Raw genomic sequence first — 54123 nt, 5'->3', positions numbered from 1 at the left:
CCAACCCAAAGTCAACCGCTTTCACCAGAACTCAAGGACGAAGCAACCTGCCGCTAGCAGCGTCGCCGCCCTCGTTGTGGCGCCATATAGACCCCACCAATCAAAACTGTCAACGCAGTTTTTCAAAAAATCAGGATTTTTCTTTCCACAGACAATATGGTCCTTTTTAACCGGATTTCAACCGCCGGGAATCGTCGATTCGAACGAATGCGACAGTTTGATGACGGTCGCCCCTTCGCTGCCTGCCCTTCCGAGGCCACTCTATGAAGCACATGCCCTATATTATCGCCGTTGACGGCGGCGGCACCGGTTGCCGCGCCCTGCTTGCCGATGGTGCCGGCACTATCATCGGCAGGGGCTTGAGCGGCCCGGCCAATATCGGCGCGGACAGGGCGACGGCGCTGGAGAATATCGCGCAGGCCGCGACAAGGGCGGCGGGCGAGGCCGGGCTGGATGTCTCACAACTGCGCCGAAGCCGGGCCGTGCTGGGCCTCGCAGGCGCGAACTCGCTTGCCGACAGGGACAGCCTGCATCACCACCTCCCCTTCGGCCCCACCGAGATCGTCTCGGATGCCGTCACGGCGCTACAGGGCGCGCTCGGCAACGAAAACGGCGCAATCGTCATTCTCGGCACCGGTTCGGTCTTCGTTCGAAGGGAGCACGAGGCGTTCGAGATCGTCGGCGGACGCGGCTTCATGTTGAGCGATCATGCCGGTGGGGCCCGGCTTGGACGTGAAGTGCTGGAGGAAACGCTGCTGGCGCTCGACGGCATGGCTGGACATACGAAACTTGTCGAAGCTGTCATGGCAGGTTTTGGCGGAGACACGCGCCGGATCGTTGCCTTCTCGCGCACGGCCACGGCGGCGGATTATGCCGCCTTTGCACCGCTCGTCTTCGATCATGCGCAAAAGGGCGATGCACTCGGCATCGCCGTCCTGCAACGCGCCTGCGCTCATGTCGCCCGCGGCCTCGACCGTCTCGGCGTGGAAAAGCTCGGCCGGTTCAGCCTTGCGGGCGGGCTTGCCGCATCCTATGCTGCACTTCCTTTCCTGCCGCACCAGGCGCTTTACAGACCGGCGCTCGGCGACGCCCTGACCGGCGCGCTTTCGCTGGCGCTCGCCGCGAACGGCCCGGATGAATCGCGAACGGCAAAAAGACTTGTCGCAACGCGCTTTACCTCCTAATTTCATCGATACGGGCACGTTTACCAAGCGGATATGTGCTGAAAACCGAACGGCGCCGGCTGATCCCGGCGGCGGGAGTTGAGTGTTCTCTACATGCATTTCCGGACGGAGGATCGCTTTCGTTCCATGAGGAAATGCCCACAGGGGTGGCATGCTGACCAAAAAGGGCAAATACGGCCTGAAAGCCATGGTGCATCTGGCGGGCATAGCCGATGGACAGTTGGTTTCGGCCAGCGAGATTGCCGAAAAACACCATATACCGCGCAAGTTCCTCGACAATATCTTCACCGAGCTTCGCAATGCGGGCTTCGTGTTGAGCCGCAAGGGCAAGGGCGGCGGCTTCTGTCTTGCGCGCCCCGCCAATGAAATCGCCATCGGCAATATCATCCGCGCGCTCGACGGGGCGCTCGCCCCCATCGCCTGCGCCAGCAAGACGGATTACCGCCCCTGCGACGATTGCGATGAAGACGAATGCGAAGTGCGCCATGTGATGCTGGATGTCCGCGAGGCCATAGCGAGTGTGCTCGATCATCGCACATTGGCCGACCGCAAGGCGCTGGAGATCGTCTCGCTATCGGATTAGGTCCGTTGGGAGAAAGCGGGAGCCGATTTTCAGGCCGCCGCCGCAGACCAGTCCGGGAACGGATCGTCCAGCCCCGCCCATCGTTCCGGAGTGAAGCTTTCCTCATCGACCAGACAGCGGTCCAGTTCCATGACGAGCGCTTCCTCGCGCATCGGATCGACGCCGATGAACACGATTTCCTGACGCCGGTCGCCCCATATTTCATGGAAGAAAGGCTGCATGGCGCGCTGCCATTCTGGTTCTGCGGGCCAGTATTGCTTCGGCACAGCCGACCACCAGCGTCCCCTTTTGCCGGTGCGCACCAGCGCGCCCGCCTGGCTGAGTTCACCGACGAAATCCGGCCGCGTCGCCAGCCAGAAGAACCCCTTCGCCCGCACCACGCCAGGCCAGCTTTTGTCGACGAAGGCCTGGAACCGCGCCGGATCGAAAGGCCGCCGCGCGCGATAGACGAAGGAGCGCACGCCATATTCTTCGGTTTCCGGCACATGCCCCCGAAAGCCGTACAATTCCTTGTACCAGAGCGGGTGCTCATGCGCCCGGTTGAAGTCGAACAGTTTCGTGTCGAGGATCGCATTGAGCGGCACCTGACCGAAATCGGCCTCCTCGATGCGCGCATCGGGATTGAGCGAGCGGATGACCTTATGGGCAAGATCGCGCTCTTCGGCGGAGGCGACGGAAACCTTGTTCAGGACCACGACATCGGCGAACTCGATCTGTTCGACGAGCAGGTCGACCAACGTGCGCTCATCGTCCTCGCCAAGCGACTCGCCGCGATCACGCAGGAAGTCGCTCGAGGCGTAGTCCTTCAGCAGATTGGCCGCATCGACCACCGTCACCATCGTATCGAGCCGCGCGACATCCGACAGGCTGTCGCCCCTTTCGTCGCGAAACTCGAAAGTGGCGGCGACGGGCAGCGGCTCGGCAATCCCGGTCGATTCGATCAGGAGGTGATCGAACCGGCCCTGCGCCGCCAGTTGCCTGACTTCCTTCAGAAGATCGTCGCGCAGCGTGCAGCAGATGCAGCCATTGGTCATTTCGACGAGCTGCTCTTCCGTACGGGAAAGATTGGCTCCGCCCTCGCGGACCAGCGCCGCATCTATATTCACCTCGCTCATATCGTTGACGATCACCGCCACGCGGCGGTTCTCGCGATTGTTGAGCACGTGATTGAGAAGCGTCGTCTTTCCAGCTCCAAGGAAACCGGAAAGGACGGTAACGGGAAGCCTCTTTTTCATGACACCGTTCCTGTATGCCGCCGGATTGAGCCTGCCGTCACCGGCGCGAGCAGCGCCGGAACCAAACCGGCCCGCAGCATTTTCGCAAATTTCTTCATGTCGATTTCCAAATGTTATAACGTTACAGTATCAGGCAAAAAAGGAGCTTTCGATAGGCCGGGGCGGGCGCAGCCTGCCGGATGCCTGACACCAGTGTGGTGGATTTGAAGTTCCTATCATTTGTCTGGCATCTACGTTCAGGAACTCCAAATCCGTAAACCACACTCGATTCAACATCTTGCTAGTGTGGCATTCCGCTGGCGAGCATCCTTGCGCCGTTTCGGGCAGGCATATCCGGCGGGACCCGGGAAAGCCATTCCCTCGCGCGGGCCGCCCGGCGGTCCGCCATATAGGCGGACCGCAGCACCGGCTCCGCCGGTACTCGCGGAGACAAGACGCGCCGCTGCCTATTTCGACAGACAGGATTTCAGCGAATCCGCCAGATTGCGGATGAGCTGCGGATAGAGGTCCGGGCCGTCCTTCAGTTCCGAGCCGAGCGGATCGAGAACGCCGGTTCTGGCATCGGTGCCGTCAATGACCGTCCTGACCAGCTTCGGCTCGAACTGCGGTTCGGAAAACACGCAGGCCGCGCCCAGCGACTTGATCTTGTCGTGGATTTCCTGAATGCGCGCCGCGCCGGGCGCCTTGTCCGGGCTGACCGTGATCGATCCCGCAGCCTTCACGCCGAAGCGGTTCTCGAAATATTGATAGGCATCATGGAAGACGATGAACGGCCTGTCCTTGACGGGGTCCAGTTCGGCCGCGACATCCTTGCTCAGCGCGTCGAGCTTTTCGGCATAAGCGCTGGCGTTCTTTTCATATTGAGCGGCATGTTCGGGATCGCTTTCGGCAAGCGTGCGGGCGATGTCCGCAGCCAGAACCTTGCCGTTATCCGGGTCGAGCCAGAAATGCAGGTCATATTCGCCGTGGTCGTCCTCGTGGCCCTCATGCGCATCATGACCGGCATGACCCGATTGACCCGATTGACCCTTGTCATGATCATGTCCGTGGGCAGCTTCGGTGTCGTGATCGTGCCCCTCGCCTTCATGGTCATGGTCATGTGCTTCGAACGGACCGCCCTCGCGGAACTTGAGCCGGGTCAGGCCATCGGCTTCGCCGAGCGCCACGAGTTTCGCACCCTCGCCAAGCGTATCGAAGGGCTTGTCGAGGAAGGTTTCCATCGACGGTCCGGCCCAGAAGATCACTTTGGCATGTTCGATCGCTTCGGCGTCGGAGGGTTTCAGGCTATAGACATGCTCCGATCCCGCGCCCTGAACGATCAGCTTCGGCTCGCCCACGCCCTGCATCACGGCGGAAACGATCGAATGAAGCGGCTTGATGGACACGACGACGCCATCGCGTTCGGCAGCAAAAGACGTACCGCAAGCACCGGCCAGACCGGCCAGAAATGCGGAGGAGAGCAGCAGGGAGCGGAGATGTTTCATGGTCTCTCTCTTGTAGGATGGGGAACAGGCACCATTTAGAAGCGATATGTTATTTTATTACGCCAGTTGCGTTATGCTATAACGTCTGCCATAAGGTGAGGCAACCCCCTTTCGGAGAAATTCTCCCGGACAGCCGGACGACCTGCCCGGACAAGCCGGGAAGGCTCCGCATCGGCAGATCCAGTGAGAAACCAGCACAGGCAGCGAAAGCCCGGACATGGCTGAAACGACATATGTGGCTCCCAGGCCCCCCCTTCCCGCCAGGGCGGCGCGGGAGACATTGATCGAACTGAAGGGCGCCGGCGTTTATCGCGACGGGCGCTGGCTGGTGCGCAATGTCGATCTGGGCATCCAGCGCGGCGAGATCGTCACCCTCATCGGCCCGAACGGCGCGGGCAAGAGCACGGCCGCCAAGATGGCGCTGCGCATCCTGAAGCCGGATGAAGGCGGCGTGAGCCATGCGCCGGGGCTTCGCATCGGCTATGTGCCGCAGAAGATCAACATAGACCGCACCCTGCCGCTTTCCGTCGAGCGACTGCTGACGCTGACCGGCCCGCTTTCCCGGGGGGAAATCGAAGCCGCGCTCGAAGCGGTGGGGATTCCCCATCTGGCGAAAGCCGAGACCGCCCATCTTTCCGGCGGCGAGTTCCAGCGCGCGCTGATGGCGCGCGCCCTTGCCCGCAGGCCCGACATCATGGTTCTGGACGAGCCGGTGCAGGGCGTCGATTTTTCCGGCGAAGCCGCCCTTTACGAACTGATCGCCAAACTGCGCGACGATACGGGCTGCGGCGTGCTCCTGATCTCGCACGACCTGCATCTCGTCATGGCGGCGACAGACCGGGTGATCTGCCTGAACGGCCATGTCTGTTGCAGCGGCACCCCGCGCGATGTGACGGCAAGCCCGGAATATGCGCGCCTGTTCGGCAGCCGCGCCGTCGGCCCGCTTGCCGTTTACGAGCATCACCACGACCATACCCATCTGCCCGACGGGCGCGTGCTTCACGCCGACGGTTCGGTGACCGACCACTGCCATGCAGAGGACGGCCATCACCACGACCATGATCATGATCATGGGCATGAACACCATGACCACGAAGGGAGCGCACGCAGTGCTTGACGATTTCTTCACCCGCGCCATCCTCGCCGGTGTCGGGCTGGCGCTCACCACCGGGCCGCTCGGCTGCTTCATCGTGTGGCGGCGCATGGCTTATTTCGGCGATACGATGGCCCATTCCGCGCTTCTGGGCGTGGCGCTGGCGCTTGTCTTCGACATCAATCTGATGGTCGGCGTTTTTGCCGTCGCGGTGGCGATCTCCGCCATCCTCCTGCTCCTGCAACGCCGCCATACCCTGTCGGCGGATTCGCTCCTCGGCATATTGTCCCATGCCACCCTGTCTCTCGGCCTCGTCATCGTCGCCTTCATGACATGGGTGCGAGTGGACCTCCTGTCCTTCCTGTTCGGCGACATTCTCGCCGTTTCGCGCATGGACATCGCCTTCATCTATGGCGGTGGCGCGTTCGTGCTGGCGGTGCTGGCATGGCTGTGGCGTCCCTTCCTCGCGGCGACCGTCAGCGAGGATATTGCGCGCGCCGAAGGCATGAACCCGGCGCTTTCACGCATCGTCTTCATGCTGCTTCTGGCCATCGTCATCGCCATTGCGATGAAGATCGTCGGCATATTGCTGATCACGTCGCTGCTCATCATTCCGGCGGCGACGGCCCGCCGCCTCGCCGCCACGCCCGAACAGATGGCGGTTTTCGCCTCGCTGATCGGCGCGGCCGGCGTGATCGGCGGGCTTTACGGTTCCATTCATTTCGATACGCCGTCCGGCCCGTCCATCGTGGTCGCTGCACTTGCCATTTTCATTTTCAGCCTCTTGCCCCTAAATAAGAGGGGAGAAGCTTCACCGAAACGGATCGCTGGACAATGACGACGCACCATCATCACGCCCCGCAGGATTTGACCCGCAACCAGACACTGGTCTTCGACGTCCTGTCCAGGGCCGAAGGGCCGCTCAGCGCCTATACGATCCTCGACCAGTTGCGCGACGACGGTTTTCGCGCGCCGCTTCAGGTTTATCGCGCGCTGGACAAACTGCTCGACTACGGGCTGATCCACCGGCTCGAAAGCCTCAACGCCTTCGTGGCCTGCGCCCATCCGCAATGCCACCAGCAGGGGCTGGTCGCCTTCGCGATCTGTGAAAAATGCGGCCAGGTGACGGAATTTTCCGACGCGGCGATCGAACATCTGGTGAGCGCCTGGAGCGTCCAGAACGGCTTCCAGTCACGCAAGACGACACTGGAACTGCGCGGCCTGTGCGAAACCTGCGGCGCGGGCATCGAAAAATAACGCTTCCACAAGCGAAATCTGCTAAACTGTTCCCGCAAAACAGCGGGTATGATTTCGATATGGCACGGGTGAAGCCGTCGCGGGAGCGGCGCAGGGAAGAACGGCAGCGCACAAGATTGCGGTCCGGCAAGATCGTCGGGCTGGATGGGCGATTCATCATCGAATGCCAGTTCGCCGATATTGCCCCGCATGGCGTCAGGCTCAGGACCGTCGAGGTTCCGACCCTTCCCGAACGTTTCTGGCTGTTCGACGATTTCTACGGGCACGCCCTTTTGGCCCGCGTCGCATGGCGCAACGGCGGCGAAATGGGTGTCGAGCTGATCGCCGACCCCGCCGTCACACCTCTGGGCGAAGAGCGCCTGTCGCAGCTTGGCGGCAAATATTACCTGATCTGATACCACATCCCTCCCTCGTCCTTCGAGACGCCGTTTTCAACGGCTCCTCAGGATGAGGGAAAAGAACGGCGTCAAGAGCCATGTGACTGAATTTGAAATCGTCCCGCTCTAACTATTTGTTTGGGTATGAGTATCTGTTCCAAAAGCTATCCGGCGGGCGCCGTCGGCGTCGGCGCGTCGCGCATGTTCATGGCGCGGATTTCCTCCGCCGAGATATAATTGAACTGCTCGACCAGAAGGTCCTTGACGACCGGTTCGGGGAACCGCGCATTCAGGTCCGAGATAATCGCGCCGCGCACGTCCTCGAAATTCACCTTCTCGACCTGTTTCGTGTCCGAATAGCTGCCGTAGAACTTGCGGAAAATCTCGTCGTTGATGAAAAATTCCAGCGGCACGCTCAGCTTGTTGCGAATGCTCGAATCGACCGTATAGACGAGTTGCGTCACCACATAGCCGGCGACGCCGCCATCGACGATGATCGGCACGCTCATCACATCCGTCTTGACATAATCCACGCCGCCGAAGCCGCCGCTCGCCGCCAGCGCGGTGCCGCCTTCCCACGAGGCGTTCTGGCGAACCGCGAAGAAAAGCGAGCCGAAGGCGACGGCGCATATCCACAGGCCGATGACGAGAATACGCATCATCTTGCGTGACCGAGCCTCGCGCTCTGCATGGAATAGGTGCCGTCGGCTTCCTGCGTTTCCAGCGCCCCACGAATGAGGTCGGCAAGCTCGCCGACGGCGCGCAGGTGAAGCTGCAAGGCTTCGCAATTCTTCTCCAGCTTCTGCTTCAGCCGGTCGAGAAGCGGCTGAAGCCCCTTCATCGTCGCCGGTTCGGCAAGCGTCGAAGCCTTCTTGATGGCCTTGTTGAAATCGTAGAGGCCGCGGCTCTTGCGCGAATTGATTTCGGCCAGGTCGGGATTGCCGCCTTCGAGCAGCAGGCGCGTTTCGGTATCGATGACATCTTCAAGATGCTCGATAGCCCGCACCACCGGCCTCAGCGCCGGAGCCAGCATATCCGGGGCCGCGTCAGGCGTCGGCACAGCGACGGGCATATCCTCCGGCGGCAGGCTTTCTGGGGAGCTTTTATCGGTCATTTCGGGGTCCTCAATTATGAAGCAAGGGCCGCTTGCAGTTGCACGGACACTCAGCCGCGGACAGTGTCCGTACCGTTGTCATTTCCAAGCTGTCTTTGAATGAGCCTGCGCTCGAAGCCATGCACCATGTCCTTCGATACGGCATTTTCACTCGCACTCACATTATCGATCACGTCTCGCAGCGCCATCGTGGCCGGCGTTTCCGCCCGCCCCTTGCGCGCCGCCTGTTCCTCCAGCAGCCGCGCAACGCCGACGCCGCCGCTATCCGCCATCTTGTTCGCCATGGCTTCCGCCATCATGGACTTCCAGTATTCCCCGGCGATCCCCTTGCCGAAGGTCGCCGTCGTGTCGCTGGTGAACATCGACTGCACGAAGGATTGCAGCATGAAGGCCTCGAACTTGCGATAGGCCGGATTGGCCGCGTTCCGCACATTGTCCTGCCCGTCCGGCCGCAGGCTCACGCCAGCCGCCAGACTGTCGGAAAAGCTTGCAAAGCCCTCCCCCGCCGGTCCCGCATCGGCTGACGCCGCCATGTTGCCAGCCGCCGACTTCAGCCGTTCCGCCGCCATGCGATAGGCCTGCGGATCGGCGGCGCGTGCCACATCCAGCACCAGATCTGACGGCGGATTGATCGCCATGCACAGTTTCCTTCTTCTTATGGGTGCACCATAATGGATCAAACTTGACTGAAGCTTGTGGGTGGCTTCAGCTTCGCCCCCGTGGACCGCCTGTCGTTTTCCGGCTGATGAAATCCTCTATCAGCCCGGCAAGCTCGCGTTTTTCGCGGTCGTTTTTAAACGCCTCCAGCCGATCTTCCAGCAGGCCCGTGCGCCTTTGTTCCTGCAAGAGCGCCTTGCGCCGGGTTTCGAGCTGGGCCTCGACAAGCTGCGATTCGACCGCATTGGCGCCAAGACGCCGGATCAGAAGCGACGGGTCGATATCGACCGCAGCGCCGTCATAGCGCCGGTCCTGCATGGTCATCAGCGCCGCGCGCTCCTCATCCAGCACGGCCTTGCGGAGATTGGCCGAGGCAAGCGCGGTTTCAAGACGCGCGCTGCCAAGCTTCTGCAATTCAATCAGCTTCCTCAGGTTGCGCGGGTTCGTCATCGCGGCTCTCAAAACAGTTCGCGCAACTGCGTCGCGGCTTCATCGGTGAAGAAGCGCAACAGTTCCGGCAGGATGAAATAGACCACCAGCAGCCCTCCCCCCAGCACGAAGGGCATCGAGATGAAATAGACCGGGATCGACGGCGTCAGCTTGTTGACGAGGCCGACGGAGAAATTGACCAGTATGGCGAAGACGATGAACGGAGCCGCGATGCGCAGCGTCGCCAGAAACGCCGCCGAAAGCGCATCGGTAAAATCGATCATCGCCGCGTCGGGCCGGAAGCCCCCGTCGACCGGGATTGCGACATAGGAATTGAGCAACGCCCGGAAGATTTCCAGATGCATGTCGGTGAGGAAGAACAGGAACAGCGCGCCGAAGGTGACGATGGTGGCAAGGGTCGCCTGCGGCTCGTTTTCGGTGATGGCGTCGGCTGGCGAACCGGAATAGCCGACCGAGACGGCCATGGTGCTAGCCATGAATTGCAGCGCCCAGAAATAGATATGCGCCAGAATGCCGATCACCGCACCGATGAACAGTTCGCTCGCCATCAGGCGGAACAGCGTCCAGGGCTGGCCCGCATCCACCACCGTCACGATGCGTTGCAGCACGAGCGGCAGCACCGCGAGGGAGCAGGCCAGCGCGATGTAGAGCCTCACCTGCAACGGGATGCGCGCGCTCGAAATCCCCGGCATCAGCATCAGGCAGGCGCCGATGCGGCAGAACGCCAGCATGGCGGCCAGAATGATTTCGTTGAGCGGCAGTTGCGCGACAGGCACTCAGGCCCCTTTCATCGTTATATTGTTATCGTCCCCCTCGCCCTTCGAGACGCCAAGCCTCGACAAGCTCGGCATGGCTCCTCAGGATGAGGGGTGTGGGCGCCAGGTTTTTCCATCACCCTGAAAATGCCCCCTGAACGCGGGCAAAGGGGGCATCTCCAATCCACTCCTCTCATTCTGAGGAGATGCCCTGAGCGCGGGCACAGGGGCGTCTCCAACCCTCGCTCCCTCATCCTGAGGAGGTGCCCTGAGCGCGGGCACAGGGGCGTCTCCAACTCCGCTCCCTCATCCTGAGGAGGTGCCCTGAGCGCAGGCACGGGGCGTCTCCAACCCTCGCTCCCTCATCCTGAGGAGGTGCCCTGAGCGCAGCGAAGGGAACCGTCTCGAAGGAGCGAAGGAGCGAGGGAGCGAAGGAGCGACTGATCAGCAAGCTACGAAATAGCGCCGAGCGATTTCACCTCCACGCCGCGCGCGATCTCGACATGGGAGAGCACCGGCAGCGTGGCGAACAGGCGCTCGATGATCATGCGGATATAGGGTCGCGCTTCGGGCGAGGAGACGAGCACGAAGCGCTCGCCATTGTCGAAATGCTTGCGGATGACGGCGGAAGCTTCCGTGCCGAACTGTTCCAGCAGGCGCGGATCGATATCGAATTCCACGATCTCGCCCTTGGCATCGCGCTTGAGGCTCTGGTGGAAGACGAGGTCCCAGCGATTGCCGAGGCGCAGCACGTTGAGCACGCCATTGTCGGAGAGATCGCCGCAAATCTGCTGCGCCATGCGCATGCGCACATGCTCCGCGATCATCTCCGGCCGGCGCACAAGCGGCGCGATTTCGGCAATGGCTTCGAGGACCAGATGCAGGTTGCGGATCGAGACGCGCTCGGCGAGCAGCAGTTTCAGCACCGCCTGCAACCCCGAATAGGAAATATGCGACGGGCAGATATCGTCCAGAAGCTTGCGATATTCCGGCCCCAGACGGTCGAGGAGAACGCGCATGTCCTTGTAGGACAGAAGCTGGGCCAGGTTGTTGCGGACGATTTCGCTCAGATGGGTCAGGAGGACCGAGAGATTGTCCACGGTCATGTAGCCGTCGCGGCGCAGGTCCGAGGCGAAGGTTTCCGGCACGGAATAGGCGCGCATTCCGAACGCCGGTTCGCGCACTTCCTCGCCCGGAATGGGCGGGATCGGGCGCTCGCCCAGCACCACCAGAATTTCGCCGACGCGCAATTCGTGGCTTGCGACCGCCGTGCCGTGTATCTTGATGCGATAGCTCTTGGGCGGCAGCGCAAGATCGTCCGTCACCTTGATTTCGGGAATGACGAAACCGTATTCCTGCGCGAACTTGCGGCGCATCTTGCTGACGCGGTGCGCCAGTTCCTGCTGCGAGGAAAGAAGGCGGGCCGAAAGCTGCTTGCCGAGGCACAGTTCGATCTGGCTGGTTTCCAGCGAAGCCTTGACCGAATTGCGCTCCTGCTCTTCCGCCTCGCGCTGCTTCCTGCTCGCTTCGTTGGCGTCCGCCTCGCGCTGGCGCGCCTGACGGCGCGGCACGGCGATGCCGACAAAGGCCATGGCGCCGCCCAGCATGAAGAAGGGGAAGGCTGGCAGGCCCGGCATGATGCCGAGGATGAAAAGCAGGAATGCGGCCACCAGAAGCGCCTTCGGATAGGCGCCGAGCTGGCCGAAGATCGCCTGATCGGCGGAACCGCGCGTGCCGCCCTTCGACACCAGGAGACCGGCGGCAAGCGACACGATCAGGGCCGGAATCTGCGTTACCAGACCGTCGCCGACCGACAGTTTGGTGAAGACATCGGCGGCGTGCGAAATGTCCATGTCGTGGCGCGTGGCGCCGATGACGATGCCGCCGAAAATATTGACGGCGGTGATGATGAGGCCCGCGATCGCATCGCCTCGCACGAATTTTGACGCGCCGTCCATGGAGCCGAAGAAGGAACTTTCCTCTTCCAGCTCGCGGCGGCGACGCTGCGCTTCCTTTTCGTCGATCAGGCCCGACGACAGGTCGGCGTCGATGGCCATCTGCTTGCCGGGAATGGCGTCGAGCGTGAAGCGCGCGCCCACTTCCGCGATACGCGTCGCGCCCTTGGTGATGACAAGGAAATTGACGATGATCAGGATGCAGAAGACGACCAGGCCGATGACGAAATCGCCGCCCATCACGAATTGCGAAAAGCCATGGATCACATGGCCCGCCGCCAGATAACCCTCATTGCCATGGGTGAGAATCACGCGCGTCGTCGCGATGTTGAGCGACAGGCGCATCATGGTCGCGATCAGCAGCACGGTCGGAAAGGCGGAGAAATCGAGCGGGCGCTGAATCCACAGCGCCACCATCAGGATCAGCACCGAAAAGGCGATGGAAAACGCCAGACCGATATCCAGCACAAGCGCCGGAACCGGCAGGAACAGCACCGTCAGGATGATGATGATGCCAACCGCCAGCCCCATGTCGCTGCCGGTCAGAAATCCGCCTTTCAAGAAGGGTTTAACCGCTGCCTGCTGCACGTCCGTCTCCTGTTTCGAGGCGGACCCTAGCTTGCGAAGCTTGCGCGAAGGCTACGCGCCAGGAGCCTGAATCAAAAAGCGACATCTGTGTGCGAAAATGGTGATTTCCGAGTACCGGAGCGGAGCGTACTTAAAGGTACGTGAGCACCGGAACGCAGATAAATTGCCATTTGCAGCCACAGATGGCGACTTTTGGAACAGGCTCTAGTGGTCTGATTCCGACATTTGCATCCCTCTGATACAGGCGCCGGGCAAATGTCGGAATCAAAAAGACCACTAGCAACTTTATGTATCTAGTGGATTTTTCGAATTTGACGTTTGAAACAACATCTCATTCAGTCGGGATCCAAACGTCAAATTCAATCCACTAGAATCCTTTTTCGATGCGGGAATAGGCAAGCAGCGTGAACGAATTGATCTGCGCGCCGACGAAAGGCGCGGTCAGGGCCAGCACGACGAAAATGACGATGATCTTCGGCACGAAGGTCAGCGTCATTTCCTGAATCTGCGTCAGCGCCTGAAAAAGCGCGATGCCGATGCCCGCCAGCATGGCGGCAAGCACCGCCGGGCCGCTGGCCATCAGCACGGTCCAGATTGCCGAATTGACGATATCGAGTGCGTCGGCTTCGTTCACCGCACGGAATCCTAGCTGATCGTGACGCCGGGGCCGATCAGCAGCGTCTCGCCGCCGTCAAGCTCGGCCAGCATCCCGCTCGACTGGATGGTGACGGATTTCACCACGCCCGTCACGCTGCCATCGGCATTGGTGAGCGTGCGGCCAATCCAGCCTTCGGCCTGCGTCAGCGAGGTATTGGCGATCAGCGTTTCGAGCTTGCTGTTCATCTGCACCGCCTGCTCGACATTGGAGAAGGTCGCAAGCTGCGAGACATATTGCGTCGCATCCATCGGCTGGGTCGGGTCCTGGTTCTGCATCTGCGTCACCAGCAGCTTCAAAAACGAATCGTAGTCGACGCTGGCCTTGCTCGCAGCCGAACTACCGGTTGTTGGGCCGGTCGTATTGTTTGTCGTCGGCGAGCCGACCGCCGGTGTCGTGGTCATGGATTTGCCTCCACAGTTTTGCGGGATTTCGCCGCCGGGGGAACCGGGGCTGCCAGGCCCATCAGTTCGGCCTCGCGCGGATATTGTGCGCGGATGGTCTTCAGCGCCTCGAAAACGCGCCCGTTATGCACCAGTTCGTCCACCAGCTTCAGCGCGTTGAGGATTTCCTGGTCCTTGTAGACCGCGAACATGCCCTTCAGCATCCGCGTGAAGGTCGCATGGGCCTGTTCGCGCATGGTGGGTTCGATCAGCATCATCTGCGCCGCGAAATAAAGCTGGCGCAGCGGCGTGGTCGTGTCTTCCGGCTGGAGAACGTGATTTTCCAGAAGGAATGTCGCATCGTTGAGGAGTTCGAGCGAGACCTTGCGGTCGGCCTTCAGCACCGCCCCGTTGATGAATATCCGCTCGCCCGCGCGCAGCGAGAGGCGGATTGCCGGTTTGCCGTTCGCCGTCATGTCAAAGCCCGTCCCGGATCGATTGGGTGATCTCGATCAGCGTCGCATAATCGTTGCTTTCGCCAAGGCGGATACGATCGATTTCCTTGAGCACGAAAATGCCGATGGAGATGATCGCCGCCCGCAACTCCTTCGGCAGCGCATTGTCCGGCGAGCCGAGATCGTCGATGATCGTGGTCCAGAGCCTTGTGGTGAAATAGCCCGCCTCGATCCCCTCGCGCGAACTGGAGCCGTTCTCCCTCGCCGCTTCGAGCATCTCGATGGAGCGGTCGAAAAGCATCCGCTCGCGTTCCCTGGCGCTCGCCATATCGTCATGCATGACATCTTCGTAGCGCAACTGATACATGTCGTCTCCGCTTGTCGGTATCTTCGGGCGGCCGCATCATGCTGCCGCCATTCCCCTCGCCTATCTGAGATAGTTGAGGAGGCTCATATTCTGTAGTTGAACGGTCAGCGAATAGGAGGTCTCGACCTGCGTCTTGAGGGCGTTGACGCGCGTCGCCGCCTCATAGGGATCGACCTCTTCGAGATTGAGCACGGACTGGTTCAGGATCTTCTGCTGCGCGGCGATGCGCGTCGTCGCCGCTTCGGTGCGCGCCTGCGCAAGACCGAGCACCGTCTGTTTTCCGGTCGTGTCGGCAATCGCCTGCGTGGTGGTCTGCACGGCCTGCGCCGTCAGCGCCCCGAAGGCGGAACCGTTGAGGCCGATATCGGCGAACTCTGCCACCATGACCGCCGACATGATCGCCTTGCGGAACCCGTCCGCATTGGCGGAAATCGAGGTATCGGCGGTCTCTGTCGGGGAAATGCGGCTCTTGATGACGCTGTCGGAAGCATCCGACCAGTTGGCCGCCCAGTTGGCGTCGTTGAACTGATCGGCGAAATCGCCTTCCAGAAAGGCCGTCATCTGGTCGCCGGTGATGTCCGCCACCTGCGGATCGGTCATCGCGAAGCCGAAATGATCCTCGAATGCCTGCCGCACCGCAACCTGTGCCGGGCTTCCGTCCGCATAATCGGCGACCGGCCTGACATCGGTGTTGACGCCCGCAAAGATATATTCGCCATTATAGTTCGTATTGAGCATACCGGCCACGGAATCGAGCATCGACCGCGCCGACCGGGCGATGGTGTCCGCGCCCGAAATATTGGCGCCCGCAAGCCCGCCCAGAAAGCCCTGCGTGTCCTCAATGATCGCGCCGACCGCCGTCTGCGTCGCATTCATGCGCTCCTGCAACAGCTTGTTCATGTCGGTCAGGACGGTGAGGCGATCATATTCCTTGCGCAGCGAAACCGTCTGGCCGGACTTCGAACCGAGCGCCAGACCGACATCGAACACGGTGCCCGTCGTCGCTTCCTGCTGGGCCTTCAGCATTTCGGCCTTGTTCTTGGCCACGAGTGCCCGGAGGGCCGACGTTGCGCCATAGGTGGAAATCGATTGCGCTTTCATTGGCCTCACACCGCGTTGAGAAGATCGTCCAGCATGGCGCTGATCGTGGTCAGCACCCGGCTCGACGCCTGATAGGAATGTTCAAGATCGAGAAGCAGCGCCATTTCGGTGTCCATATCGACGCCATTGGCGTTGGAAAGGGCGATATCCGCCTGGCTGGCCACGGTCGCATTGTAGGAAAATTCGCTGTTGGCCTTCTGGCGCTTGCCTTCCAGCCAGCTTATCGACGACGCGCTGAAATCCGTCAGGCTGGCGCTGGCGGCAAGCCCCGAGGCCGGATCGAACGCCATCGGTTCGGAGAAAGCCTCGTTCAGCGCGCGCAGGCGGTCGCTGAAACCGGCGGCGCCTTCGGGGTTGTACTGACCGTTGACGCCGTCGCGCAGCAATGCCGGATTGCCGCCTTCCGACGTTATGAACGTCGGAGAAACCCGGATCGTCCCGGCGTTTTCCGGCCCGCCGGGCGCGTTGGACCAGACGAAAAGCCCGTCATCGCCATCGGCAAAGATCGTCACCAGACCGCGCGCCATTTCGTCGAGCTGCATCTGATATTGCGGCGCGACCTGGTCGCGCAGTTGCAGAAGCCCGCTCAGGCGGCCGGTGCCATAGGGCTGGTCGAACGTCTCATGGCTGAGCGGCACGCCGTCGGCCAGCACCGCATTGCCGGAAATGCCCGGCGCCAGCGCGGTCGTTTGCTCGAAGCTGACCTTGCGCGCCGTCGTCTCGAACAGGGTCACGCCGTTTTCGGCGAAGATCACCATGTCGTTGTCGCCGCGCGTCATGGTGGTGATGCCGATCTCGCCGGAAAGCTGCTTCAAAAGCGCATCGCGCTGATCGAGATAATCCGAAACGTCGCGATTGGCCCGCGTGCCGCCGACGATCTCCTGATTGACCTTTTCGAACTTGGCCAGAATATCGTTGATGCCCGCGACCGAATCCGCGATTTCCCGGTCGGCATCGTTGCGCAGCGACTGGATCCGGTCCGTCCCGCCATTGAGCGCATCGGCCAGCGACTGCGCCACCGAGACAACGCTGTCGCCAAGCGTGCCGTTGGCGGGCGATGTCGCATAGGTCTGGAGCGCATCGCGCAGATCGCCGATCAGGGCGGAAGGCGAGCCGGAATAATTGTCCGCCGAGTAAAGCGACGAAAGGCGGTCCAGCCCGCCCGCGAGGATGGAGGAGGAAGAGGCGGCGCTGTTGGACTGGATGAGCCTGTTGAAAAGCGCTTCATCCGCCGACCGGCTGATGCCCACGTAAAGCGAGCCGTAAGGCCCCGATACGAGAGAAGCGGTGCGCCGGGAATAATCCGGGTCGTTGGCCCCCGCGATGTTGCGCGAGACAACGGAGGTCTGCTTGGACGTCGCCGCAAGCGAGCTTTTGGCCGTCAGAAGAGCAGAACTAAGCGACATCTTACCCCATCCTACGAGAGCGTTTCCGGCGGGAGCGAAAAGCGGCCCTGCGCGGAACAATGCGTAAAAACAAACAGATGAAGCGACCCCGGAAAGACATGCTTCCCGGAGCCGCGCAAGCTTACCGTTTCAGGTTGACCAGCACGTCCATCAGTTCGGAGCCGGTCTGGAAGACTTTCGAATTGGCCGTGTAGCTACGCTGGGCCTCGATCATGTCGGTGAGTTCCTGCGCGATATCGGCATTGGATTCCTCAAGCGTGCCCGACATGACCTTGCCCATGCCCTCGCTCTGCGGAAAGCCGAGGCTGACCTCGCCGGATTCCGCGCTGGGCAGGAACACATTGCCGCTGACGACCGTCATGCGGTCCGGGCTTGCCACATTGGCGAGCGGAATGCGCGCCAGCACCTTCTGGGTGCCGTTTTCGTAGATCGCGATCACCGAACCGTCATTGCCGACATCCACGCCCTTGACCGAAGACGGCGCCTGGCCGTTGATCTGGGCCTGCGAGATGGTGTAGTCGCCGGCGCGCTGCGTCGTCGCGCCGAGGTCGAGAGCGAGGCTCTGCCCGCCATAGCCGGTGAGATCGACCGTCAGGTCACCGGCGGAAGTCATCGCGCCCGTCGCCGGATCGAAGGTCAGCGTGGACGGACCGCCCACCACCGCATCGTCGGCGGCGTTCTTGACCGTCACGCTCCACTCGTCGTCGGTGGTCTTGCTGAAATAGACGTCCAGCGTGATCTTCTCGCCCTTGTCGTTATAGGAGATGAGCGACGTCTTGTGATTGAACTCGCCCGCGGCGGGAACCTCATCGGTGGACGGCAGATTGACCGAGAACGTGCCCGACGTGCTGCCTTCCGGCGGCAGGGCCGCGCTATTGACATTGATGATGCCGAGGCCGGGAATGGTCAGCGCGCCTGCCGGATCGTCCGGCCCCGCGCCAAGCAGATAATAACCGGCCGAATTGACCAGATCGCCGTTCTTGTCCGGCACGAAGGAGCCTGCGCGGGTCAGGAAGGTCGAGCCGTCCGCGCCCTGCACCACGAAATAGCCGTTGCCGTCGATGGCGAGGTCGGTCGTCGAGGAGGTGGAGCGGATGCCGCCCTGATCGGAAATGCCGTAGCGGACATCGGTCAGAACGCTGCCGGAATTATACTGTCCGGCCGTGCTGGGCAGGACCAGCGACGAAAACTGCGTTTCCGCGCGCTTGTAACCGACGGTGCTTGCATTGGCGATATTGTCAGCGACCGCCGACAGGCGGTTTGCCTGCGCGTTCATTCCCGAAACGCCGGTCCGCATCATGCCATAGAGGCTCATAGGCAGCTCCTGAGAGTTAGAGCGGTTCCAGTTAAAACGGAATCGTTCGAGCCGCTCTAACTATCTGTTTTCACGCATGTCTTTGTCCCATCGAAGCGGGACTAGAAATCAGTCCAGTGGACTGATTTCCCCGCGTAGGCGGTTCCCACTTTTGGGAGACATGCTTTAGAATCCACACACACACTAATCGGCCACGCTTGCGTGAAACTGTAGCCCTGGGACCAATGACCCTTTTACGGTGGACGGAAGACACGGGCGAACACGCCGGAAACGGAATCGCCAGACGGGCCGAAGCGCGAATGGCGAAGAGCGTGTCATTCGATATTGATGCAGTAGCCAAGAAAACGCTTGGAATCGATGGGATCGAAACCGAGCTGCTGGCGCAGCTTCTTGCGAAGCTTGCTGATATGGCTTTCGACGACGTTTTCCTCGACTTCGCTGTCGAAAATGCCGTAGATCGCGCTGAAAATCTGCGCCTTGTTGAGACGGCGGCCACGATTGGCGATCAGATATTCGAGAATGCGGCGTTCGCGGCGCGGCAGCGGAAAATCGACGCCGTTGATCTGCGGGTCGCGCCCGTCGGAGAAAACGCGGATCGGCCCAAGCTCCGTGCCGTTGTCGGAGGAAGCCGATGCGCCCGCGCGGCGGCGAATGGCGTTGATGCGGGCGAGAATTTCGCGGACATGGACAGGCTTGCGCACGACATCGTCAACGCCTGATTGAAAAAGCTCCAGCGTATGCTCGAGCGAAGGCCGGTCATTGACAGCGATGACAGGAGCCTTGCAGCGTTCACGAATTCGGCTCGGAAGACGTTGCTGCGCGCCACATTCCCCGATCAGGAAAGCTTCGACGGCCATGATGTCCTGCTGTGGAACCGTCTCGACCCATTCGTTGAAATCACCGGGCCTGAAGCCCGTCGTCGTAATGCCCTCGCGACCGAACCATGAGGAATACCCCTCGGTCACAATATCCCTGTCGTCGACAACGACGATCATCGGCCCGCCCCTTCCAAATCAATATGTTAGCCCAAGCACGAAAGGAATAGCTGGCCGGGCGAATCGGCAACAATGGCAAATAGTTGCCCGCAATAAATTGGGAGGGTGTTTTAGCTAAGGCTAATAATAAGGGGAATCGCTTTGATTGAAATATACCGGAAGCTTGTGACCGAAACCGGTTAACGAAACGTTAACGCATCACGAAGTTTTACGATTCATTACAATGGCTTAAAAATTAGCCCCTTAACGATAGGCCGCCACGCACGGCAACCATGAATTGCATACGCATTTAGAAGAGTGCATTTCATCACGGTCCGCAACCTGTAAAAAATTGGAGGTATCCGCGTCAGCCCGAACAGAAACGCCGCGCCTGCGCGGTCCAGTTTCCGAAACCGGTGGCGACCATATTCGTCATGACGCGGCAGACATAACGCTTCTGGGCGGGGTCGTTATTCGGCCCTGCGTGATAGCGTGCGACGGCCATTGTCCAGTTGCCTTCGCGTTCGCGGAGCTGCTTCAGAAAGCGGGCGGCGTAGTCCACATTGAGGCCGGGAGCCAGCATCGCCGCGATGGAGGGAAACTCCCTGCCGTGATAGTAATAGTTGATCTGCATGCAGCCGAGATCGATCAGTTTCGCGCCCCCGGCCCGCGCTTCGGCAAAACGCCGGATCGCCGCCGTTCGCGACGGCAGGAATTCCGCCCGGCCCTCGATATTCATCGCATAGGGTTGCAGCGAATTCTTCCGCCCCGTCTCGGTCAGCCCGACCGCATAGAGGATGCCGAGCGGAACGCCGTAGCGGGCGGAAGCCCGGTGCATTTCGCGCTCGCAGATGTTTTCGGCGCGGGCCGCTGCCGCATCAGACAACCAGGCCGTGCCTGCGGCCAGTATTGCCAGAAACGCCGTTCCCGCCATCCTGCGCACCCCGCATTTGCGGGCGCTCGCCCCCTGCCTGACCGGATTCGCCATTCTGCCTGCCTTCCCCGCTCCACGATCCGTCCGTAAATTGCGCCTGCGCCCCGTTTCCGTTCCGCCCGTCGAAGCCCTGCTGCTGGCCCACGTTCTGACCGCCATTCTGCGGTGCCTGCATGTTCTGCGCGGTTGGCGGCGCATTACGGTCGGCAACCGTGACCGAAATCTTCGCATCGTCGGAGATGGCAACGGTCTTGAGCGCCTTTTCGATCATCGACCGGTCGGCGGCCAGCGCTTCGGCCGCATGTGTCTTGTCGGCTACCAAATGAACCTCGACCCCGTCCGAAGCCACGCGGATGCGCGCCGTGACCACGCCCAGTTCAGCCGGGTCGAGCCGGATTTGCAAGGTTTTCACCGTCCCGAAACTGCGTTCGGAAACGACTTCGATATCGGCGATCCTGAGCGCTGCCTGCGGCGACGTGGCGCCGGTTGTCTTCGGCTCCGCCGCCGGAGAATTTCTCGCCGCCGTGAGCGGCGGCTGGACATCGACGCGGTCCGGCGTTGCGGCAGGCTGTTGTGGGGCGGCGTGCTTGTCGGGTTTTACCGGGTTTCGGATTTCGTCACTCTTTCGCCCGCTTGCCTGACTGCCGCCCGCCGATTCCGGCATCACTGTGTCAGCCTTGATTGCCGTCTTCGGGTGCGGCGCCAGCTTGCGATCCGTGACCGTGATTTTCTCTTCCGATCCATCTTCCACAACCTGTTCCGGGTCGGTCGCGGCAATTATGGCAAAGTGCGTTTCAGCGCCTTTCGGGTCTGTTTTGCTGTCAAAACCTGTGGCAAAACCTGTGGCAAAATTGTGATTTACCCCCTCCAATTGCGGCACAAACGTGTCCAAAGAGAGGATATTTTGTGGCAAACCATAGGAGATGACGGGTTTCGCGGGCTCACCTTCCCGCGTTTCAGCGTCGTCGTTTTCGGCATTTTCATCCTTTTCGACGCTCTTTTCGATCTCGCTCCCAGGGGTCTCCAGAAGCGCGCCAAAGAGTTTCGCAGGCGCGGATTTCTGCTCCTCTTTCACCTGCGAATTCTGCTGCGCGCCGGATTTTTCGGCCAGCGATCCCAGCCTGCCGACCGTGTAGAAGGCGGATTTCAGCGACATATCAATGCTCATTTCACGGTCTTTCCCAGCAGGGCATCGATTTCGGCAAGCTTGCGCCGTGCTTCTTCCATCGTCTTGTCCAGATCGTCTTCCGGTTCGGCTGCAACCGGCGTCGGCGCAGGGTTTTGCGGCGGCTGCGTTTCCGGCGCATGAGTGACGAGTTTGCCGACCGTTTCTGCCGCTTTCAGCAGTTTACGGTCGCGTTCCGGCAATTTTTCGGGCGCGATCCGCGCCAGTTCGCCAAGCGCGTTGCCCGCCGAATCCGACACGACATCGCTTGCCGCCGCGTAGAGATTGGCGCGGCTCGGATCGGCTTTCAGCCGGTCGGCCAGCCTCTTCGCCTCTGCCGACATGAAGCGCGACCGCTCTGTCTGGCCATCGACGAGCGCGCCGCGCGCGATCTGGAGATAGAGCGAATATTGCATGGCGGGATCGGCCGATCCGATCAGTTTCGCCAGTTCCGCATTGCCGATCCGGTCGCTGAGCTTCACCGCCGCATCGACGAATTGCGCCATGAAATCCTGCATATAGGGCGAACGCGAAAAGCGCTGGAGATAGTTGCGCGCCAGAAGCCTGATCTTGTCGGCATCGCCAAGCCTGGCGGCAATCGGCATGGAGCGGCGGATCGCGGCTTCCTCGAACAGCGTCCCCGGCGCTTCCAGCCGCACCCGATCGAGCCGCATCAGCGCCGTCGCGGGATCGAAGGCCGCCATCTGGCCCGCGGTGACGAGCGAAATCGACGCTTTCAGCTCCACAGGGACATCTGGCGACAGCGGAACGGAAAAAAGCTTGACGACCTCAATGGTCTGGCCGGAAGCATAGGCGAGCGCGCCCTTGACCAGCCCGTCCGGCACCGTGCCGGATTTGAGACCGGTGAGCACCTTGCGCACCGCTTCCGGGTTGCCGCCGTTGAACAGATAGACGATTGCGGCATAGACGTTTTCGGGGTTGTCCCAGACTTCCGCCGGGGCGCGCTGCATGTCGGCGCTGACGAAGCCCAGAAGCTTGTTCTGCATCACCACCGCTTCCGGCTTTCCGGCAACGACCTGATCCTGCAACATGCGCAGCGAGCGCACGAGCTTGTAGGGTTCGAGCACCGGCATTGTGCGGGTTTCCGCCAATGTTGGCATCTGGGCCTGCGTCTGGACCCGTATCTGCGCCACAGCCATGCCCGCCGCCGCTCCCGTCAGGGAAAGGCCCGCGACCAGAACCAGAAAGGAGCGCGTTGCAAGCCGCTTCATGGGGCGGACTTGAGGAAAATGTCGATACGGCGGTTCTCCGCCGCATTCGGATCGTTCGGATTTTTCGGCTGGCGGTCGGCATAGCCTTCGACGCGCAGCACGCGCTTTTCATCGAGACCGCCACGAACCAGCATGTAATAGGCCATCTGCGCCCGCGCGGACGACAGGCGCCAGTTGTCATAGGTCGCGCTCTTGAACGGGCGCGCATCCGTGTGGCCGCTGATGATGACCTCGCCCGGCTGGCGCGCGATCACCCCGGCGATACGCTCCAGCATCTGCACCACCCGCGCATCGGGTTTGGCCGAACCGATGGTAAACATGCCGTAGTCCACCTTGTCGGTAAGCTGGATCATCACGCCGCCATCGACCGGAACCACCGTAACGTCGGGCATGGGTTCGGCATTCTTCGCCTCCGCGCCGTCTTTCGCGGCTTCGCCTCCGGCGGCTTTTTTCAGTTCGGCAATCAGCTTTTCCTGCGTTTCAACCTGCGGCGCAGCTTCCGTTTCCGGCATCGGCGGCGCTGCGGGCACGGCATCCGGCGGGGGCAAGTCTTCGACGGCCTTGCTCGACCAGTAGTCGGGGCTGAACGGATCGCGATAGGCCTCACCGCCCTCCGCGCCGGTCGCCGGTCCCGATTGCGCCGTGCCGCCGTCGCCCTTTGCCGACTGGTTCTGAAGCACGCCGGTCTCATGCGCAAGTTCCGACAGGACCGCATAGGGTTCGCGGAAGAGCTGCCGCTCCTCCCTGTCGCTCACCGGCGCGACCGTGGTGTCGTTGATGACCCTGGTGCTGTTTTCGACCTTCTGGTCGCTCTCGTAGCGAACCTTGCCGTCCTTTTCCTCGACATCCTGCACGCCCTTGGAGCTTGAATGCCGGTCCATCAGCTTGACGGGATTGAAATAGCTCGCCACCGCCGCCTTGGTTTCCTCATTGGCGGCATTGATGAGCCACATGACGAGGAAGAATGCCATCATGGCGGTCATGAAGTCGGCATAGGCGATCTTCCACACGCCGCCATGGTGGCTGTCATGGTCGTCATGGCCACCACGGCGAACAATGATGATCTCGCGTCTGGTTTCGGGATCGATGTTCATCGGACCGCAGCCTTCAGTTCTTCAAGAAGCGGCGCGATGCGCGTTTCGAGCACCCGTTCGCCGAAGGAAAAAGAAAGTTCGGCCCCTGCGGTTTCGGAAAACCGGCACCCCGATGGCAACAACGCGGCGTGGGCGCGCAGCGGTTCGACCAGCCGCGCGGGACCGGAGATTTCCGGCGCTTCGCCATCGAGCGCCAGCGCCGCGATGCGCTGCGCGAATTCGGCAACCGCATCCTGCTCCATCTTTGCGGAGAGAAGAGGCATCAATATTTCGGCGATCTGGCCGGAAAGGCTACGCTCGAGCGCCGTCAGCGCATCCGTCAGGCTACCCGCCAGAAGCAGGGCCTGCTCACGCGAAAAGGCGGCGCGCAGGGTCTCGATCTCACCCTCATGCTCGCGAAGAAGCCGCGCCGTCTCGGCTTCGTAGAGCGCCTGCGCCTGCCTGCGCCCGTCCTCGCGACCCGCCTCGAAAGCGGCGCGCTTTTCTTCTTCCAGCGCGATGATGTCGGCCACCTCCGCCTGCACGGCGGCAGCGGCGGGCGCAGGTTCGGCCCCCGGCTTCAATGGTTTCAGCGGCTTCAACGGCTTCGGCGATGACGGCGCGGCGATGATCTCGACCGCCGCATCCTCGATATGGTGCGTCGAGAAATCGGGCAGATAACGGCTGAGGGAAAGCGCGCTCATCGTCAGGCGGCCTCAAGCTCCGGCGTTACCGAGTTTTTCGGGGCCGACGTTTTTACAGGCTGCGCCTCCTCGGCGGCGGACTGGTGAATCCATTGCTTGAGAACGGCGGCGACACGCTCTTCATCCATCTCGATCATCTGTTCCAGCCGCAGTCTGGCAGGCATCCGCATACGCTGGCGCAAATCGCTGAGGCTCGTCTTCATCTGGTCGGCATAGGTTTCCGGTCCGCCGATCGCAGCCGGAACGTCCTCGCCCGCAGCCCCCGCGCCGCCGACGAAATTCGGCATGGCGGCCTCGCCCGTTTCACGCAGGGCCAGTTCGGTCCCGGCGGGCTTTGCATTCTGGTCACGCAGCAGCGGACGCAAGCCGAACCAGATCAGGAGGCCGACGGCGGCGAGAATGGCGAGCGCATTGGCATAGGAGCCGCTCTGGCGCAGCAGCGTATCGGTCCACGGGGCGGAGACCGGCTCCATATCGGTCCCGGCGGGATCGAGGAAATTGACCGCCGTCACATTGATGACGTCGCCGCGATCGGCATTGAGACCGGCTGCGGTCGCCACGAGATCGCGAATCCTGGCGATCTGCTGGTCCACGAAATTGGCGGGCGGCGGCGTGGTGCCCGCCGTTTCCAGCAGGCGCGCCTGATCGATGACCACGGCGATGGAAAGCCGCTTGACCGTATAGCCGTCGCTGACGGTGGAAACGGTCTTGCTGTTCATTTCGTAATTGGTCAGTTCCTCACGGCGCTCGGTCTTTTCCGACGAGCTTTCGCCATTGCGGTTCTGGATTTCTTCCTGCGGAATGTTCTGTTCGACGCCCGTCGCATTGTCGTTGCGGCTATTGCGCGAATCGCCATTTTCCCGGACGACGCGCACGGAACGCTCGACGCGGGATTCGGGATCGAAGATCGTTTCGTTGATCTGGCGGCGGTCCGTGTCGAGCACGGCCTGCACGCTGGTCTGGAAATGGCCCATGCCCAGATAGGGCGCCAGCGCCTTGCGAATGCTGTCGTCCACATGGCCCGCGACCTGCTGTTCCAGCGAGGCGGTCATGAGGGCGGCGCCGTTGGCGGCTTCGCCAGCCGATGCCAGAAGACGGCCATTGGTGTCGAGAACGGTCACGGCGGATGCGTCGAGCGAGGGAACGGCGGCGGCGACAAGCTGGCGGATCGACTGCGCCGATTCGGCGGCAAAACCGCCTTCGGTACGGATGACGACAGAGGCGGACGGTTTCTGGTCTCCCCTGCGGAACGATCCCTTTTCGGCCAGCACGACATGGACGCGGGCGGCCTTCACGCCGCGAAGCGCCTGAATGGTGCGGGCGATTTCACCTTCCAGCGCACGGACCCGCGTGATCTCCTGCATGAAGGAGGTGAGGCCGAGCGACCCCATATTGTCGAACAGTTCGTAACCGGCATTGTTGGAGGTGGGCAGTCCCTTTTCGGCGAGGAACATGCGGGCGTTTTCCGCCTTGCCGACCGGAACGAGGATCGCCGACCCGTCGGATTTCACGTCGAAGGGAATGCCCGCCTCGCCGAGCGCAAGGCCCATGCGGTTCACGTCGTCGCGCGAAAGGCCGACATAGAGCGTCTCGTAGGAAGGACGGCTCAGATAGACGCTGGTATAGAGGATCGCGCCCATGATCGCGGCGCCCACAAGCCCCAGCGCGGCGAGTTTTCGCGCGCCAAGCTTGCCGAGCGTAGCCCTGAGCTGTTCGATCAATTGCTGGAAATTCTGCTGCATCGACACCACCGCCATCATGATGAATGCAAGCTAGCCCGCGAAGCTTGCGCGAAAGTGGCGGCGACAAGGAAACGGGGCGCGGAATGATCCGCGCCCCGTATTGGTCCAGATATCCGGATCGGAAATTAACGGAACAGCGACAGGATGACCTGCGTGCTCGAATTGGCGATCGAGAGCGCCTGAACGCCGAGCTGCTGCTGGGTCTGGAGCGCCGAGAGGCGAGCCGATTCAGCATTCATGTCGGCATCGACGAGCTGGCCGACGCCACGGTCGATAGCGTCGATGAGCTTGCTGTTGAACGACGACTGCGATTCGATACGGGTCGCAGCCGCGCCGAAGGTTGCAGCCGACGAACGCATAGCGGTGACCAGGGCTTCGGCAGCCATTGCATCGGTCGGAGCCGTGGTATAGTCGGCTTCGAGGTCGTATGCGGCAACGTTGAGCGTGTTCAGGCCAGGCGTGCCGCCGCCAGCCGACGAGGTATAGCCGGTGGTGATGGTGACACCGGTGCCGCCGGACTTCAGCAGGTTGACGCCTTCGAACGAAGCGGACTTCGCAATGTCGACGATCTGTGCGGAAAGCTGGGCGACATCGGCCTGCACGATGGCGTCATCGACGCCGGGCGTGCCAAGCGTTGCAAGCTTGGCCTGGATCTGCGTGCCGAGCTTGATCGCTTCTTCCAGACCCGTGACAGCCGTATCGACGACGGCCTTGCCAACGCCGAGAGCGTCCTGAGCGGCGGAGACCGTGGAGCTCTGCGCCTTCATGCTCGTTGCGATCGACCAGTATGCAGCATTGTCGGCTGCGGTCGAGACGCGTTCGCCGGTGGCGATGCGGTTCTGGGTGGTTGCGAGGTTCTTGTTGGTCTGCGACAGGGTCTGCAGTGCAGTCATCGCAGATGCATTGGTCAGAAGACTTGCCATGGTATTTTGCCCCTTGGGAAAAACAATCAGAGGGACAGGCCGGGTTTGAAAATTACCGGCATGGCGGAGCGGCATCATGCCTGTCGCCGCGAAACGCGCGGGACCCGCCATTTCATCAGTCGTAAAGGGCAAATGTTAAGAGAATACTAATGCAATCGTTCGAATTTGAACGATGTCACGAAAAAGACCGGATCAGGCTGCCCACGAGGATGTTCCAGCCGTCGATCAGCACGAAAAACAGGATCTTGAACGGCAGCGAAATCACTGTCGGCGGCAGCATCATCATGCCCATGGACATGGTCAGCGTCGCCACGACGAGATCGATGACCAGAAATGGCAACACGATCAGGAAACCGATCTCGAAACCGCGCCGCAACTCCGAAATCATGAAGGCGGGGACCAGAACGCGGAAATCGACGATACCGTCTTCCCCGGTGCGGAATGTCGGGTCGGCAAGGTCCTCGAACAGGCGCAGGTCCTTGTCGCGCACCTGCCGCATCATGAATTCGCGGAAGGGTTGCGAGATTTCGCCGAATGCTGCCTGCTGCGTGATCTCGTTGCGCATCAGCGGCTGGACGCCGTTGTTCCAGGCGCGGTCGAAGGCCGGAGCCATGACATAGAAGGTCATGAACAGGGCAAGCGAGATCATCACCATGCTGGCGGGCGCGGTCTGGAGGCCGAGGCCCGAACGCAAAAGCGAAAACGCGATGGCGAAGCGCGTGAAGCTCGTTACCATGATGAGGAGGCCCGGCGCGATGGACAGCACCGTCAGAAGCCCGAACAATTGCACGATCTGGCCGCTTGCGGCACCGCCGCCCGCAGGCAGGAGATTGTCGAGCGTCAGCGCCTGCTGCGCCTGCGCGGAAGCCGTGAGAGCAAGCGTCAGGAGGACGCCGAGGCCAAGAGATTTTTTCATTCGACCACCAGCGCCGAGATGAACACGCGGTCGACGGCGCCCTGCGAACGCAGGCGCGCGCGTTCCTCCAGATCGGCGCGCAGATAGGCAAGCCCCGCCGCGCCCTGCAATTGCATGAGATTGACGCTGCGCAGGAAGCTCAGGAAATCGTCGCCGACGCTTGCCGCCATTGCTGCCGGAATTTCATGGCCGGGTTTTGCCACCAGCGAGGCTTCGAGCCGCACCCATGTATTCTGCGGTATGCCCAGATTGGTGACGATGGGCTGCAGGGGCACGACCGCGCCTATGGAGCGGGATTCGAAATCGCCCGCCTTCGGCTTGTCCCCCTTGCCCGAAGCGCTGGCCGCGACCTGCCGGTCAGCGGAAATCATGCCGCCCAGAACCCAGCCGCCGCCACCCGCGATAGCGGTGAGGATTGCGACAGCCGCGAGCAGCCCCGTGAGGGAACCCTTCGCCTTGCCGTCCATTTCCGGTGCCGTCGTGTCACTCATGCTCAACGCCCTAGAACGGAGAAACCTGATCGAGAATCTGCTGGCCGTAAGGCGGCTGCTGAATCTCGCTCAGGCGCCCGCGACCGCCATAGGAAATGCGGGCTTCGGCGATCTTGTCGTAGGAAATCGTGTTATTGCCGGAAATGTCGCGCGGGCGCACGACACCGGCGACATTCAGCACGCGCAACTCGTTATTGACGCGCACTTCCTGCGATCCCCGGATGATCATGTTGCCGTTGGGCAGCGTGTCGGTGACGATGGCCGCGACCTGCAGGCGGATATCTTCACTGCGCTCGATGGTGCCCTTGCCCTTCGACTTGCTGTCGGAATGGGTGTTGACCGATGCATCCATATCGCCGCCCGCCGCGGCACCCGAAAGGCTGCTGGTGGCAAAAGAGCCGCCTGCGCCGTAAATGCCCTTCGACACGCGCTCGCGGTCGGTCTTGTTATCGAGATTGGCGCGGTCGTTGATCGAGATGACGACGGTGAGCACATCGCCCGGCGTCGCCGCGCGCGGGTCCTTGAAGAAATTGGTCGAACGCTGGTCCCAGAGCGAATAGGACGCCTTGCCTGGCCGTACGGGATAGCCGTTGAGCTGCGGATTGTTCTCCATGCCGAGATGGGCCGCGACGGGGGAAAGGGCCGGCGCGCGCCCGATCTCTTCCGGTCTGGTCGCGCAACCGGCCAGAAGAACCAGCATCGCCGCGCCGAGGGTCGCCCTGTTCATGCTTCTCGTCATTGCACTCTATTCCCGGTCTGCGCTTCGGCGCGCTGATCTCCGGCGGATCGCGGGGCAGCGCTCGTGCGCTGCGCGCCGACGATGACGCGCGCAAGCTTCGCCGCCTTTTCCGGCGGCATTTCATTGAGGATGATGCTGGAAACGCGCGGGTTGAGCTTGAGGATCAGCGCCGCCGCCGCCTCGTCGCCGATCAGCGCCATCTGCGCCGCCGCCGCGTCGGGCTTCATTTTCGAGATGATGTCGACCAGCGAATCCTGCGCCTTGCTGACGAATTCGTCGCGGCGCTTCAGCCACATTTCATATTCACGGCGCTTTTCCTCCAGCGCCTGCATCCGCTCCTCGACATCGGCTTTCAGCTCGGTGAGCTGTTTTGCCTGTAGCGCATAGCGCGCATCCGCCGCCTGATCGTCGATATTGCCGCAGAACTTGCGGATTTCGTCGAGATTGCCAAGCGCGGGCGGCTCGGCAAAAGCCGGAAGCGAGGCGGACAGAAGGAGCGCCAGGGCCGGGCCGTAGAGGATCAGGTTTTTCGCCATGGTCATTGCACCACCAGTTCTGCGTGAAGGGCGCCGGATGTCTTGATGGCCTGCAATATCGCGATGATGCCGGTCGGCTTCACGCCGATCTGGTTCAGGCCCTTGACGAGATTTTCAAGGTTTGCGCCGGTCAGGATACCGATCTTGGCATTCTGCTGATTGACGGCGATATCGGTGTTCGGCTCCACCGCCGTCACGCCATCGCTGAACGGCTCGGGCTGAACGACCATCGGCGTTTCCGTCACCCGGACCGTCAGGCTGCCATGGCTGATCGCCACCTTGGAAATGCGCACCTTCTCGCCGATGACGACGGTTCCGGTCCGCTCATCCACCACCACGCGGGCCACTTCGTCGGTCGTGATCGGCAGGCCTTCGATCTCCGCGAGAAAGCGGGCGGCAGGCACATTCTTCGGACGTGACAGGCGGATCGTCTTGGCGTCGCGGGCAATGGCCACGCCGCGCCCGTAGCGACGCCTGGCGAAGACATTGATCGTGTCGGCGGCGCGCACGGCCGTGGTGAAATCGGGGTCGCGCAGCTCGACGATCATCACGCGTTCCCGTCCGAAATTGCCCGCAACCTCGCGCTCGACCAGCGCGCCGTTGGGGATGCGGCCGGAAGTCGGCACGCCCTGCGTGACGCTTGCCGCCTCGCCTTCGGCGGCAAAGCCGGACACGATCATATTGCCCTGCGCCACGGCATAAATCTGATTGTCGGCGCCCATGAGCTGGGTCATGACCAGCGTGCCGCCCTGAAGCGAGGTGGCATCGCCCAGCGACGATACCGTCACGTCGATGCGCGAACCGGCACCGGCAAAGGCGGGCAGGTTCGCGGTGACGATGACCGCAGCCGTATTCTTGGAACGGGTGGAATTGCGCGGCGCGCTGATGCCAAGATTATCCAGCATGGCGCGCATGGATTGTTCGGTGAAAGGCGAATTGCGCAGGCTGTCGCCGGTGCCCTTGAGCCCGATGACAAGACCGTAACCCACAAGCTGGTTTTCGCGTACGCCCTGAATGGTCGCGATATCCTTCAGCCGTGCAACCGCGCTGCCCCGGCCAAGCTCCGCATAGGCCATTTTCGACGGGTCGCCGCCGGAACCGAGCCAGTCGGCATCGGCATCCACGGCGGAACCGAATTCCAGCGCATTCTTCGACGATTCATCCGCAAAGCTCGCGACGGACGGGAACATGAGTGCCAGAGCGGTTATCAGGACGGCGCAAGTCTTTCGCAGAGCCTGAATCCAAAAGCGGCAGGCCGAGGCGAAAATGGTGATTTTCGAGTACCGGAGCTTGAGTAGTACAAAAAGGTACATGAGCGCCGGAACGCAGAAAAGCGCTATTTGCAGACCGGTATGGCGACTTTTGGAACAGGCTCTCACTGCATCCCCACCTGAATACGACCATTTGCGAGCACCGTGCCGGATACGATGATGCCGCTGTCGACGTTGCGGACCTTGATGAAATCGCCGGCCGCACCCGATTCAAGCGGTGTGCCCATGGCGGTTATGGTCAGTGTGCCGGCGGTGAAGACCAAAGGTGCGGGAACCCCGCGCGTGACCAGAGACGGCTCGCCCAGCGCCGAAACGAGGATCGGCTTGCCGGGAAGCAGCGTCTTGCGCGCCACCTTGCCCGCCGCCTGCTCCGGCGACAGCACATATTGGCTCGCCGCCGGCGCATTGATGAAGAAATTCTTCTCCAGGAGGGCTGTATCGCTCACGATCTGGCCGGGATAGACGGTGGCCGCAGGCACGACAAAGGCGATGCGGTCGGCGGCGTTCGCCGTTGATGCGAGCAGCAACCCGCCTGCAAACGCCAGCCCTGTTTTCCGTAAGATTGCCTTCGCGAAACCCATTACCGTCACCGTCAGCGCAGGTTCTTCGACACGGTTGCCGCCATTTCGTCGGCGGCCTGAATGACCTTGGAATTCATTTCATAGGCGCGCTGCGCCGTAATGAGATCGGTGATTTCCTTCACCGGATCGACATTCGACGCTTCGAGATAGCCCTGCTTGATCGAGCCGTAGCCCGGATCGCCCGGCACGCCGACCAGCGGTCCGCCGGAGGCTTCCGTCTCGCGGTAGAGATTGCCGCCAAGCGGTTCGAGACCCGCTTCATTGGTGAAATTGGCAAGGGTGAGCTGACCGAGATCGACCTGATTGATCTGGTCCTGCAACTTGGCGAAAACCTGCCCCGTATCGGTGATCGTCACTTCGATGGCGTCCGGCGGAATGGTGATCGCCGGTTCGACCGGATTGCCGTCGAGCGTCACAAGCTGGCCGTCGGCATTCTTGTTGAACGCACCCGCGCGGGTATAGAGCGTTTCGCCGGTCGGGCTCTGGATCTGGAACCAGCCGCGCCCCGTCAGCGCCACGTCGAAGGGATTGCCGGTCTGGTTGAAACTGCCCTGAATGTGAAGATTGCGCACCGCCGCCGTCTGCACGCCGAGACCGACCAACGCGCCTTCCGGCACGATAGACTGGTTCGCCTGATTGGGAACGCCCGCAGTCCGCTCCGACTGGTAAAGCAGATCGGTAAACTCGGCCCGCGCACGCTTGAAGCCCGTCGTGTTGATATTGGCGATATTGTTGGCGATCACTTCCAGATTGAGCTGCTGGGCGTTCATGCCGGTGGCGGCAATCGTCAGGGCTTTCATGGTGTATCCTTAGCTGTCGCAAATCAGATGGGCATACGGCTGATTTCGAGATAGGCCTGCACGATCTTGTCGCGGATCGCGATAGCCGTCTGGAGCGACTGTTCGGCTTCCATGACGGAGCTGACCACATCGCGCACCGGCGCATCGCCCTTGATGCCCTGAATGGAGGTCGCTTCCGCCGCCTGCAGCTTCTGGCCGACGGAATCCGTCATCTGCGACAGGACTTCGCCGAACGAAGCGCCGGGCGCTGCCGGAACGGCCTGCGGCGCGGACGCAGGGCCGACGCCCTTTTCTGCGACGGTTTCGGACAGGCGCGATAGCGCATTGCGCGCCGAAATGCTCATGATCGAGTCGTACATTATGTGCTCCTCAAGAGATCGATGGTCATGGAGATCAGTTCGCGGGCCTGTTTCACGACCTGCAAATTGGCTTCATAAGACCGATTGGCCTCACGCATGTCCGCCATTTCGACGACCATGTTGACGTTCGGATAACGGACATAGCCGCGCTCATCCGCTGCCGGATGGCTCGGCTCGTATCGTTCGATGAAGGGCGAGGTATCCTTGCCGACTTCGGCGATGCGAACCTCGGCCGCGCCAGTGCCCTGCTCCAGCTCGGTGCGGAAGGAAACCGTCTTGCGGCGATAGGGATCGGCATCGGCGGTCTTGGCGGTCGACTGTGCATTGGCAATATTTTCGGAAACGATGCGCAGGCGCGTCGATTGGGCCGAAAGGCCCGACGCCGCTATCTTCAATGTGCTTTGCAGGGCATCGGAAGACATGGCTACCCCTTCGCGACCGAAAGCATCATGCGGTGGAACGCCTTGACGATGCTTGTATTGAGCGAATATTCGCGGGCGATCTCACCGGCCTTCATCATTTCCTGTTCGACATCGACCGTATTGCCGGAATGGGTCTCTTCGGTGATGTCGTCCGGGCGCAGGCGCGTGGCCGCGATGCCGTCCGCTTCGGCTTCCAGATGCATGGGGCTGGTGGCGGCCATGGTAAGCTGCGTCCTGTCCAGCACATCCGCGAAGGGCTGCACGTCGCGCGCCCGGAAATCCGGCGTATTCGCATTGGCGACATTGCCCGCGACTGTGGCCTGTCTCACCGACAGCCATTGCGCCTGCCTTGCGGCCAGATCGAAAAGATGAATGGAGCTCATGGAGTTTCCCGCCTTTACAGTTCGTTAACTTAAGGGCCGGAACTTGCGTCAAGCTTGCGAGAGCAATAGGGGAATAGGGGAATAGGGGAATAGGGGAATAGGGGAATAGGGGAATAGGAAAAGACCAAACCAAAAGTTTGTCGAGCACAAGCGGAAAATGAGTTTTGAGAAGGCAACCGGATCAGATAAAATTTCGACCTGATTTACTCCCTTACTCCCTTACTCCCTTACTCCCTTACTCCCTTACTCCCTTACTCCCCATCTCCACCACGCCGCCCGACGACGTCCTGAGCTGCCAGGTGCCCGAACCGCGACCGATTGAAACCAGGTGGCTGCCGTCCGGCAGAAGCGAACCCTTTTCGACGAACCAGTAGCCGGACGAATCCTCGATCATCGCCATGCCGCCGACGACCTCGCGCAGCGCGAAAACCGGCTTCGGCATGGCCTGCCCTTCCCCGCCGTCGTCCTCACGGCCTGCGTCGGCGCCCGGAAGTCCCTTGCCGTTGGACATGACGGAGCCGGTCATGGTGTCGTCCACATTCGCATTCGGTGCGACCTTTTCGGATGGACGGAAGGACGGGAAACGGCGAACCGTCTTCTGCCGCGAGCGGTCGAGCGGATCGACGATCTTGCGTTCGGCCTTTTCGGACGGACCGGGATCGGCGCGCTGGAGATAGGTGATGAAGGGCAGCATCGCGCTGCCCGCCGCAAGCGTGATCGCCGCAATCTTCAGATAGCGGTCCATCCTGCTCTGCGGCTTCTTCATGCCTTCCTGCCGCGCTGCGGCCTCGACCTCCGCCGTTAGCTGGGCGAGGAGTTTTTCTTCTTCTGTCTTGCGAAATCCCGTCGTCATGCGTGTTGCGCCTGTCTGTCGCCGCGCAATGCCGCGGCAAGATCACCATAGGGATCGTCCGAAAGGCCCTCTTCCGGCGATTGCTGCAAAGCCTCGTAAATCCGGGGAACGAGATCGACCGCCTGATCCAGAAGACCGTCATGCCCCTTCTGATAGGCACCGATGGCGCGCAGGTCCCGCGTTTCCTCGAAACGGGCGACCATGCCGCGCAACTGGCCGACCAGCTTGCGTTGCTCCGGCGTCCAGTTGTGCCTTGCAAGGCGCGAGACGGAACCGGGAATATCGACCGCCGGAAAGCGTCCTTGCGCCGCAATGGCGCGGTCAAGCACGATGTGGCCGTCGAGCGTGCCGCGGATCGCGTCGGAAATCGGGTCGTTGTGGTCGTCGCCATCGACCAGCACCGAATAGATGCCTGTGATGCTGCCGCCCGCTTGCCCGATACCAGGCCCGGCGCGCTCCAGAAGGCGCGGCAACTGGCTGAAGACGCTCGGCGGATAGCCGCGCGAAACCGGCGGCTCCTCAGCCGCGATCGCCACCTCGCGCGCCGCATGGGCAAAGCGCGTGACGGAATCGACGATGAGCAGGACATTCTGGCCGAGATCGCGGAAATATTCGGCAATCGCCGTCGCGGTATTGGGCGCGAGGCGGCGCATCATCGGGCTTTCATCGCCTGTCGCCACTATCGTGATCGTCTTGCCGAGGTGGCCCGCCATGGTGTCTTCCAGCATCTCGCGCACTTCGCGCCCGCGTTCGCCGGTCAGCGCCAGCACCACCGTGTCGAAATCCGCCGCGCGCGTCATCATGGCAAGCAGCGTGGATTTGCCGACGCCGGAGCCTGCGAAAACACCGATGCGCTGGCCGAAGCAGAGCGGCGTGAAAATATCGATGACATTGACGCCGGTTCGCAGGCCATGGTCCACGCGGGCGCGGCGAAGGGCTGCGGGCGCAAGGCTCTCGGATGCCATCGACCGCGCGCCGGGCGGCAAGACACCCTTGCCGTCGACCGCCTGCCCGAGCGCATTGACGACGCGGCCGCGCCATTCCGGCGCCGGACGGATGCGGAGCGGCCCCTCCTCGAAAACGGCGGCGCCGAGCGAAGGAATGACGCGGTCGTCGAAGGGCTTCACCAGCACCTGCGTGTCCGCGACGCGGATGATTTCGGCAAGGCTCTGGCCGCCTTGCGCATGGATCGCCACCGCGTCGCCCAGCCGCGCATCGCGCGAAAGCCCGCGCACCGCAATCGCCGAACGCGACACGTCGCTCACCGTGCCGCCAATGCCGGTGAGCGGTTTTGGTGTCACCAGTTGCCGACGGGCAAAAGCGGCCAAACGAGAGAGCGGCAGATCGGGCATCATCCGTTTCTGGAGCCCAGCGTCTTGATGGCTTCGGAAACGGTGGTCTCCTGCTGCGAGAGCAGGTTGTTGACCTGCTCGAAGGCGCGGCTGACGCTGATGAGCCGCGTCATCTCGGTCATGGCATCGACATTCGATCCCTCGATCATGCCCTGCACGACACCGACGCTGTTATCGTCCACCACCGGCTGGGCGGGCTTGTCGGGGATCACGCCGGACGTACCGGCATAGGTGAGCTCCGCATCGGCGGGGATCGTATAGAGGCCGATGGCGCCGATCTGCGCGCCGTTCTGGTAGATCGCGCCGTCGCTCGAAATCTTCGGCGCGCCGCCAGCAGGATTGAGCACGATGGGCGCACCGCCGGCATCGAGGATCGCATGGCCGGTGACGGAAACGAGATCGCCGGTCGGCAGCATCTTCATGCGCCCGTCGCGCGTATATATCTGCCCCTGCGGCGTCGCGACCGACATCCACACATCGCCCTTGACCGCGACATCGAGCGGATTGTCGGTCTTGATCAACGGACCGGCTTCGGTGCGGATGAAGCTCTTGCCCGCCGTCGCGAAACTCACATCGTCGCTCGCCTTGTCCGAAACGATGGTGTCGAACTTGATGCCCTCGCCGCGGAAGCCGACCGTGGAGACATTGGCGACGTTCTGGGCAATCGCATCCATCCGCCGTTCCAGCGTAATGAGCGAGGAAAGCCCGACATAGATCGAATTGTTCTGCATCAGCGTCCGCCCGGCTTGAAGTTCTGCAATGTGCTCAGAATGTCTATCGAAATGCCCACGGAAGACGTGCCGCCCAGAAGGAGCGAGGCAATCGAGGCCGGACTGGAGGCCGTCGGATTGCTCATTTCATACATGGCGGTGAAGCGCGAGATGAATTTCGAAACATAGTCGGGGTCCGACATTCTGGTGAAGTCGATCTTCTCCGAAACCAGTTTCGCCTGCTTGTCGATATCGGCGTTCGACATGGTGGAGGGCCAGCCGAACGTGGTCTGGACCATCGACAGCAGCGCCTTGTCGCCGAGAATTTCATAGGCATTGGTCAGCGTCGGCGCCTTGCGCTGGAAATAGAGCGCCAGCCGCACACCGTCGTTCTGGCTGCCCGCCTCGACTTCCAGCGTCTGGCGCAGATATCTGTCGATCGTGCCCTGCTGCACCGCCGCGCCCTGGGTGGCTTCCGCCCCCTTGTCCGCGAAGTCGAAGACGGTCGCGAACTCCTTGTAGCGCTTGTCGGTAAGCTGGTTCGCCATCGATTCCTTGTCGGTGACGCCCTCGGTCAGGATCTTGCGAATGAACGCCTTGGCATAGGCCATGTCTTCAAGCCCGAACGCCTTCAGCGCATAATTATAAAGCCGGCTATCGGCCATGAAATCGTCGAGCGATTTCACATTGCCGATATTTTCCCTGAAATAGGCGGTTTCCCGCTCCACCAGCGGCTCTTTCGAAACACGCTGCAGCGACCGCGTCATATCGGACGCGATCAGGCGATAGCTTGTCGTCGTATCGACCATGCACATGACCCCCTGCTGGTTTTGAGGCTCTTTATGAAGGGGCAAGCTTGTCCGAAGCTGGTTTTATCGACGCGTTGCAGACAAGGTTCGCGCAAGGCGCAGCACTTAGGGTCCCGGCAAAGAGAAACTATGCGGGAGTCTCCAGCCTTGGGCATTATCGTCGGTCTCGTCATCACACTGGGCTGTATGCTGGGCGGCTTCATCGCCATGGGCGGACACGTCGGCGTGCTCATCCAGCCGTGGGAATTCGTGATCATTCTGGGCGCCGCGCTCGGCACTTTCTTCGTCGCCAACCCGTTTTCGCTCGTGAAGGACACAGGCCGCGCCTGCGTGGAAGCCTTCAGCAATGCCGTGCCGAAACAGCGCGACTATCTCGACGTTCTGGGCGTGCTCTACAGCCTGATGCGCGAACTGCGCGCCAAATCGCGCAACGAAGTGGAAGTGCATATCGACAATCCGCAGGAATCTCCGATCTTCCGCGCCTATCCAAGTGTGCTGAAGAACGAGGACCTCACCAATTTCATCTGCGACTACTGCCGCCTGATCATCGTCGGCAATGTGCGCTCGCACGAGATCGAGGCGCTGATGGACGAGGAAATCCACACCATCGCCCGCGACAGGCTGAAGCCCTACCATGCGATGGTCAGCATTTCCGAAGCCCTGCCCGCGCTCGGCATCGTCGCCGCCGTTCTCGGCGTCATCAAGGCCATGGGGGCGCTGGACCAGTCGCCGGAAGTGCTGGGGCATTTGATCGGCGCGGCACTCGTCGGCACCTTCGCCGGTATCTTCTTTTCCTATGGCGTGGTTGGTCCCATCGCCAACAAGATCAAATCGACCCGCGAAAAGAAGAACCGCCTCTATATCGTCGTGAAGCAGACGCTGCTTGCCTATATGAACGGCTCGCTGCCGCAGATCGCGGTGGAATATGGCCGCAAGACCATCTCCGCCCATGACCGCCCGACCATCGACGTGGTCGAGCAGGAAACCATGGCGAGCGCGCCGACCCAGCAGGCGGCATAAGATGACCACAGTCGAAACAGCCGCCGAAACAGCCGTTTTGGGGCAAAACCGCAAGAATGACGTTCTGGCCGAAAACCTGCTGCGCGCGGCCGGCCTTTCCGGCGACGATCTGAAATCGCTCGCCCATGTGTTCAAGGATGCCTCGACGCATTTCTGCGAACGACTGAAACAGGGATCGGCCGCCGCCTTCGACGTGGAAGCCGGTCAGGTGGAAAACGCCGACGACGCGGCCTTCAACGATATTCTCGACCGGGCCGCGGTCGTCGCGCCCCTGACGGCGGAGCGCTGGGGCTGCCAGCTCTATCTCACCGTCGATGCGGTCCTCGTCTTCTCGGTGATCGAAGCGATGTTCGGCGCGCAGGGCAATCACGGTCCCGTCGATGCGGACCGGCCTTTCGGCATGTTGGAGCAGAAGGTCGCGAACCTTCTCGCCGGCCATGTGACCGGCGCGCTGGATCGTGTCTTCAATGCCGGTGCCAGCGCACCGCTTTTCGCGCATGGCGACTGCACGGACACGGCGGAATTCGACCGCGAGAATTTCGATCGCTCGCGTCTTTTTGCCTGCCGCATCGACGTCACGGCCGCAGGCAAGACCGGCCACGCCCATCTTCTTCTGCCGCGCACCACCCACAAGCCGATGCAGGATGCGGTGGCGGCTTTCCTTCGCCGCCCGATGGACCGGGCCGATCCGGCCTGGGCGAAAAGAATGCGGCAGGAAGTCAGCCGCGCGCGCATCGAGCTTGAAGCGTTCATACAGCAGGGGTCGATGACGCTGGACGCGCTGTCGGCGCTGGAAATCGGGCAGGTTCTGAAATTGCCCGTGGACGCCATGGAACAGGTACGGCTGCGCGCGGGCGACCAGCAGCTTTTCAAATGCACGCTCGGCAAATCGGGCACTCATTTCACGGTCAAGGTCGGCGACCCGGTCAATCAGGAAGAGGATTTCATCGATGAGCTTGTTGCTGGCTAACGTGCTTTCCACATTGATGGCGCTTGCCTCGCTCGCCGCGCTTGTCGTGGTGGGCCGCAAGGCCAACGAGACGATCAAGCTCGGCAAGGTGCTGGCGCTGCGGGTCGCCGCCGCTTCCAACGGGCTGGAACGCGCCGTCAAGGCCATCCAGAGCGAGCGCACCGACCTGAGCGACGAGAATAACAAGCTCGAAGCCCGGCTTGCCGAAACGCAGCGCGTGCGCCGCGAAATGGAAGAGGCAATCGAGGAATTGAACCGGCTGCGCAAGGCGCTGACCCGTGACATGCGCCATGCGCGCAATGTCGCCGACAACACGCCGCGACGGCAGGAAAAAATCGCCACCGCCGCCGAAACCATGCCGAAAGAAAAGAACGCCCTGCCGGTCTTCGTGCGCCGCACGGTCAGGAAGGCAACCGTCGATCTGGCAGGTCAGGCATGAGCGAAGAAACCGAGGACAAGAACATGCAGCAGGAACTGGACGAAGCCATTGAGGAATTGCGCGAGGAAAAGCCGCGCAGTTCCCACAAAGGCCCATCCAAGCCCAATCTCGAACTCATCATGGGCATCCCGGTCGATGTGCAGGTGGTTCTGGGCGGCACGACCATGCCGGTCGCCAACCTGATGAAACTTGGACGCGGCGCGGTCATCACGCTCGACAAGCAGATCGGCGATCCGGTCGACATCGTGGTCAATGGCCGGGTGATCGCGCGCGGTGAGGTAATCGTTCTCGAAGACGATTCCTCGCGATTTGGCGTCAGCCTCACCGAAATCATCGGCAAGTAACGGACGTGACCATGGCCGACAATGAACAGCAGGCCCTCATGGAAGACGGGGCTGACGGACTGGTCGATACGCTGACCGGCCCGCAAAAGGCGGCGGCGATCCTCGTGGCCATCGGACGCCCCGCTGCCGCACGGCTTCTCAAGCATTTCAATGCCGAGGACCTGCGCAAGCTTGCCGGTCATGCCCGTACGCTGGAGCCTATTTCACCGCTCGATTTCGAACAGCTCGTCAAGCAGTTCGAGGACCGCTTTGCCGAGGGCGCGCCGGTTTCGGAAGCCGCCCAGCGCTTTGAGGGACTTCTGCGCGAAACGCTGCCGCAGGAAGAAGTCGAAGCCGTGCTCGAAGACCGCGTCCAGCCGCAGCTCGTGCAGGAATCGGTCTGGGTGCAGCTTGGACGCCTGCCGGTGGAAAGCCTGCAAGCCTATCTCACCGACCAGCATCCGCAGATCATCGCCTATATCGTATCGAAATTGCCGTCCGACCTCGCTGCCCGGCTGTTTGTGGCCCTGCCGCCGCAACTGCGCAATGCCGTGGTGCAGCGTTCGCTCCATATCGGCAATGTCGCGCCGGCGGCGGCGGAACTTCTCGAAGACGTGCTGCGGCGCGATCTTCTGGGCCGCAGCGATGCCGGGCCGGTCAAGGCCCATCACGGCCAGATCGCCAATATCTTCAACCAGCTCGACAGAAACGAGATGGAAGAACTCATGGCGAGCCTCGAAGACCTCAATCGCGACGATCTCAACCGCATCAAGGCCAAGCTCTTCACCTTCGAGGATATCGAGCGCCTGTCGCAGCGCGCGCGGCTGCTGCTCTTCGATGAAGTGCAGACCGAACAGATCGCGACCGCGCTTCGCGGCGTCGATACGAGGCTTCAGGAACTGGTTCTCTCCTCGCTCTCGACGCGCGGACGCCGCATGGTCGAGACCGAACTCGGCGCGGAACAGGGCAACATAACCGCACAGAACATCACCGATGCGCGCCGCGCCATCGCCCGTATCGCCATCGACCTGTCCGAGCGCGGCATCATCACGCTCGAAGCAAGCGAAACCTGATCGCGTGTGACCGTGCCCCATGGCAGATGATACTGACAAGGATAGCAAGACAGAAGAAGCCACCGAGCAGAAGGTCCGCGACGCACTGGACAAGGGCAACATGCCCTTTTCCCGCGAGACGCCGATCCTTGCGGGCATCGCCTCCTTTCTGGTCATAGCCCTCTTCGTCGCCGCGCCCGCCACCGCAAAGCTCGCCATCTTCCTGCGCGAACTGATCGACCGCCCCGAGGACTGGCTTCTCAACAGCGCGGAAGATGCAAGCCGCCTGTTCGGCGTGCTGGCGCTGGCGGTCGGCGCCGCGCTTGCGCCCGTCTTCATCATCATTCCGCTGGCAGGCGTCGCCGCCTCCGCGCTCCAGAATGCGCCGCGCTTCGTCGGCGAGCGCATCCGGCCTCAGGCCTCGCGCATCTCGCCCGTCAAGGGCTGGCAGCGCATCTTCGGGCGCGCCGGTCAGGTCGAGTTCGGAAAATCGCTGACCAAGTTTCTGGCGGCGAGCCTCATCGTCTTTTTCGTCTTCTTCAAGGGTAACAGCCTTTTTTCCGACGCCATCGCCTCCGATCCGGGCGCGCTGCCGGAATTCCTGCGCGAAAACATCGTGCGCCTGCTCGTCGCCAACGTGCTGGCGATTGCGGCCATCGCCGCGTTCGACCTTGCATGGTCGCGCATTCACTGGCGCCAGGAACTGCGCATGACCCGCCAGGAGGTCAAGGACGAACTGAAACAGTCGGAAGGCGATCCGCTGGTCAAGTCGCGCCTGCGCTCGCTCGGCCGCGACCGCGCCCGCCGCCGCATGATCAATACCGTGCCCACGGCAACGCTCATCGTCGCAAACCCGACCCATTTTTCCGTGGCGCTGCGCTACAAGCCCAATCAGGACGCAGCACCAGTTGTCGTGGCAAAGGGACAAGATTTGATCGCACTCAAGATAAGAGAGATCGCGACGCAGCATTCGATCCCGATATTCGAGGATGTACAATTGGCCCGCGCTCTTTACAAACAGGTCAATATAGACCAGATGATCGCGCCTGAATTCTATAAGGCGGTTGCCGAACTTATCCGTGTGATAAACGCACGACATGCGATACAATAATGATAGCCGAGTTATTTTAGTTTATGCTGAAATATAATATCCAGTTCTTCCGGATCGGTGGTACGCGATGAAGAGCCTGCAATTTTCAAACGAACGCGAAGCGATCATCGCCCGGCATATGCGCGAAATCGCAGCCGATCTTCGTCTCGTCGATCCGGCGGATTACATCGCCTTCATCCGCTGCGAGCTTTTCGCCAATATCGCGGATATCGTCAGCTCGGCGACCGAACTTTATTTCCTTCCCGGTACGCTGGAACTCGGCCATGGCGGCGAATATCGCTGCGACTGGCAGTCGCCTCCGGCCATCGTGCTCGACATGGAGTTCCGCCATCAGGGCGTCTACGCCTATTTCCGCCTGACGCTGACCGCCGGGACCGCGGGCGTGGAACTGAACCACATCGCCTTCGAAAATGCCGACGACGATCCGGCCAGGAACACGGCGAGGCTCATCCGGGCTTTCGATATGGCCCGCCTGCCGCTCCAGAAACGCGCCTGACGAGAGCGCATCCCGAAAAGTGTGAAACGGTTTCGGGAGACATGCTCTAAAACCGGAGCGGCCCGACTTCGGTCAGGACGGAAACCGCTCCGGAATCTTTTCTACATCGTCGTGCCTGCGGCCGCGACCAGATGCTGCACTTCCGGCATTTCGATGATGCCGAGCGACAGCGCCGTCGCCACCGCCGAGGTGCGGTTCGAGCAGTTGAGCTTGATCTTCGCGTTCTGGAGATAGGTAACGACCGTCCAGCGCGCGATGCTGAGAATTTCGGCGATCTCGCCATCGGTCTTGCCGTTGGCCGCCCAGCGCAGGCAGTCGATTTCGCGCGGGGTAAGAAGGCTTGCCACCGTCGCCACATCCTTGCGGCCGCAAAGCGCGGAATGAATGATGCCCGACAGGCTCAGGAGCCGCGGGCGAAGCTTTGCAACGAACTGTTCGCGATCCTGATCGGGTTCGATCTCGAACATGAACAGCGTACAGCCCGCCGCCCCCTTGTGGCCGCGGGCCGAGACGGCGATGAAGATATTGCCAAGCCCGTGTTTTTCGGCGTCCTGCAACAGTTCCTCGACTGCTGGACATTTATCGGCGTCCTGCTGAAGATCGCGCACGATGCCCGTGGCCTCGTTCTGGAAATAGGGCGCATCTTCCTGGAAGATCGGATCGATGACGAAATAGTTCCTGGCCGAATAGCGCGCGGCCCAGCTCGACGGCACGGTCATGACGACCGTCAGGTCGGGGGACCCGGCCTTCGCGCATTCGCCCATGCGCCCCTTATAGGTGTGCATGATGTGACGGCAGCCCGTTTCGTTGCGTATCCGTGTCAGCAGAGCCAGTGCATCACCATGGAAAGACGAGCCAAAAAATGTCTTTTTGAAATTCGGAAAATGAATCAGATCGAGTGTCATTAAACTAATGTCCTTGGTACTGGCGGGCGATTTATAGTTGTGTTCGAAACGTTGGCGAATCGTCGCCTGGAACCATTCAATCTTGTATAAGTGAGATAAAAAAATGGGGGTTTGACAACCCGCAATTAATCCATGGCAAGGAAATGCCCACAAAAGCGGTGCCGAATTAAGGCTCAATCAAGGATTCAATCGGTCTGGCGATAAAGTTTTGGTGAGGCTCGGATAATTCCCGATCCGACTGTTCTATTTCAGAACAGTTTCCTCCTCGTTGCCATAGGCCCGGTAGAAGAAATCGACCGCAAGTTCGATATTGCCGCGGATCGTCTCTTCCGACGGCGGTTCCGCGAGAACGCCGAAAAGGCGCGGTCGGTAGAGGCCCGAAAGGAAGAGATCGGAAAGCTGATAAGCCATCCGGTCGGCGTCGAATGGCTTGAGCTTGCCGCTCTTGATCATCCGGTCGAGATATTCGGCCATCACCACGAGGCTGCGCTTCGGGCCGCGTTCGTAGAAACGCGCCGCAAGCTCCGGCTTGCGCTCGCTCACGCCGAGCACGATCCGCTGGGCGCGGATCGCGGTCGAGGAGGTAATGAGCGTCACCAGCGCGACGCCGAAATCGACCAGTCCCTGACGACTGTCGAAACCCTTGTCGAGCGTGTCGATCAGTTCGCCGAACATCGTGTGGCGATAGTGTTCGCACAAGGCGACGAAAAGATCTTCCTTGCTGTTGAAATAGACGTAGATCGTGCCCTTCGACACGCCCGCTTCGCGCGTGATGTCGTTCATGCTGGCGGCGTCGAAACCCATCCGCAGGAAAACGTCCTGCGCGCCTTCCAGTATCTGACGGCGCTTCGCCGGGTCCTGCCCCGCGCCAAGCCTTGTGCGACCGCATTCGGTGTCGTGACCGCAAATGGTGGGCTTGGCCCCGAAAGCCCGACCGCCGCCCGAATCCCCGCCAGACTGGCCGAGATCGGTCTCATCGTGCCGGTTGCGGTCATCCACCTTCTTTTCCACGGGCCCTCTTTTATTGCGATCGGGTTTCATTTTAGCTACTCTTAACTTTTTTCGAACCAATCGGTTCGATATGCTCTTGATATGAGCATCTTATTGATCTATGTCAACATCGAACCGAACGGTTCAGTCCGCAGGATATATAGAAAGTTTCCCTATGTCCGCACCGAAATCCGTTGAACAGGCCGATATTCGTCCATTTCCGAATGCCCGGAACCTTGCCTCCGCCAGCCAGCCGGCGACAGCCGAACTGCCGGCAAGCGAAAGAACCCAGCCTCATACCGCGCCTGCCCCGCAGGAAACCGCTCCGAAAAAAGCGGCCAGGGGCGGCGAAAAGAAGGGGCTCGGCAAGCGCGTCATCCTCCCCGGCGTCATCGTTGCCGCCGTCGCGGGCGGGCTTTGGTATGCCTATGACTGGTGGACCGTGGGGCGCTTCATGGTGTCGACCGACGACGCCTATGTGCAGGGCGACATTGCATCCATCGCACCGAAAGTGACCGGCTATATCGAGAATATTCCGGTCACTGCGAACCAGCGCGTCAAGGCTGGCGAGGTGATCTTCCAGCTTGACACGGGCGACTATCAGATCGCGCTTGACGACGCCGAAGCGAAGCTCGCCACGCAAAAAGTAACGCTGGCGCGCATTCAGACTGAAATCGACGCCTCGAAGGCCCTGCTTCTCCAGGCGAATGCCGACCAGCAGGCTGCCAAAGCCGTGCTGATCAACGCGCAAAACACCATTGCCCGCGTGCAGAAACTGCACGAGACGCGTTTCGTCGCACAGGCCGACCTCGACAATGCCCAGTCCTCGCTCGACCAGGCGCGGGCCAAGCTGGCCGGCGCGGATGCGCAGATCGCGGTTACAAAAGCCAATGTCACTGTGCTGGAAGCTCAATATAAGGAGAAGGCCAGTTCCACGAAATCTCTGGAACTTGCCCGCGACAAAGCTGCGCGCGATCTCTCCTTCACGACGCTGCGCGCGCCTTTCGACGGCGTGATCGGCAATCTGGCCGGAAAGAAGGGCGATCTGGTTTCGCCCGGACAGAAGATCGCCGCGCTCGTTCCCGTCGATCAGCTTTATATCGATGCGAACTTCAAGGAAACGCAGCTCGCCCATATCAAGACCGGCGAGACCGCGCATATCTATGTCGACGCCATCGACGGCACGAAGTTCGACGGCAAGGTTGCCTCCATCGCTCCGGCGTCCGGCGCCGTGTTCTCGCTGCTGCCGCCGGAAAATGCGACCGGCAACTTCACCAAGGTCGTGCAGCGCGTTCCGGTCCGCATCATGATCCCGAAGGAAGCGCTCGAATCCGGCAAGATCCGCGCGGGCCTGAGTGTCGTGGTCGACGTCGATACGCGCACCGCGCCCGAAGACAAAACCGACTGACCGGATTCGGCAGGCGACTTGAAATCAAAGACGGCGGCGCGGCGAAACGGATTTCGCGCCGCCATTCTCTTCCATTCCGGAGTGTGCCGTCATGGCTTCAGACACGACGATGGGGCCTTTGGCCCCGGCTGAAGACCGCATCGACCCGAAAAAAGCCATCGCCTTCCTGGCCATGGTGTTCGGCATGTTCATGGCGATCCTGGACATCCAGATCGTCTCGGCGTCGCTCGCGGAAATCCAGGCCGGCCTCAGCGCCAGTTCGGACGAAATCTCGTGGGTCCAGACCGCCTATCTGATTGCGGAAGTCATCATGATTCCGCTGTCCGGCTTTCTCGGACGCCTGTTGTCGACCCGCGTCCTGTTCACGGTTTCAGCCGCCGGTTTCACCCTTGCCAGTATGCTTTGCGCGACCGCGAGCAATATCGACCAGATGATCGTCTACCGCGCCATCCAGGGCTTTATCGGCGGCGGCATGATTCCGAGCGTGTTCGCAGCCGCCTTCACCATCTTTCCCCCGTCGAAGCGCTCCATCGTCTCACCGATGATCGGCCTTGTGGCGACGCTCGCCCCCACCATCGGCCCGACGATCGGCGGCTATCTGAGCCACGCCTTCTCCTGGCACTGGCTGTTTCTGGTCAATGTCGGCCCCGGCATTTTCGTCACCATCGCCGCATGGACCCTGATCGATTTCGACGAAGGCGACAACTCGCTGCTCGGCAAGTTCGACTGGTGGGGCCTCATCGGCATGGCCGCATTCCTCGGCTCGATGGAATATGTTCTGGAAGAAGGCCCGCGCAATGACTGGCTACAGGACGAAGCAATCTTCTTTCTATCCATCGTCATGACCGTCGGCGGCATCGTCTTCTTTTATCGCGCCTTTACGGCTGAACAGCCCATCGTGGATTTGCGCGCCTTCAAGAACGTCAATTTCGCCTTCGGTTCGGTTTTCTCCTTCGTGATGGGTATCGGCCTTTATGGCCTGACCTATCTTTATCCGCTCTATCTCAGCAGCATTCGCGGTTACGACGCGCTGATGATCGGCGAGGCGCTGTTCGTGAGCGGCCTTGCCATGTTCTTCACCGCGCCGGTGGCAGGTTTCCTGTCCAACAGGATGGACCCGCGCCTGATGATGATGATCGGCTTTGTCGGCTTTGCCGCCGGTACGTGGATGGTCACGGGTCTCACCGCCGACTGGGATTTCGACGAACTGCTGCTGCCGCAGATATTGCGCGGCTGCTCGCTGATGCTGTGCATGGTGCCGATCAACAATCTGGCGCTCGGCACACTGCCGCCCGCCCTGATGAAAAACGCATCGGGCCTGTTCAACCTGACGCGCAACCTCGGCGGCGCCGTCGGCCTGGCTGTCATCAACACCATCCTGACACGCCGCGGCGACATGCATTACGACCGCCTGGCCGAGCATGTCCGCTGGGGCAATGCCGAAGCGGAACGGATGATCGCCAACCTGACCGCCAAATATAATGCCGCCGGTCTGGATGGCCCCACCATCGCCATTGCCAAACTGTCGGGCATGGTGCGCCAGCAGGCGACCCTGCTCTCCTTCGTGGACGTGTTCTTCATCCTCACCATGATGTTCTGTTCGCTTGCCGTATGCGCCATCCTGCTGCGCAAACCGAAGCAGGTGGCCGGCGGCGGCGGAGGGCATTAGGGTCTCAACTCAATTGAGATATGGAGTACACCGCAGTTTCATACGAAATCAGCGAAATTTCGATTCTTTTCGCAAATTTTCGTTTGGCCCCGCTTCCCTGGCGCCCATGCCGCGCGGAGGCAAACTGTTGTCGTTGGGAGAAAAGCCTCCCACGGAATTGTGACAGCAACGAATTTTCTGTCACATTTCTTGTCATAAAAATGCCATTCGTCCACATGGATGAATTGCTAAGTGCCTGAAAACGTGTTTCACTTTCCGCCGCTGGCACTTTGTGACAAGCCACAAACTGTCATCCAACCGTCATATCGGGCGGGTATCGGGATTGCGCGAGCGCCGGAATTGACCGGAAAAGTTCGCCGGACCTTAGAACAGGGGAGTCAAACAATGCTTGCATACACAGCGCGCCTGCTGTCGTTTTCGACGGCAATTGCCGTTGCCGGGGTTTCCATCGCTGCTGCCGAACCGTCAGCCGAACTGATCGCTGCCGCCAAGGCGGAAGGCGAACTGACCACGATCGCGCTCCCGCACGACTGGTGCGGCTATGGCGAGGTCATCAAGAGCTTCAAGGACAAGTATGGCCTCAAGGTCAACGAACTGAACCCGGACGCCGGTTCGGGCGACGAAGTCGAGGCCATCAAGGCAAACAAGGACAACAAGGGCCCGCAGGCGCCAGACGTGATCGACGTCGGCTTCGCATTCGGCGCCTCGGCCAAGAAGGAAGGCCTGATCCAGCCTTACAAGGTCGCCACCTGGGACGAGATCCCCGACAGCGCCAAGGACTCCGAAGGCTACTGGTACGGTGACTATTACGGCGTTCTGGCGTTCGAAGTGAACAAGGACATCGTCCAGGATATTCCGCAGGACTGGGAAGACCTTCTCAAGAGCGACTATGCAAATTCCGTCGCGCTTGCAGGCGATCCGCGCGTTTCCGCACAGGCCATTCTCGGCGTTCATGCCGCCGGTATCGCCCGCGGTGCCGAACCCGGTGAAGCCGCAGGCACGAAGGGCCTCGAATTCTACAAGGAACTGAACGCCAACGGCAATTTCGTTCCGGTCATCGGCAAGGCTGCTTCGCTGGCGCAGGGTTCGACCCCGATCGTCGTCCGCTGGGATTACAATTCGCTCGCCGACCGCGACACGCTCAAGGGCAACCCGGAAGTCGAGACCGTCATTCCGAAGTCCGGTGTCATCGCGGGCGTCTATGTTCAGGCGATCAGCGCCTATGCACCGCATCCCAACGCAGCGAAGCTGTGGATGGAGCACATCTATTCGGATGACGGCCAGCTTGGCTATCTGAAGGGCTACTGCCATCCGATCCGCTTCAACGCGATGGCGAAGGCCGGCAAGATCCCGCAGGAACTGCTCGACAAGCTGCCCCCTGCCGACGCCTATGAAAAGGCCATCTTCCCGACCCTGGAACAGATCGAGGCCGCCCAGACCACGATCACCAAGGAATGGGACAGCGTCGTGGGCGCAAACGTCCAGTAAGCATGGAATGAATATTGCGGCGGCCGCAAACGGACGGCGCGATATCGAGACGGCCTGCATCCGGCTGGATGCGGGCCTCACAACGGGAACTGCATCAGGACGGCGCGACAGGTTGGCCCATCGGTTTCATTCGGATGAGACGATGCGAAAGCAGGCCGAACGTTCCGTTTCGACAGGCATCCTCTGAAGAAAGAACGCATGAGTTCAATAGCCGAAACAACAGCCCCCCACAGTGGAGTGCGCAGACGCCGGCTTCCCCTGTCCTGGCTTGGCGTGGCGCCGTTTTTCCTGTTCGCCATTCTGTTTCTGATCTGGCCGACGATGTATCTCATCATCGGCGCCTTTCAGGACCCGGCGGGAAATTTCACCTTCCAGAACATTCAGGACCTGTTCCAGCCCCAGATCATGAGCGCCTACTGGGTGTCGATCAAGGTCAGCCTTGCATCGGCCATCGGCGGCGGAATCATCGGTTTCTTTCTGGCCTGGGCGGTCGTGCTCGGCAACCTGCCGCGTGTGCTGCGTCCGACGGTGCTGACCTTTTCCGGCGTGGCGTCGAACTTCGCGGGCGTGCCGCTTGCCTTCGCCTTTCTGGCGACGCTGGGGCGCACCGGTTTCGTCACCATCCTGCTGCGCGAATGGTTCGGCTTCAATCTTTATTCGACGGGTTTCAACCTGCTCTCCTTCTTCGGCCTGACGCTGACCTATCTGTTCTTCCAGATACCGCTGATGGTGCTGATCCTGACGCCCGCGCTCGACGGCCTGAAGAAGGAATGGCGCGAAGCCTCATCGATCCTGGGCGCGACCAATGCGCAATACTGGCGCATGGTGGCCTTTCCGATCCTGTGGCCAAGCCTGCTCGGCACCACGCTTCTGCTCTTCGCCAATGCCTTCGGCGCCATCGCCACGGCCTATGCGTTGACCGGCTCGTCGCTCAATATCGTGCCGATCCTGCTCTATGCGCAGATACGCGGCGATGTCCTGCATAACCAGAATCTCGGCTATGCGCTGGCGCTCGGCATGATCGTCATCACCGGCGTTTCGAACCTCATCTATATCTGGCTGCGCATGCGCGCCGAAAGGTGGCAGCGATGAAAGGCTCCATCACGCAGAAAATAGGCGCATGGATCGCCTTCCTGATCGGCGCGATCTATTTCCTCGTGCCGCTTATCGGCACGTTCGAATTCTCGCTGCGCATGCGGCGCGGCGAGTATTCCTTCGACGCCTACCGGGTCGTTTTCTCCGACCCGAATTTCCAGGCGACCTTCGGCTATTCGATCCTGCTCGGTTTTCTGACCATCATTTTCGGCGTTCTTCTCGTCGTGCCGACCGCATACTGGGTGCGGCTGCGTCTGCCGCACTTGCGCCCCGTGATGGAGTTCATCACGCTGATGCCGCTGGTCATTCCCGCCATCGTCATCGTGTTCGGCTATCTGCGCATCTACAATTCCTCGTCCTGGCTTCCCTTCACCGCCTCGACGCGGGCGACGGATCTGCTCTTGATGTTCGGCTATATGACGCTGTCGCTGCCCTATATGTATCGCGCCGTCGATACGGCGATGCGCACCATCGACGTCAACACGCTGACGGAAGCCGCCCAGAGCCTCGGGGCCGGCTGGGGCCGCATCATGTTCAAGGTGATCTTTCCCAATGTGATCTCCGGCGTGATGAGCGGAGCCTTCATCACCTTCGCCATCGTCATCGGCGAATTTACGCTGGCATCGCTTCTGAACCGTCCGGCCTTCGGCCCCTATCTGCAGCTCGTCGGCGCCAACCGCGCTTACGAACCGTCGGCGCTGGCGATCATTTCCTTCGGCATAACGTGGCTCAGCATCATCATGCTGCAGCTCGTTTCCCGCCTCAATAAATTCAAGACAACCGCCGGGTAACATTCATGGCTTTTCTGAATATCAAAAACCTGAAAAAGAGCTTCGGCGCCAATACCGTCGTCCACGATTTCAACCTCGCCGTGGAAAAGGGCGAATTCGTCTCCTTCCTCGGGCCTTCGGGCTGCGGCAAGACCACCGTTCTTCGCATGATCGCCGGTTTCGAGATGCCCGATAGCGGCGCCATCGAAATCGACGGCAAGGACGTGGTGGACCTGAAGCCCAACCAGCGCAATATCGGCATGGTGTTCCAGGCCTATGCGCTCTTCCCCAACATGACTGTTGCGCAGAACGTGTCGTTCGGCCTGCGCGTCGCAGGCAAGCCAAAAGCGGAAATCGACGCCACGGTCAAGGAAATGCTGGAGCTTATCCGCCTCGATCATCTGGCGGACCGCTATCCTTACCAGATGTCCGGCGGCCAGCAGCAGCGCGTGGCGCTGGCGCGCGCGCTTGCCACCAAGCCGCAGGTTCTGCTGCTCGACGAGCCGCTTTCCGCGCTCGACGCCAAGATCCGCATTTCATTGCGTGAGGAAATCCGCGCCATCCAGCAAAAGCTCGGCATCACCACGGTTTTCGTGACGCACGATCAGGAAGAAGCGCTGTCGATCTCGGACCGCATCGTGGTCATGCATGAGGGCCGCGCCGACCAGGTCGGCTCGCCCTTCGACATCTACAACCGCCCGGCCTCGCGCTTCGTCGCCTCCTTCGTCGGCACGCTCAACATGCTGGAAGCCTCGGTCAGCGAACCGGGCCAGAACAGCATCGAGCTGGACGGCCGCACGATCACGGTGCAGGAAAAGCTCGACCATCATCCCAAGGGCAAGCCGCTGACGCTGGCGCTACGCCCGGAGGCGGTCAGCCTTGAAGCGCGCAAGAGCCACGACACGTCGCTGGATGTGACCATCGAGGACGTGCATTTCCTCGGTTCCGTCATCCGAACGCGCGTCGCGCTCGGCAAGAACCAGCTTTCCTTCGACACATTCAATGACCCGACCCATCCGCCGCTGCAGCGCGGCGACAAGGTGACGGTGCATTTCGCCTCGCACGATCTGCTCGTGCTGGCGGACTAAAACAAAAAAGCCACCCGGTGGGTGGCTTTTTTGTTGGTGACGAACGCGACGGGCTGATGAGATTTCGGTTTATGACGTGCCGAAAATGATGGCTTTCGAGAACCGGAGCGCAGCGTACATTAAGTACGTGAGCACCGGATCACAGAAAGACGCCATTTGCAGGCCGTCAGGGACCGAAAGATATCAGCCCCAGGGGCCGTGGAAATCACCGTCCCCGTCAATGCGCTTGAAACCGTGCGAGCCGAAGAAATCGCGCTGGCCCTGAATGAGATTGGCGGTGCCGAGCGACTGGGTGAAGCTATCGAAATAGCTGAGTGCCGACCCCAGAGCCGGAAGCGGCAGCCCGACAAGCGCGGCCTTGGCCACGATCTGGCGAAGCCCCTGCACGGCCTTGCCCATACGCTCCACGAAGGCCGGTGCAAGCAGCAGATTGCGGCTTTCGCTTCCGTCGAAGGCGTGGGCGATATCGTCCAGCAATTGCGAGCGGATGATGCAGCCCGCGCGCCAGATGCGGGCGGTTTCAGCCAGCGGGATGTTCCAGCCGTGTTCGAGCGAAGCCGCTTCCATGACGGCGAAGCCCTGAGCATAGGCAGCGATCTTGCCGGCCAGAAGCCCCTGTTCCAGATCGGCGAGGAACCTTGTGTGATCCGGAATGTCGAGCGTGCGCGCGGCGGGCTTGTAGGCTGCGGCGCCAAGCGCGCGGACAGCCTTCATCGAGGAAAGCGAGCGGGCAGCAACAGCCGCCTCGATTGCCGTGGCAGGAACACCCAGCATCTGCGCCTCGATGGCGGCCCAGCGGCCGGTGCCCTTCTGCCCGGCTTCATCGAGGATCATGTCGACCATGGCCTTGCCGCTGTCGGGATCGGTGGTCTTCAGAACCTTGGCGGTGATCTCGATCAGATAGGAATTGAGCGGCCCCTGGTTCCATTTCCCGAACACGTCGCCGATGGCGGGAGCCGAGAGGCCAAGACCGTCGCGCAGGATGCCGTAGATTTCGGCGATCATCTGCATGTCGGCATATTCGATGCCGTTATGGATCGTCTTGACGAAATGACCAGCGCCATCGGGTCCGACCAGCGCGCAGCAGGGCTCGCCCTTGTATTTGGCGGCAGCGGCCAGCAGGATCGGCGCGATGCGCTCATAGGCTTCCTGGGTGCCGCCCACCATCATCGACGGGCCGTGGCGCGCGCCTTCCGCGCCGCCGGAAACGCCCATGCCGACAAAGGTCGGATCGTTGGGCCCCAGCGCCTTCAGGCGGCGCACCGTGTCGCGATAATCGGAATTGCCGGCGTCGATCATGATATCGCCCTTCTCAAGAAACGCCTTGAGACGGGTGGTTTCGGCATCGACCGGCGCACCGGCCTTGATGAGGAAGATGATCGGGCGCGGCTTGCGGATATTCGCGGCCAGATCCTCGAAAGTGGCGCAGGGCACGATCTTGTCGCGCAGCGCGCCAGCCTTTTCGAGGAAGGCTTTCAGCACAGGTTCATCGCGGTCGTAAACGGCTACCGTGTAGCCTTTCTCGGCTATGTTGAGCGCCAGGTTGGAACCCATGACGCCAAGGCCGACCATCCCGATATCTGCTTTTTCCATTTTGTGCCCTTCACAAATGCAGCCGACCGGCCATCGCCCATACACATGCGGAAGACACATGGAGAACATCGAACGCCGACAGCCGAAACCGACAAGGATATGGTGCCGCCGGACTTCAGCGGCAACTGGTGTCAATCTGTATCCTATTGTGGGATGATCTAGGGCATATGACGCAAAGTTGATAGACCTTCCATCACGAAATCACCGATTTTGCCCGCACAAGCGCCTTCCTAGTGGATTGAATTTGACGTTTGGATCCCGACTGAATGAGATGCTGTTTCAAACGTCAAATTCGAAAAATCCACTAGATACATAAACTTACT

General features: G+C 61.2%; 61 protein-coding genes. 21 read left to right on the top strand and 40 right to left on the bottom strand.

Going from position 1 to position 54123, the window contains the following annotated elements; genetic code table 11:
* The 3 genes from FHS76_RS22470 to FHS76_RS19455 form a co-directional block, all read left to right on the top strand.
* A partial coding sequence (locus FHS76_RS22470) for a hypothetical protein (protein ID WP_210306177.1) occupies positions 1 to 295 on the top strand: 295 nt, incomplete at its 5' end.
* Positions 273 to 1184, top strand: coding sequence for a BadF/BadG/BcrA/BcrD ATPase family protein (locus FHS76_RS19460; protein WP_183656914.1), 912 nt, complete (start codon positions 273 to 275; stop codon positions 1182 to 1184). The genes FHS76_RS22470 and FHS76_RS19460, both read left to right, overlap by 23 nt.
* Before the next feature lie 151 nt (positions 1185 to 1335).
* Positions 1336 to 1767 (top strand): RrF2 family transcriptional regulator, encoded by a 432-nt coding sequence (locus FHS76_RS19455; RefSeq protein WP_183656911.1) that lies wholly within the window; start codon positions 1336 to 1338, stop codon positions 1765 to 1767.
* Positions 1768 to 1796: 29 nt separating this feature from the next.
* On the opposite strand, the gene zigA is transcribed toward FHS76_RS19455, so the two are convergent.
* Positions 1797 to 3002, bottom strand: a complete 1206-nt coding sequence (gene zigA / locus FHS76_RS19450; RefSeq protein ID WP_183656908.1) for a zinc metallochaperone GTPase ZigA — start codon at positions 3000 to 3002, stop codon at positions 1797 to 1799.
* A 446-nt stretch (positions 3003 to 3448) separates the two neighbouring features.
* The gene (znuA, locus tag FHS76_RS19445) at positions 3449 to 4486 is read right to left on the bottom strand and encodes a zinc ABC transporter substrate-binding protein ZnuA (protein WP_183656905.1); all 1038 of its coding nucleotides are present in this window, start codon (positions 4484 to 4486) and stop codon (positions 3449 to 3451) included.
* A gap of 217 nt (positions 4487 to 4703) precedes the next feature.
* Here znuA and FHS76_RS19440 point away from each other — a divergent pair, with 217 nt between their 5' ends.
* Genes FHS76_RS19440 through FHS76_RS19425 form a run of 4 tightly spaced genes read left to right on the top strand, consistent with a single transcriptional unit; the run spans position 4704 to position 7231 of the window.
* A complete protein-coding gene (locus FHS76_RS19440; RefSeq protein ID WP_183656902.1) occupies positions 4704 to 5603 on the top strand; it encodes an ATP-binding cassette domain-containing protein in 900 nt (299 codons plus the stop codon).
* Positions 5557 to 6417, top strand: coding sequence for a metal ABC transporter permease (locus FHS76_RS19435; protein ID WP_183656923.1), 861 nt, complete (start codon positions 5557 to 5559; stop codon positions 6415 to 6417). The genes FHS76_RS19440 and FHS76_RS19435 overlap by 47 nt, the downstream gene beginning before the upstream one ends.
* Positions 6414 to 6836, top strand: a complete 423-nt coding sequence (locus tag FHS76_RS19430) for a Fur family transcriptional regulator (protein WP_183656899.1) — start codon at positions 6414 to 6416, stop codon at positions 6834 to 6836. Before FHS76_RS19435 ends, FHS76_RS19430 begins: the two co-directional genes overlap by 4 nt.
* A gap of 59 nt (positions 6837 to 6895) precedes the next feature.
* On the top strand, positions 6896 to 7231 hold the full coding sequence (locus FHS76_RS19425) for a PilZ domain-containing protein (RefSeq protein WP_183656896.1): 336 nt from the start codon (positions 6896 to 6898) through the stop codon (positions 7229 to 7231).
* A gap of 146 nt (positions 7232 to 7377) precedes the next feature.
* Here the strand turns inward: FHS76_RS19425 and FHS76_RS19420 are convergent, their stop codons facing one another.
* The 35 genes from FHS76_RS19420 to FHS76_RS19250 form a co-directional block, all read right to left on the bottom strand.
* A complete protein-coding gene (locus tag FHS76_RS19420; protein WP_183656882.1) occupies positions 7378 to 7875 on the bottom strand; it encodes a hypothetical protein in 498 nt (165 codons plus the stop codon).
* Positions 7872 to 8285 (bottom strand): flagellar protein FlgN, encoded by a 414-nt coding sequence (locus tag FHS76_RS19415; RefSeq protein ID WP_374828652.1) that lies wholly within the window; start codon positions 8283 to 8285, stop codon positions 7872 to 7874. Before FHS76_RS19415 ends, FHS76_RS19420 begins: the two co-directional genes overlap by 4 nt.
* A gap of 92 nt (positions 8286 to 8377) precedes the next feature.
* Positions 8378 to 8965 carry a rod-binding protein gene (locus FHS76_RS19410; RefSeq protein WP_183656876.1) on the bottom strand — a complete coding sequence of 196 codons (588 nt, stop codon included), beginning with the start codon at positions 8963 to 8965 and terminating at the stop codon, positions 8378 to 8380.
* 67 nt (positions 8966 to 9032) lie between these two features.
* Positions 9033 to 9434, bottom strand: coding sequence for a hypothetical protein (locus FHS76_RS19405; protein WP_183656873.1), 402 nt, complete (start codon positions 9432 to 9434; stop codon positions 9033 to 9035).
* 8 nt (positions 9435 to 9442) lie between these two features.
* Positions 9443 to 10210: a flagellar biosynthetic protein FliR gene (fliR, locus tag FHS76_RS19400; RefSeq protein ID WP_183656870.1), complete on the bottom strand. Its 768-nt coding sequence runs from the start codon at positions 10208 to 10210 to the stop codon at positions 9443 to 9445.
* A gap of 431 nt (positions 10211 to 10641) precedes the next feature.
* A complete protein-coding gene (flhA, locus tag FHS76_RS19395) occupies positions 10642 to 12732 on the bottom strand; it encodes a flagellar biosynthesis protein FlhA (RefSeq protein ID WP_183656867.1) in 2091 nt (696 codons plus the stop codon).
* Between the two features lie 367 nt (positions 12733 to 13099).
* A complete protein-coding gene (gene fliQ, locus FHS76_RS19390) occupies positions 13100 to 13366 on the bottom strand; it encodes a flagellar biosynthesis protein FliQ (RefSeq protein WP_006469393.1) in 267 nt (88 codons plus the stop codon).
* An 11-nt stretch (positions 13367 to 13377) separates the two neighbouring features.
* Positions 13378 to 13791: a flagellar hook assembly protein FlgD gene (flgD, locus tag FHS76_RS19385; RefSeq protein WP_183656864.1), complete on the bottom strand. Its 414-nt coding sequence runs from the start codon at positions 13789 to 13791 to the stop codon at positions 13378 to 13380.
* Complete coding sequence (gene flbT / locus FHS76_RS19380) at positions 13788 to 14246, bottom strand: flagellar biosynthesis repressor FlbT (protein ID WP_183656861.1); 459 nt, start codon at positions 14244 to 14246, stop codon at positions 13788 to 13790. The genes flgD and flbT overlap by 4 nt, the downstream gene beginning before the upstream one ends.
* A 1-nt stretch (position 14247) precedes the next feature.
* Positions 14248 to 14592 carry a flagellar biosynthesis regulator FlaF gene (flaF, locus tag FHS76_RS19375; RefSeq protein WP_183656858.1) on the bottom strand — a complete coding sequence of 115 codons (345 nt, stop codon included), beginning with the start codon at positions 14590 to 14592 and terminating at the stop codon, positions 14248 to 14250.
* A gap of 60 nt (positions 14593 to 14652) precedes the next feature.
* Positions 14653 to 15693, bottom strand: coding sequence for a flagellar hook-associated family protein (locus tag FHS76_RS19370; RefSeq protein ID WP_183656855.1), 1041 nt, complete (start codon positions 15691 to 15693; stop codon positions 14653 to 14655).
* Between the two features lie 5 nt (positions 15694 to 15698).
* Entirely contained in the window at positions 15699 to 17099 is a 1401-nt protein-coding gene (gene flgK, locus FHS76_RS19365; protein WP_183656852.1) for a flagellar hook-associated protein FlgK, read from the bottom strand.
* Between the two features lie 121 nt (positions 17100 to 17220).
* A complete protein-coding gene (locus tag FHS76_RS19360; RefSeq protein ID WP_183656849.1) occupies positions 17221 to 18414 on the bottom strand; it encodes a flagellar hook protein FlgE in 1194 nt (397 codons plus the stop codon).
* Positions 18415 to 18728: 314 nt separating this feature from the next.
* A complete protein-coding gene (ftcR, locus tag FHS76_RS19355) occupies positions 18729 to 19409 on the bottom strand; it encodes a flagellar transcriptional regulator FtcR (protein WP_183656846.1) in 681 nt (226 codons plus the stop codon).
* A 346-nt stretch (positions 19410 to 19755) separates the two neighbouring features.
* The gene (locus FHS76_RS19350; RefSeq protein ID WP_183656843.1) at positions 19756 to 20322 is read right to left on the bottom strand and encodes a transglycosylase SLT domain-containing protein; all 567 of its coding nucleotides are present in this window, start codon (positions 20320 to 20322) and stop codon (positions 19756 to 19758) included.
* A complete protein-coding gene (gene fliK, locus FHS76_RS19345; RefSeq protein WP_183656829.1) occupies positions 20267 to 21490 on the bottom strand; it encodes a flagellar hook-length control protein FliK in 1224 nt (407 codons plus the stop codon). Before fliK ends, FHS76_RS19350 begins: the two co-directional genes overlap by 56 nt.
* Positions 21487 to 22719, bottom strand: coding sequence for a chemotaxis protein (locus FHS76_RS19340; protein WP_183656826.1), 1233 nt, complete (start codon positions 22717 to 22719; stop codon positions 21487 to 21489). The genes fliK and FHS76_RS19340 overlap by 4 nt, the downstream gene beginning before the upstream one ends.
* Complete coding sequence (locus FHS76_RS19335) at positions 22716 to 23813, bottom strand: flagellar motor protein MotB (protein ID WP_183656824.1); 1098 nt, start codon at positions 23811 to 23813, stop codon at positions 22716 to 22718. The genes FHS76_RS19340 and FHS76_RS19335 overlap by 4 nt, the downstream gene beginning before the upstream one ends.
* Complete coding sequence (locus FHS76_RS19330; protein ID WP_183656822.1) at positions 23810 to 24496, bottom strand: hypothetical protein; 687 nt, start codon at positions 24494 to 24496, stop codon at positions 23810 to 23812. Before FHS76_RS19330 ends, FHS76_RS19335 begins: the two co-directional genes overlap by 4 nt.
* Positions 24497 to 24498: 2 nt before the next feature.
* Positions 24499 to 26253, bottom strand: coding sequence for a flagellar basal-body MS-ring/collar protein FliF (gene fliF / locus FHS76_RS19325; RefSeq protein ID WP_183656920.1), 1755 nt, complete (start codon positions 26251 to 26253; stop codon positions 24499 to 24501).
* A gap of 110 nt (positions 26254 to 26363) precedes the next feature.
* Positions 26364 to 27161 (bottom strand): flagellin N-terminal helical domain-containing protein, encoded by a 798-nt coding sequence (locus tag FHS76_RS19320; RefSeq protein WP_183656820.1) that lies wholly within the window; start codon positions 27159 to 27161, stop codon positions 26364 to 26366.
* Positions 27162 to 27336: 175 nt separating this feature from the next.
* Positions 27337 to 28077: a flagellar type III secretion system pore protein FliP gene (fliP, locus tag FHS76_RS19315; protein WP_183656819.1), complete on the bottom strand. Its 741-nt coding sequence runs from the start codon at positions 28075 to 28077 to the stop codon at positions 27337 to 27339.
* Positions 28074 to 28568, bottom strand: a complete 495-nt coding sequence (locus FHS76_RS19310; RefSeq protein WP_183656818.1) for a flagellar basal body-associated FliL family protein — start codon at positions 28566 to 28568, stop codon at positions 28074 to 28076. The genes fliP and FHS76_RS19310 overlap by 4 nt, the downstream gene beginning before the upstream one ends.
* A 10-nt stretch (positions 28569 to 28578) precedes the next feature.
* Entirely contained in the window at positions 28579 to 29307 is a 729-nt protein-coding gene (gene flgH, locus FHS76_RS19305; RefSeq protein WP_183656816.1) for a flagellar basal body L-ring protein FlgH, read from the bottom strand.
* Positions 29304 to 29849, bottom strand: coding sequence for a MotE family protein (locus FHS76_RS19300; RefSeq protein ID WP_183656814.1), 546 nt, complete (start codon positions 29847 to 29849; stop codon positions 29304 to 29306). Before FHS76_RS19300 ends, flgH begins: the two co-directional genes overlap by 4 nt.
* A complete protein-coding gene (locus FHS76_RS19295) occupies positions 29846 to 31183 on the bottom strand; it encodes a flagellar basal body P-ring protein FlgI (protein ID WP_183656917.1) in 1338 nt (445 codons plus the stop codon). The genes FHS76_RS19300 and FHS76_RS19295 overlap by 4 nt, the downstream gene beginning before the upstream one ends.
* Before the next feature lie 35 nt (positions 31184 to 31218).
* Complete coding sequence (gene flgA / locus FHS76_RS19290) at positions 31219 to 31695, bottom strand: flagellar basal body P-ring formation chaperone FlgA (RefSeq protein ID WP_183656812.1); 477 nt, start codon at positions 31693 to 31695, stop codon at positions 31219 to 31221.
* An 11-nt stretch (positions 31696 to 31706) separates the two neighbouring features.
* Positions 31707 to 32495, bottom strand: a complete 789-nt coding sequence (gene flgG, locus FHS76_RS19285; RefSeq protein WP_183656809.1) for a flagellar basal-body rod protein FlgG — start codon at positions 32493 to 32495, stop codon at positions 31707 to 31709.
* A 23-nt stretch (positions 32496 to 32518) separates the two neighbouring features.
* A complete protein-coding gene (locus FHS76_RS19280) occupies positions 32519 to 32854 on the bottom strand; it encodes a flagellar hook-basal body complex protein FliE (protein WP_183656807.1) in 336 nt (111 codons plus the stop codon).
* Positions 32854 to 33276 (bottom strand): flagellar basal body rod protein FlgC, encoded by a 423-nt coding sequence (gene flgC / locus FHS76_RS19275; protein ID WP_183656804.1) that lies wholly within the window; start codon positions 33274 to 33276, stop codon positions 32854 to 32856. The genes FHS76_RS19280 and flgC overlap by 1 nt, the downstream gene beginning before the upstream one ends.
* Before the next feature lie 2 nt (positions 33277 to 33278).
* On the bottom strand, positions 33279 to 33659 hold the full coding sequence (gene flgB / locus FHS76_RS19270; RefSeq protein ID WP_183656801.1) for a flagellar basal body rod protein FlgB: 381 nt from the start codon (positions 33657 to 33659) through the stop codon (positions 33279 to 33281).
* A 235-nt stretch (positions 33660 to 33894) separates the two neighbouring features.
* A complete protein-coding gene (locus FHS76_RS19265; RefSeq protein WP_183656798.1) occupies positions 33895 to 34512 on the bottom strand; it encodes a hypothetical protein in 618 nt (205 codons plus the stop codon).
* Positions 34509 to 35867, bottom strand: coding sequence for a flagellar protein export ATPase FliI (fliI, locus tag FHS76_RS19260; RefSeq protein ID WP_183656795.1), 1359 nt, complete (start codon positions 35865 to 35867; stop codon positions 34509 to 34511). Before fliI ends, FHS76_RS19265 begins: the two co-directional genes overlap by 4 nt.
* The gene (flgF, locus tag FHS76_RS19255) at positions 35864 to 36595 is read right to left on the bottom strand and encodes a flagellar basal-body rod protein FlgF (protein ID WP_183656792.1); all 732 of its coding nucleotides are present in this window, start codon (positions 36593 to 36595) and stop codon (positions 35864 to 35866) included. The genes fliI and flgF overlap by 4 nt, the downstream gene beginning before the upstream one ends.
* The gene (locus tag FHS76_RS19250; RefSeq protein ID WP_183656789.1) at positions 36595 to 37383 is read right to left on the bottom strand and encodes a DUF1217 domain-containing protein; all 789 of its coding nucleotides are present in this window, start codon (positions 37381 to 37383) and stop codon (positions 36595 to 36597) included. The genes flgF and FHS76_RS19250 overlap by 1 nt, the downstream gene beginning before the upstream one ends.
* 147 nt (positions 37384 to 37530) lie before the next feature.
* On the opposite strand from FHS76_RS19250, the gene motA reads away from it, so the two are divergent.
* The 7 genes from motA to FHS76_RS19215 all read left to right on the top strand — a co-directional run bounded on the left by motA (position 37531) and on the right by FHS76_RS19215 (position 42794).
* The gene (gene motA / locus FHS76_RS19245; protein ID WP_328700542.1) at positions 37531 to 38403 is read left to right on the top strand and encodes a flagellar motor stator protein MotA; all 873 of its coding nucleotides are present in this window, start codon (positions 37531 to 37533) and stop codon (positions 38401 to 38403) included.
* A 1-nt stretch (position 38404) separates the two neighbouring features.
* Positions 38405 to 39373 (top strand): FliM/FliN family flagellar motor switch protein, encoded by a 969-nt coding sequence (locus tag FHS76_RS19240; protein ID WP_183656782.1) that lies wholly within the window; start codon positions 38405 to 38407, stop codon positions 39371 to 39373.
* Positions 39354 to 39812, top strand: a complete 459-nt coding sequence (locus FHS76_RS19235) for a BAB2_0123 family type IV secretion system effector (RefSeq protein ID WP_183656779.1) — start codon at positions 39354 to 39356, stop codon at positions 39810 to 39812. The genes FHS76_RS19240 and FHS76_RS19235 overlap by 20 nt, the downstream gene beginning before the upstream one ends.
* Positions 39809 to 40156: a flagellar motor switch protein FliN gene (gene fliN / locus FHS76_RS19230; protein WP_183656776.1), complete on the top strand. Its 348-nt coding sequence runs from the start codon at positions 39809 to 39811 to the stop codon at positions 40154 to 40156. Before FHS76_RS19235 ends, fliN begins: the two co-directional genes overlap by 4 nt.
* An 11-nt stretch (positions 40157 to 40167) precedes the next feature.
* The gene (locus tag FHS76_RS19225; protein ID WP_183656773.1) at positions 40168 to 41208 is read left to right on the top strand and encodes a flagellar motor switch protein FliG; all 1041 of its coding nucleotides are present in this window, start codon (positions 40168 to 40170) and stop codon (positions 41206 to 41208) included.
* A 19-nt stretch (positions 41209 to 41227) separates the two neighbouring features.
* Complete coding sequence (flhB, locus tag FHS76_RS19220; RefSeq protein WP_183656770.1) at positions 41228 to 42298, top strand: flagellar type III secretion system protein FlhB; 1071 nt, start codon at positions 41228 to 41230, stop codon at positions 42296 to 42298.
* A gap of 67 nt (positions 42299 to 42365) precedes the next feature.
* Positions 42366 to 42794, top strand: a complete 429-nt coding sequence (locus FHS76_RS19215) for a hypothetical protein (RefSeq protein ID WP_183656767.1) — start codon at positions 42366 to 42368, stop codon at positions 42792 to 42794.
* A 101-nt stretch (positions 42795 to 42895) separates the two neighbouring features.
* Here the strand turns inward: FHS76_RS19215 and FHS76_RS19210 are convergent, their stop codons facing one another.
* Together FHS76_RS19210 and FHS76_RS19205 are read right to left on the bottom strand one after the other, a co-directional pair.
* On the bottom strand, positions 42896 to 43699 hold the full coding sequence (locus tag FHS76_RS19210; RefSeq protein ID WP_183656764.1) for a helix-turn-helix transcriptional regulator: 804 nt from the start codon (positions 43697 to 43699) through the stop codon (positions 42896 to 42898).
* Positions 43700 to 43942: 243 nt separating this feature from the next.
* Positions 43943 to 44740, bottom strand: coding sequence for a TetR/AcrR family transcriptional regulator (locus FHS76_RS19205; RefSeq protein WP_183656761.1), 798 nt, complete (start codon positions 44738 to 44740; stop codon positions 43943 to 43945).
* A gap of 124 nt (positions 44741 to 44864) precedes the next feature.
* Between FHS76_RS19205 and FHS76_RS19200 the strand changes: the two genes are divergently transcribed.
* From FHS76_RS19200 to FHS76_RS19170, 7 genes are all read left to right on the top strand, one after another.
* The gene (locus tag FHS76_RS19200) at positions 44865 to 46097 is read left to right on the top strand and encodes an HlyD family secretion protein (RefSeq protein WP_183656758.1); all 1233 of its coding nucleotides are present in this window, start codon (positions 44865 to 44867) and stop codon (positions 46095 to 46097) included.
* A 91-nt stretch (positions 46098 to 46188) separates the two neighbouring features.
* A complete protein-coding gene (locus FHS76_RS19195; RefSeq protein ID WP_183656755.1) occupies positions 46189 to 47766 on the top strand; it encodes a DHA2 family efflux MFS transporter permease subunit in 1578 nt (525 codons plus the stop codon).
* Positions 47767 to 48150: 384 nt separating this feature from the next.
* On the top strand, positions 48151 to 49254 hold the full coding sequence (locus tag FHS76_RS19190; RefSeq protein WP_183656751.1) for an ABC transporter substrate-binding protein: 1104 nt from the start codon (positions 48151 to 48153) through the stop codon (positions 49252 to 49254).
* A gap of 7 nt (positions 49255 to 49261) precedes the next feature.
* Positions 49262 to 49441, top strand: a complete 180-nt coding sequence (locus FHS76_RS19185) for a hypothetical protein (RefSeq protein WP_183656748.1) — start codon at positions 49262 to 49264, stop codon at positions 49439 to 49441.
* 11 nt (positions 49442 to 49452) lie between these two features.
* Positions 49453 to 50346: an ABC transporter permease gene (locus FHS76_RS19180; RefSeq protein ID WP_183656745.1), complete on the top strand. Its 894-nt coding sequence runs from the start codon at positions 49453 to 49455 to the stop codon at positions 50344 to 50346.
* A complete protein-coding gene (locus tag FHS76_RS19175) occupies positions 50343 to 51140 on the top strand; it encodes an ABC transporter permease (protein WP_183656743.1) in 798 nt (265 codons plus the stop codon). Before FHS76_RS19180 ends, FHS76_RS19175 begins: the two co-directional genes overlap by 4 nt.
* A 5-nt stretch (positions 51141 to 51145) precedes the next feature.
* Positions 51146 to 52207 carry an ABC transporter ATP-binding protein gene (locus tag FHS76_RS19170; RefSeq protein ID WP_183656740.1) on the top strand — a complete coding sequence of 354 codons (1062 nt, stop codon included), beginning with the start codon at positions 51146 to 51148 and terminating at the stop codon, positions 52205 to 52207.
* 183 nt (positions 52208 to 52390) lie between these two features.
* Here FHS76_RS19170 and gndA read toward each other — a convergent pair whose 3' ends face one another.
* Positions 52391 to 53800, bottom strand: coding sequence for an NADP-dependent phosphogluconate dehydrogenase (gndA, locus tag FHS76_RS19165; protein WP_183656737.1), 1410 nt, complete (start codon positions 53798 to 53800; stop codon positions 52391 to 52393).
* Between the last annotated feature and the right edge of the window lie 323 nt (positions 53801 to 54123).

The organism is Brucella daejeonensis, assembly GCF_014199265.1.
In the GTDB taxonomy this organism is placed as follows: Bacteria; Pseudomonadota; Alphaproteobacteria; order Rhizobiales; family Rhizobiaceae; genus Brucella; species Brucella daejeonensis.
This window is presented reverse-complemented; position numbering and strand designations above follow the sequence as displayed.

Bases quoted from the DNA above. Each gene is read 5' to 3' on its own strand.
- FHS76_RS19460 (WP_183656914.1), top strand. From the start codon at position 273: ATGCCCTATATTATCGCCGTTGACGGCGGCGGCACCGGTTGCCGCGCC.
- FHS76_RS19455 (WP_183656911.1), top strand. From the start codon at position 1,336: ATGCTGACCAAAAAGGGCAAATACGGCCTGAAAGCCATGGTGCATCTG.
- zigA (WP_183656908.1), bottom strand. From the start codon at position 3,002: ATGAAAAAGAGGCTTCCCGTTACCGTCCTTTCCGGTTTCCTTGGAGCT.
- znuA (WP_183656905.1), bottom strand. From the start codon at position 4,486: ATGAAACATCTCCGCTCCCTGCTGCTCTCCTCCGCATTTCTGGCCGGT.
- FHS76_RS19440 (WP_183656902.1), top strand. From the start codon at position 4,704: ATGGCTGAAACGACATATGTGGCTCCCAGGCCCCCCCTTCCCGCCAGG.
- FHS76_RS19435 (WP_183656923.1), top strand. From the start codon at position 5,557: ATGGGCATGAACACCATGACCACGAAGGGAGCGCACGCAGTGCTTGAC.
- FHS76_RS19430 (WP_183656899.1), top strand. From the start codon at position 6,414: ATGACGACGCACCATCATCACGCCCCGCAGGATTTGACCCGCAACCAG.
- FHS76_RS19425 (WP_183656896.1), top strand. From the start codon at position 6,896: ATGGCACGGGTGAAGCCGTCGCGGGAGCGGCGCAGGGAAGAACGGCAG.
- FHS76_RS19420 (WP_183656882.1), bottom strand. From the start codon at position 7,875: ATGATGCGTATTCTCGTCATCGGCCTGTGGATATGCGCCGTCGCCTTC.
- FHS76_RS19415 (WP_374828652.1), bottom strand. From the start codon at position 8,285: ATGCCCGTCGCTGTGCCGACGCCTGACGCGGCCCCGGATATGCTGGCT.
- FHS76_RS19410 (WP_183656876.1), bottom strand. From the start codon at position 8,965: ATGGCGATCAATCCGCCGTCAGATCTGGTGCTGGATGTGGCACGCGCC.
- FHS76_RS19405 (WP_183656873.1), bottom strand. From the start codon at position 9,434: ATGACGAACCCGCGCAACCTGAGGAAGCTGATTGAATTGCAGAAGCTT.
- flgD (WP_183656864.1), bottom strand. From the start codon at position 13,791: ATGACCACGACACCGGCGGTCGGCTCGCCGACGACAAACAATACGACC.
- flbT (WP_183656861.1), bottom strand. From the start codon at position 14,246: ATGACGGCGAACGGCAAACCGGCAATCCGCCTCTCGCTGCGCGCGGGC.
- flaF (WP_183656858.1), bottom strand. From the start codon at position 14,592: ATGTATCAGTTGCGCTACGAAGATGTCATGCATGACGATATGGCGAGC.
- FHS76_RS19370 (WP_183656855.1), bottom strand. From the start codon at position 15,693: ATGAAAGCGCAATCGATTTCCACCTATGGCGCAACGTCGGCCCTCCGG.
- flgK (WP_183656852.1), bottom strand. From the start codon at position 17,099: ATGTCGCTTAGTTCTGCTCTTCTGACGGCCAAAAGCTCGCTTGCGGCG.
- FHS76_RS19360 (WP_183656849.1), bottom strand. From the start codon at position 18,414: ATGAGCCTCTATGGCATGATGCGGACCGGCGTTTCGGGAATGAACGCG.
- ftcR (WP_183656846.1), bottom strand. From the start codon at position 19,409: ATGATCGTCGTTGTCGACGACAGGGATATTGTGACCGAGGGGTATTCC.
- FHS76_RS19350 (WP_183656843.1), bottom strand. From the start codon at position 20,322: ATGGCGGGAACGGCGTTTCTGGCAATACTGGCCGCAGGCACGGCCTGG.
- fliK (WP_183656829.1), bottom strand. From the start codon at position 21,490: ATGAGCATTGATATGTCGCTGAAATCCGCCTTCTACACGGTCGGCAGG.
- FHS76_RS19340 (WP_183656826.1), bottom strand. From the start codon at position 22,719: ATGAAGCGGCTTGCAACGCGCTCCTTTCTGGTTCTGGTCGCGGGCCTT.
- FHS76_RS19335 (WP_183656824.1), bottom strand. From the start codon at position 23,813: ATGAACATCGATCCCGAAACCAGACGCGAGATCATCATTGTTCGCCGT.
- FHS76_RS19330 (WP_183656822.1), bottom strand. From the start codon at position 24,496: ATGAGCGCGCTTTCCCTCAGCCGTTATCTGCCCGATTTCTCGACGCAC.
- fliF (WP_183656920.1), bottom strand. From the start codon at position 26,253: ATGGCGGTGGTGTCGATGCAGCAGAATTTCCAGCAATTGATCGAACAG.
- FHS76_RS19320 (WP_183656820.1), bottom strand. From the start codon at position 27,161: ATGGCAAGTCTTCTGACCAATGCATCTGCGATGACTGCACTGCAGACC.
- fliP (WP_183656819.1), bottom strand. From the start codon at position 28,077: ATGAAAAAATCTCTTGGCCTCGGCGTCCTCCTGACGCTTGCTCTCACG.
- FHS76_RS19310 (WP_183656818.1), bottom strand. From the start codon at position 28,568: ATGAGTGACACGACGGCACCGGAAATGGACGGCAAGGCGAAGGGTTCC.
- flgH (WP_183656816.1), bottom strand. From the start codon at position 29,307: ATGACGAGAAGCATGAACAGGGCGACCCTCGGCGCGGCGATGCTGGTT.
- FHS76_RS19300 (WP_183656814.1), bottom strand. From the start codon at position 29,849: ATGACCATGGCGAAAAACCTGATCCTCTACGGCCCGGCCCTGGCGCTC.
- flgA (WP_183656812.1), bottom strand. From the start codon at position 31,695: ATGGGTTTCGCGAAGGCAATCTTACGGAAAACAGGGCTGGCGTTTGCA.
- flgG (WP_183656809.1), bottom strand. From the start codon at position 32,495: ATGAAAGCCCTGACGATTGCCGCCACCGGCATGAACGCCCAGCAGCTC.
- FHS76_RS19280 (WP_183656807.1), bottom strand. From the start codon at position 32,854: ATGTACGACTCGATCATGAGCATTTCGGCGCGCAATGCGCTATCGCGC.
- flgC (WP_183656804.1), bottom strand. From the start codon at position 33,276: ATGTCTTCCGATGCCCTGCAAAGCACATTGAAGATAGCGGCGTCGGGC.
- flgB (WP_183656801.1), bottom strand. From the start codon at position 33,659: ATGAGCTCCATTCATCTTTTCGATCTGGCCGCAAGGCAGGCGCAATGG.
- FHS76_RS19265 (WP_183656798.1), bottom strand. From the start codon at position 34,512: ATGACGACGGGATTTCGCAAGACAGAAGAAGAAAAACTCCTCGCCCAG.
- fliI (WP_183656795.1), bottom strand. From the start codon at position 35,867: ATGATGCCCGATCTGCCGCTCTCTCGTTTGGCCGCTTTTGCCCGTCGG.
- flgF (WP_183656792.1), bottom strand. From the start codon at position 36,595: ATGCAGAACAATTCGATCTATGTCGGGCTTTCCTCGCTCATTACGCTG.
- FHS76_RS19250 (WP_183656789.1), bottom strand. From the start codon at position 37,383: ATGGTCGATACGACGACAAGCTATCGCCTGATCGCGTCCGATATGACG.
- FHS76_RS19240 (WP_183656782.1), top strand. From the start codon at position 38,405: ATGACCACAGTCGAAACAGCCGCCGAAACAGCCGTTTTGGGGCAAAAC.
- FHS76_RS19235 (WP_183656779.1), top strand. From the start codon at position 39,354: ATGAGCTTGTTGCTGGCTAACGTGCTTTCCACATTGATGGCGCTTGCC.
- fliN (WP_183656776.1), top strand. From the start codon at position 39,809: ATGAGCGAAGAAACCGAGGACAAGAACATGCAGCAGGAACTGGACGAA.
- FHS76_RS19225 (WP_183656773.1), top strand. From the start codon at position 40,168: ATGGCCGACAATGAACAGCAGGCCCTCATGGAAGACGGGGCTGACGGA.
- flhB (WP_183656770.1), top strand. From the start codon at position 41,228: ATGGCAGATGATACTGACAAGGATAGCAAGACAGAAGAAGCCACCGAG.
- FHS76_RS19215 (WP_183656767.1), top strand. From the start codon at position 42,366: ATGAAGAGCCTGCAATTTTCAAACGAACGCGAAGCGATCATCGCCCGG.
- FHS76_RS19210 (WP_183656764.1), bottom strand. From the start codon at position 43,699: ATGACACTCGATCTGATTCATTTTCCGAATTTCAAAAAGACATTTTTT.
- FHS76_RS19205 (WP_183656761.1), bottom strand. From the start codon at position 44,740: ATGAAACCCGATCGCAATAAAAGAGGGCCCGTGGAAAAGAAGGTGGAT.
- FHS76_RS19200 (WP_183656758.1), top strand. From the start codon at position 44,865: ATGTCCGCACCGAAATCCGTTGAACAGGCCGATATTCGTCCATTTCCG.
- FHS76_RS19195 (WP_183656755.1), top strand. From the start codon at position 46,189: ATGGCTTCAGACACGACGATGGGGCCTTTGGCCCCGGCTGAAGACCGC.
- FHS76_RS19190 (WP_183656751.1), top strand. From the start codon at position 48,151: ATGCTTGCATACACAGCGCGCCTGCTGTCGTTTTCGACGGCAATTGCC.
- FHS76_RS19185 (WP_183656748.1), top strand. From the start codon at position 49,262: ATGAATATTGCGGCGGCCGCAAACGGACGGCGCGATATCGAGACGGCC.
- FHS76_RS19180 (WP_183656745.1), top strand. From the start codon at position 49,453: ATGAGTTCAATAGCCGAAACAACAGCCCCCCACAGTGGAGTGCGCAGA.
- FHS76_RS19175 (WP_183656743.1), top strand. From the start codon at position 50,343: ATGAAAGGCTCCATCACGCAGAAAATAGGCGCATGGATCGCCTTCCTG.
- FHS76_RS19170 (WP_183656740.1), top strand. From the start codon at position 51,146: ATGGCTTTTCTGAATATCAAAAACCTGAAAAAGAGCTTCGGCGCCAAT.
- gndA (WP_183656737.1), bottom strand. From the start codon at position 53,800: ATGGAAAAAGCAGATATCGGGATGGTCGGCCTTGGCGTCATGGGTTCC.